Here is a 57,030-nt window from a genome sequence, read left to right on the forward strand (position 1 = left end):
GCCCTTCGCTCACCAGTGCCGCCGCCGCACCATTGGCCAAAGCGGTATCGACGAAATCATGGCCATCGAAGCGGTCGCCCTTGATGGCGACGAACAGCGCATCGGGGCCCAGTTCGCGCGAGTCGATGGAGATGGAATTGATCGCCTCTGCCGCAACGCCCTCGGCCCGCCCCCTGGTGGCGTCGAGAACTGCAGCGAGGGTGAAGAGAGGTGGGGTCATTTGAACTGCCCGAGTATCACTGGCCTATTGGCTTTAGCGCCCCTCCCCCTTGGGGGGAGGGTAGCGACGCTAGGCCGAGAGGCCGTAGCAAAGCTTGGGAGGGGGTAGTTTCGTGCGTCACTGATGGACCCCCTCCCTCGATCCCTCCCCTCAAGGGGGAGGGAAGCAGAAGACACCGCGCATGCGGGGCTTCCCAAATCGCAGACCCTATTGGCGGGGCCAGAATTACCCCTTGATCGCCTCAAGCACGACCTCGTGGTCGGAGAAGTGGTGCTTGGTGCTGCCGATGATCTGGTAGGTCTCGTGGCCCTTGCCGGCGACGAGCAGGACGTCGCCCTTCTGCAGCGAGGCGATGGCCTCGACAATGGCTTGCTTGCGGTCACCGATTTCCCTTGCCCCCTTGGCACCGGCCAGGACTTCGGCGCGAATGGCGGCCGGGTCCTCGGTGCGCGGATTGTCGTCGGTGACAATCACGTCATCGGCAAGCTGGCTGGCAATTTCGCCCATTTGAGGGCGCTTGCCCTTGTCGCGATCGCCACCGCAGCCGAAAACGACGCGGAGCTTGCCCGGCGCATAGGGACGCAGCGTGGTGAGCGCGGTGCGCAGGGCTTCGGGCTTGTGCGAATAATCGACGAAAATGGCAGCGCCATTGTGCTCGGCGACCAGTTCAAGACGGCCGCGCGCGCCAACCAGTTCCGGCAGGGCGGCAAAGGCATCGGCCTTGTCGACGCCCGAGGACATGGCCAGGGCCGCCGCGATCAGCGCGTTCGACACCTGGAATTCGCCCGGGATTCTGAGGTGGAAGCTGACTTTCTCGCCGATATGGCGCACTTCGACGCGCTGGCCATAGCCTTCGGGCTGGATGGAGAGAATTTCGATATAGGCGCCTTCCCGGCCTACGGTCAGCAGCGTGGCGCTGGCCGAAAGGGCGGCGAACATGAACTGCTCGTGCTCGGGATCGTCGACATTGACGATGGCGGCGCCACCATCGACCAGGAGGTCAGTGAACAGGCGCAGCTTGGCGTTGCGGTATTCGTCCATGTCGGCGTGGTAGTCGAGATGGTCGCGGCTGAGATTGGTGAAGGCGACGGCCTCGAAATGAATGCCGTCGAGACGATGCTGGTCGAGACCGTGGCTCGAGGCCTCGAGCGCGACATGGTCGATGCCCTGCGCCTTGAGCGCGCGCATCGCCTGGTGCAGCGTACGCGAATCCGGCGTAGTCAGCGCGCCTTCGATGCGGCGCTTGGCGGTCTCGACGCCCAGCGTGCCGATGCTGGCGCCGCCGATGCCGGCATGATCCCAGATCTGGCGCACAAAGGAGGCGACGGAGGTCTTGCCATTGGTGCCGGTGACGGCGACGAGAATTTCCGGCTGCGGCTCGAACACCCGGCTGGCCGCTCGGGCATAGGCGGCGCGCACGTCCTGCACCACGATCACCGGCACGCCGGGATCACCAGGCGGCGCCATGTCGGTCACCACTGCCAGCGCGCCACGCTCGACCGCATCGGACACGAACTGGTTGCCATGCACCTTGTTGCCCGGCAGGGCGAAGAAGATATCGCCCGGCTCGATCCGCCGACTATCCGAATTCAGCCCAAAGACGGCGCCGAGCCCCTTTTTGGGCTTGGCACCGGAGCCTTCGAGCAGTTGTGTGACGCTGAGTGACACGAATGCAAATCCTTCTGGATCGATCTAGCGGAGAACGGGAGGAACAATGTCGCGGTCGAGCGCTTCGCTGAAGTCGGGCGCCACGCCCAGCATCGGCGCGGCGCGCTGGACGATACGCCCGGTCACGGCGCCGGCATTCCAGCCGGCAGTGGTGCCCGACTGAGGGTTTTCAGCCTTGGGCTCGTCGATCATGATCACCATGGCATAGCGGGGATTGTCGAGCGGGAAAGCCGAGGCGAAGAAGTTGGTGACCTTGCTCGACGAATAGCGGCCATCGACCACCTTTTCGGCGGTGCCGGTCTTGCCACCGACGCGATAGCCCTGGGCGGCGCGATTCATCTGGCTGCCCGAGCCTTCGAGCGCGTTGAGGCGCATCAGATAACGCATGGCCTCGCTGGTCGTGGGGCTGACCACACGCTCGTAAAGCGGCTCGGCCTCGGCGATGTCGCGCTTGTAGAGCGTCGGCGGAACGTAATTGCCGCCATTGGCGAAAGCGGCATAGGCGGTGACCAGATGCAGCGGCGACACCGACAGGCCGTGGCCGAACGAGGCGGTCGCCGCACCGACCTCGGACAGGTCCTTTGGCACGGAGGGGACACGCATTTCCGGCAGTTCGAACGGGACGCGCTGGTCGAACTTCATGCGCGACAGGAAGGCACGGAAATTGTCCTTGCCCATGGCCTGCATGATTTTGATCGTGCCGATATTGGACGAGTATTTGTAGACTTCCGAGAGGCTGAGAATGCGGTGCTTGCCGTGGAAGTCGTCGATGGTGAAGCGGCCGAAGCGCACGCCATAACGCGCATCGAACTGGTCGGTCAGCTTCACCGCGCCACTATCCAGCGCCCCGGCAAAGGTCACGGTCTTGAAGGTGGAGCCCGGCTCGAAGATACCGGCGGTGATGCGGTTGAACGTGTCCTTGACCAGCGCAGTCGCCGGCTCATTGGGGTTGAAATCGGGCACCGAAGCCAGGGCGATGACTTCGCCGGTATAGATATCAACCATCACGCCGGCGGCGGCGATGGCCTGGTAGCGGGTCATCGCATCGACCAACTGGTCGTGCATGATGTGCTGCACCCGCATGTCGACGCTGAGCTCGACCGGGGTCAGCGCATTGCCGCGCGCCAGCCCCAGCTCCTGCAGCAGCGCCACCGATTCGGTGTCCATGCGCCGCTCGATGCCGGCAATGCCCTGATTGTCGACATTGGTCGAACCCAGAATATGGGCGGCCTCGTTCATGCCGGGATAGAAGCGCTTGGATTCGGTGATGAAGTCGATGCCGGGAATGCCCAGCCGCATCACCTGTTCCTGGATCGAGGGCGTCAGCTCGCGCTGCACCCACACGAAGCCCTTGTCGCCGGTGAGGCGATTGCGCAGCCATTTTTCGTCCAGATTCGGCAGGACGGTGCGCAGCTTCTGCACCGCCTCCTCCACGTCGATGATGCGGCGCGGCTCGGCATAGAGCGAGGGCACGCGGATATCGACGGCCATTTCCAGCCCATTGCGGTCGAGAATCGGCGGGCGGCTGGCCTGGATGGCGTCGCGCGTCTGCCCTTCGATGGTTTGGTCGGGTACCACCATGCCAAGCTGAACGAGGCGGGCACCGACCAGGCCGAAGCCGATGACCAGCGCCAGGATCATCCAGCGAATGCGGGCCTGGGTGAGATTGCCACGCTGCTTGCGCGCGCCGTCGAGGGCGATGGTGGCAGCGAAGTGATCGGCAATGGCCATTATTCGATCCCTTCCAGTTCAAGGATGGCATCGATGGGGTCGATGCCGGCAGCGATGGATTCGAACAGCGCATCCATAGCGGCGCTGTTCGGCTTGGCCGGACGCATGGGCAGGGCTGCAAACGAACCGAACTGCTCCTGCTTGACCGGGCCAATCGCCAGCTCCGCCTCATGTCGCCGCACGATCGGCTCCACATGGCCGGGCTGGTTCAACACCGCCCAGTCGGCCTGCAGCAGCGACAACTGGCCTTCCTGCTCATGGATGAAGGACTGCATCGCCGTGCGCTCCGCCGCAGTGCCCTCGATGGAGAACTTGAGCGCATAGACGCCCGCCAGCATGGCGATGCTGGCAAAGATCAGGAAGATGTTAAGGCTGCGGATCATGCGGCGCCTCCCACCTGCGGCACGCTGAGCCCGTCGAGCCGGACGGGGCGCGCCGCCTCACTGGTGCGGATGGCAGAGCGCAGCACAGCGGAACGCGCACGGGGGTTTTGGGCCAGCTCGGCCTCGCCCGATTTCACGGCCTTTGCGACAGGATGCCAGCGGCGCGCCTCGGCGGCCATCTGCGGCAGATGCCGGGACGCCGTCGGCCCGCCCTTGTCGGGATCGAAGAAGCGTTTGACGATGCGGTCTTCGAGCGAATGGAAGCTGACCACAGCCAGTCGGCCACCCTCGGACAAGAGACGCTCTGCCGCGAACAGGCCTTCGACCAGTTGGTCGAATTCGCCATTCACCGCAATGCGCAACGCCTGGAACGAGCGGGTCGCCGGATGAGCATCCCCCGGTTTGCGGCCAATGGCCTTCTCGATGATTCGCGCCAGCTCCAGGGTCGTGGCGATCGGCGCCTCATTGCGCGCAGCGACAATGAACTGGGCGATGCGCCGCGACTTGCGCTCTTCCCCAAAGGCATAGAGCAGATTGGCCAGGTCGTCCTGTTCGAGCTCGTTGACAAGATCGGCGGCGCTGGGCCCGGAGCGGCTCATGCGCATGTCGAGCGGGCCGTCGCGCATGAAAGAAAAGCCGCGTTCGGCCTGGTCGAGCTGCATGGAGGACACGCCAATATCGAGCACTACCGCGTCAATGGCGCCAAACGGCTGGGCCAGCTGGTCCAGTTCGGAAAACGTGCCGGCAACAAAAGAAAAGCGTTGCGGGAAATCGGCGGTAAGCGCCTCGACATGCGGCGCCACGGTCGGGTCGCGATCAATGCCGATTACCGACGCGCCCGCCTCGAGCAAGGCGCGCGAATAGCCGCCCGCGCCGAATGTGCCATCGACCACCGTGCAACCGACCAGAGGCCCCAGCGCCGCCACTACTTCGTCCAAGAGGACGGGCCGGTGCGGGCCAGCAGCCGCATCGCTATCGGGCATGGAACGCTTGCCCATATCGGCCATAACTCCACTGCCGGTCACCGACCGGATACATTAACTTTGCCCAAGTTTGCATAGCGACGCTTAAGATTCTGTTTCCCATGGCGCGCTGCGGCGGAGCGTCGCCACGGAACGAAAAGTGACCAGACTTAATCTATGCATATTGTGCTGGGCGCTGGTTCGGGTGATGAAGGCACCAGTGTTGAGGAAAAGCGTCCAATGCCTATAACCAGCAAGACCTTTGTCAGGTCCACCGCGCTGCTGCTGCTCGTCGGTCTCCTGGCACTGCTGGGTATCGTGGGCACCAATGTCTGGCTGGTCGAGCGTTCGCAGGTTTATTTCGATGAAGTGCTCGAGGGCCGTGTGGCCCGCCGCGCTGCCGTCGATCTGCGCACCACCCTGCAGGATGCGGAGACCGGACAGCGCGGCTATATCATCACCCAGGAAGAAAAATACCTCGAGCCCTACGAGCAGGCGCTTCCCAAGATCGAGGCCGAACTGGCCGAATTGCGCGACGTTCTGGCGCCCTACCCCGAGGCCGCAGCGCCGCTCGACAAGCTTGAAGCCGATATCCGGTTCAAGCTCAATGAGCTTGCCGAGACCGTGGACCTCGTGCGGCAAGGCAATGTGGATGCGGCGATCGAGCAGGTGCGCACCGATGCTGGCAAGGCCGCGATGGACTCCTCGCGACAATTCCTGGAGGCACTGCTGCAGGCGGTGGACAACCGCCTCGCAGAAGGCGTGACCAACCAGCGCAACACCACCTCCGCTCTGCGATGGGTATCCATCATCGGCGGGCTGTTCATTCTGATCGTCGTCGCCGGCGCCATCTGGACCGTGCTCTCTTACATGCAGGAACTGGCCCAGGCCCGCCGCGCCATCGAAGAAGCCAATGCCAGCCTCGAGGAACGGGTGCGCGAACGCACTTCGGACCTGGGCAAAGCCAATGAGGAAATCCAGCGCTTCGCCTATATCGTGACCCACGATCTGCGCGCCCCGCTCGTCAATGTCATGGGCTTTACCAGCGAGCTCGAGACCAGCGTCGCCACCTTGCGCGACTACATGGCCTCGCATCCCCCCGAAGCCACGCCCGCCTATGAAGAGGCCAGGCTCGCCGCCACCGAAGACCTGCCCGAGGCGGTGACCTTCATCCGCGCGGCGACGCGCAAGATGGACGGTCTCATCAATGCCATTCTCAAGATTTCGCGCGAGGGCCGCCGCCAGCTCAAGCCCGAGACGTTGGACCTGGCAGAAGTGATCGAGGCCACGGCAGCGGCGGTACACCACCAAGTGGCGGACAAGGACGGGCGCATCAATACCGACGTGCGGGTGGCCAAACTGGTCACCGACAAACTCTCGCTCGAGCAGGTGCTGGGTAATCTGCTCGACAACGCCATCAAATACCAGCAACCCGAGCGGCCGCTGGTGGTCGAGATTCGCGCGCGTCACCTGCCCGGCAACCGGGTGGCTATCGAAGTCCAGGACAATGGCCGCGGCATCGCCGATACCGACCATGAACGCGTCTTCGAGCTGTTCCGCCGCTCCGGCTCGCAGAACCAGCCTGGCGAAGGCATCGGCCTTGCCCATGTGCGCACCATGGTGCGTAGCCTGGGTGGGGATATCACGCTCAGCTCCAAGCTGGGCGAAGGCACCACTTTCATCATCAACCTGCCGCGCGACGTGCGCAGCTATCTGGGGAATACAGGGCAATGAACGACGCACGTCCCGTCACCATCATCATGATCGAAGACGATGAAGGCCACGCCCGCCTCATCGAGAAGAACATTCGCCGCGCCGGCGTCGCCAATGAAATCGTGCCCTTTGCCAATGGCACCGATGCCCTGGCCTACTTGCTGGGCCCCGATGGAACGGGCCTCGTCAACAAGGGGCGACAATTACTGGTCTTGCTCGACCTCAACCTGCCCGATATGACCGGTATCGACATCCTGGAGAAGGTGAAGAACAACGAGCACACCAAACGCTCCCCCGTGGTCGTGCTCACCACCACCGATGACCAGCGCGAAATCCAGCGCTGCTATGACCTGGGCGCCAACGTCTACATCACCAAGCCGGTCGACTATGACGGGTTTGCCCACGCCATCAAGCAGCTCGGGTTATTCTTCTCGGTCATGCAAATCCCTGAGTCCAACTGAACCATTATGCCCCACCGCACCCCGCAAGTTCTTTATATCGATGACGATCCGGGCCTGGCTCGCCTCGTCCAGAAGGCCATGGTGCGGCGCGGCTATCAGTTCATGCATGCCTCGACGGCCGATGAGGGGCTGGCCGCCATCCGCTCAGGCCTGGTCGACGTAGTCGCCCTCGATCACTATCTGCCCACCGGAACCGGGCTCGACGTGCTGGCCGGTATGGCCGACATGGAAGACCGCCCGGCGGTGGTCTACGTGACCGGATCGGAAGAAACCGCAATCGCGGTGGCGGCGCTGAAATCGGGGGCCACCGACTTCGTGCCAAAGACGCTGGCAGAGGAATTCCTCGAGCTGCTATCCGCCGCAATCGACCACGCCATGGACCGCGTACGGCTGAACCGTGCCAAGGCCAATGCCGAGCGCGAAGTGCGCGAAGCGCGCGAACGCGCAGAAATGCTCCTGGGCGAGGTCAATCACCGCGTCGCCAATTCGCTGGCCATGGTGGCGGCCCTGGTGGGCCTGCAGGCCAATGCCCTCGATGACCCCGAGGCCAAGCGCGCACTTGCCGAGACCCAGGCCCGCATCCAGGCGATCGCCGGCGTACATCGACATCTTTACACCTCCGAGGACGTGCGCTTTGTGCAGGTCGCCGACTATCTCGGCAGCCTGATGGGCGAGATCGAAACCTCGATGCAGGCCGAAGGCCGCACGGCCAGCATTCACCTCGCCGTCGAGAGCTTCCCGCTGCCCACCGAAAAAGTGGCATCGCTGGGCGTGATCGTCACCGAACTGGTCACCAACGCGCTCAAATACGCCTATTCCGGCCGCGAGCCGGGTGAGGTGCGGGTGCGCATGGAGCGGCAGGAAGCGCAGATTCACCTGCTGGTCGAGGATGACGGCATCGGCTGGTCAGGCACCGGCAAGCCGCAGGGCACCGGCCTTGGCAGCCGCATCGTGCGCGCAATGGCCCACAGCCTGGGCGCCAATGTCTCCTACGGACAGGGTCCCGGCACAAAGGTATCGGTGATTTTCGAGGCTTAGCCCAATCGCGGGATGAAGAAGCCCACCCGCCCGCGATAGGCGGCATAATCCGCACCCAGCGGCGACTGGGCAAACTTGCGCTCCTCAACCTGCGCGGCGCGCACATAGAGCACCAGCATGATCGCGATATTGATGAGCGCCCAGGCCGACCAGGTCGAGAGCGCCCAGCCCATCCAGAACAGGCAATAGGACACATAGAAGGGGTGTCGCACATAGCGATAGGGCCCCTCGTTGAGCAGCGTGTGGGGGTGGGCATCGTCGAAGACGAATCGCAGTCGGGCGGCACGGGAGGCGCGAATGGTGACCGCAAAAAGCGCCGCGCCTGCGAGCATCACCACCAGCCCGGCCAGAGCAGCCAGCGGCGGCTGGCTCTGGAACCAGGTCAGATAGAAGTAGACCACAGCGGTGATCACCACCATGGCAGCGATGGCGCGGGCGCCCGGCCCCATGACTTCGGAAAAGAAGTGCGCCTTGACCGACCAAGCATAGGCGACCAGCACACCAATTGCGACGAGGCTGATCAGCCCATCCAGCAGCATTTCCATTTTCCTGCGCCCCCGCCACCGTCTAACTCACGGCATATGAAACATATCTTAACCAGTTCTGGAAACCCGGCTTACAACTCTATGTGGAAACCTGGGGACACTCTTGGAGTGTGCCCCCGTGCCCGTCAGTCAGACAAACATCGCCCTGCCCCAGACCCAACTAGCCGCCTATGAGAGCGCGGGCAGCGGTTTTCCCATCCTCATGCTGCACGGCGCCGGTGCCAATGCCGGGGTTTTCTCCAAGCAATTGGACGGTCCGCTCGGCGATACACACAGGGTGATTGCACTGGACCTGCCCGGCCACGGTGCGTCTTCGCCGGCACGCACGCCGCAGGTCGACTATACCGTCACCGGCCTTGCCGATATCGTGGCGGCGGCAATGGACCGGCTTTCCCTGTCGCGCGCGATCGTCATGGGATGGTCGCTGGGCGGCCAGGTGACCATGGAAATGATGCAGCGCCATTCCGGGCGTATCGCCGGCGCCATGGTCAGCGGCGCTTCGCCGGTCGGGCATAACCCGCTGAGCCTGCTCTGGGCCTTCCAGACGCGCTGGGACATGCTGCTCGCGGTCAAGCCCGAGTTTACCCATTACGATGCCGAGCGCTTTGCCCGTCTCTGCTATGGCGACGAGATCAGCGAAGAACAGATCGACATGATCCTGCGTTCCGATGGCCGCATGCGCGCCCATTTCGGTTCCAGCCTGTTGCGTCGGGAAAGCGCCGATGAGCGGCAGGTGATCGAGACTTCCCCCATTCCGCTGGCCATGGTGAACGGAGAGAGTGATCCGCTGGTGCGTCGCAGCTATGTCGAGGGCCTCGCCTATGCCAATCTCTGGGACGGCAAGTGCCATGTCGTCGATGGCGCGGCGCATGTCCCCTTCATGACCCATCCCAACATCTTCAACGCCCTGCTCTACCGTTTTGCCGCCGATGTGGTGACCGAGGAACGTCGTCGCGACCAGCGCGTCGCCGCCGAGGTCATTCCGGTTCCGGCCCCGGCGCGCATCGACGCCGCGTGATTCAGCGAACAAACGGGGTGCGGCCGCCGCACCCTATTTGCGCTCGTGCAGACGCACCCAGATGCCGCCCGTCGGACGTATGGTGATTGATGGCAGGAGCTTGTAGGGCCGCTCGGTCAGCCGTTCGACGTCGAAACGCTTGGCGATGGTGGCGAGGAACAGCATCGCCTCCATCATCGCAAAGCGATTGCCGATGCAGATGCGCGGCCCCCCGCCAAAGGGGTAATAGGCAAAGCGCGGCAGCTTGCGGCGGAAGTCGCCGGCCCAGCGTTCCGGCCGGAAGCTGGTAGGATCGTCGAAATAGCGTGGGTCGCGATGGGTGACCCAGGAGCTGATGATCACCCCGGTTCCCTTGCGGATCAGGTAATCGCCAATCTCGACATCTTCGCGCGCTTCGCGCCCCACAGCCCAGGCCGGCGGCAGCACGCGCATGGTTTCGATAACAGCCCATTCGGTCAGCGGCAGCTTGGGCAGGTCCTCATAGGTCACCGGCCGGTCGCCCGTTACCGCGCGCACTTCGGCAGCCATGCGGTCCTGGTAGTCCCGGTTCTGCCCCAGCAGGTCGAAGCCGAAGGACATGGAGAGCGCCGTGGTCTCGTAGCCGGCCAAGAGCATGGTCAGCACCTGGTCGCGCAACTGCTTGTCGCTGAGCGGCTTGCCGTCCTCGTCCCGCACCGCCATTAGCGAGGCCAGGAACCCGGCCGGCTCGATCTTGCCGGAGCGGAACTCGTCGATGACGCGATAGACCAGCCGGTCGAGATAGGCCACGCCCTTCAAATAGCGGATATGGCCGGGCAGCGGAACCGCATCGGGAATGACGAAAGGCCGTGAGAAACGCGCGGCGATTTCATCGATCAGCCAATAGGCAGCCTTTTCGAGATCCTCAATATCCTGCTCGACATCGGCATTGAGCAGCGTCTTGGCCGAGATCTTCAGCCCCAGCGCCAGGATTTCCCGGTGCATGTCGAATTCCTGGCCATCCTTCCAGCTGCCCACCAGCTGATCGACCAGTTGCACCATATGCGGCGCATAGGCTTCGAGTTCCTGGCTGCGGAAGGCCGGAGAGGAATGCTTGCGCTGCTTGCGCCATTCGCCGTCCTCGGCCGTGAACAGGCCGCCGCCCATGATGGCGTCGAGCTGGCGCCAGAAGAAGTGGTTCTTGACGAACTTGTCTGCCTTTTCGACCAGCACCTCTTCGATCAGGTCGGAATTGTTGATCAACACCGCTTCGGCGGTCGCCAGCTTGATCAGCGACACATCGCCATGCTCGCGGGCGCAGCGCTCGAAAAAGCCCAGCATGTCCTTGCGGATATCGAGCAGATGCCCCAGCACCGGAACACTGGGAAGGCCGGTGGGTGACAGTCGCAACCCTTGAGGCTGCGTCAGCATTTCAGCGCTCGACACGGCAAGACCTCCACACCAGTTCCTGCATGATTAACGCAGTTTTAACCATGAAGGACTGTTGACGCCAGTGCCACCTGCCGCCATCCACTCGATAATCGCGCTATGGTAAATCGCGTCGCGCAAAAGAAAACGGCCGGGGCGAACCCGGCCGTCTCGAACCCTATCAGGCGCCGGCGCGGGCCGACTGTCGCCGATCGTGGCGGAACTCGCCGGGATCGAAGGCGCGGTCACCCTTGGCGTCACGTACCCGCGTCGGCAGGCCCAGAGTCTCGAGCAAGGCGATGAACGGCACCGGCGGCAGTTCCTCGACATTGGCCATGTGGTGGCAATCCCATTCGCCGCGCGCGATCAGCATGGCTGCGGCGATGGCGGGCACGCCGGCGGTATAGGAAATCGCCTGGCTATTGGTCTCGGCAAAGGCCTCCTCGTGGTCGCTGATATTGTAGACCAGGAGTTCGGTTTCGACGCCGTCACGCACGCCCTTCACCAGATCGCCGATAAAGGTCTTGCCCTTGTAGTTGGGCGCCAGCGACATCGGGTCGGGCAGCACGGCCTTGACCACCTTGAGCGGCACCACTTCCAGCCCTTCGGCCGTGACCACAGGCTTTTCCGACAACAGGCCGAGATTGTTCAGCACCGTGAAGACGTTGATATAGTGCTCGCCAAATCCCATCCAGAAACGGATGTCTGGCACGTCGAGATTGGCCGAGAGAGAATGCACCTCATCATGACCGGTAAGGTAGGTGGTCTGCGAACCGACCATCGGCAGCTCGTCGGTGCGCTTGACCTCGAACATCTTGTTGGCGGTCCACTGGCTTTCCTGCCAGCTCCACACCGTGCCGGTGAATTCCCGGAAATTGATCTCGGGGTCGAAATTGGTCGCGAAATAGCGGCCATGGCTACCGGCATTGACATCGATGATATCGATGGAGTCCACGCGGTCGAAATAGGCATTGGCGGCCAGCGCCGCATAGGCATTGACCACGCCGGGATCGAAGCCGGCGCCGAGCACGGCGGTAACGCCCTTGCGCTCGCATTCCTCGCGATGGGTCCACTCATAATTGCCATACCAGGGCGGCGTCTCGCACACCTTGGTGGGGTCTTCGTGGATGGCCGTGTCGATATAGGCAACGCCCATGTCGATACAGGCGCGTAACACGCTCATATTGAGGAAGGACGAGCCGGCATTGAGCACGATCTGGCTCTTGGTCTGCCCGATCAGGGCCTTTGTCGCCTCGACATCCATGGCGTCGAGCCTGTGGGCGGCCAATATGCCCGGGCGCTTCAGCGCCTTCTTGTCGAGTATGCTGCCAATAATGGTCTCGCATTTCGACAGGGTGCGGGAGGCAATGTGAATGTCTCCGAGCACGTCATTGTGCATTGCTGCCTTAAAGGCAGCTACCTGCGCGACACCTCCGGCGCCGATGATCAGAACGTTCTTTTTCAATTGGCACGAAACACCTTTTCAAGGGGTAACGGGATCAGCCTGTCCTTATGACAGGCTGGCGACATAGTCGGCATAATCGAACGATCTGACAAGTTCGACGTCGCCGTTCTTCCTGCGGATGGCAATGGCGGGCATGTTGACGCCGTTGAACCAGTTCTTCTTGACCATGGTGTATCCCCCGGCATTGAGCAGGGAGATACGGTCGCCGACCTTGAGCGCTTCCGGAAAATCGAACTCTCCGAACACGTCGCCGGCAAGGCAGGATTTGCCGGCAATCACATAACGATGCGGACCCGCATCTGGCTCCACATGAGCCGTCTCACGATAGACGAGCAGATCCAGCATATGGGCTTCGACCGCGGAATCGACAATGGCGATCTGCTTTTCATTATCGACGATATCGAGCACCGACACTTCCAGCGTCGTCGTCTGCGTGACCACGGCATCGCCGGGCTCGAGATAGACCTGCAGCCGATAGCGCTCGGCAAAGGCCTTGAGCCGGGCGGCGAGCGCCTCGAGCGCATAACCCTCGCCGGTAAAATGCAGCCCGCCGCCGAAGCTGACCCAATCCAGCCGTTCGAAGAAATGACCCAGCTTGGCTTCGAACTGGTCGAGTAGCGCCGAAAAGGACTCAAAGGAGTCGTTCTCGCAATTGCAGTGGATCATGAAGCCCGAGGCCCGATCCATGACGCTTTCGATGCGCTGGGGATCGCGTTCGCCCAGCCGGCTGAACGGGCGGGCGGGATCGGCAAGGTCGAAATGGGAATGGCTGATGCCCGGATTGACGCGGATGCCGATCGGCAGGTGCGCGGCCTTGGCGGCGTAGCGCTCGAACTGGCTGATCGAATTGAAGATGACCTTGTCCGCATTGGCAATTGCCTCGTCGATCTCGTCATCGGACCAGGCGACCGAATAGGCGTGCGTCTCTCCGCCGAACTTCTCCCGGCCGAGCTTGACCTCATTGAGCGAGGAGGACGTGGAGCCATCCATGTGCGGAGCGATCTGGGCGAAGGTCGACCAGGTGGCGAAAGCCTTGAGCGCAAACACGCATTTGGCCCCCGACAAAGCCCGCAATCGGTCCACCTTGGCCAGATTCCGGTCCAGGGCGTTTTCGTCGATGAGATAATGAGGGGTAGCCAGGGGCATCGCGCCGAGAACTCCAACAAGCGTGTGCCCGCCGGTCGATGCGGCGGAGGGGCCATCGTTTAGCGGCGATGGAGGCAGGGAGTCAACGCCAGTTGACCTATAAGCCGGGTTCTGTAGGGCCGCGTTGCCGCGACGTGGTGACCATTCATCTATGGCGGCCATTGCTGGACGCGCTCGTGCAACCAACCCGGATGACATGGCCTCGAAACAGGCTGAAGCCGAGGCTTCGCGTCATCCCTATTTGGTCTTGCTCCCGGTGGGGTTTACCGTGCGATCCCTGTCACCAGGCACCCGGTGCGCTCTTACCGCACCCTTTCACCCTTACCCCGGCGGACCGGGGCGGTTTGCTTTCTGTGGCACTTTCCCTGGGGTCGCCCCCGGCGGCTGTTAGCCGTCACCGTGTTTCGATGGAGCCCGGACTTTCCTCCAGCATGGGGTTACCCCCATGCCAGCGGTCACCCGGTCAACTGGCGCGCCGATCTAGGGGGCGAGGCCCCACCCCGTCAAGTGAGCAAAGGCTGCGGGCGCGGCTTGGTGATGGCCTGATAGGCCAGGTTGATCGCGGACATACGGGCGGTAGCGACATCGATCAGATCCTCGGGCACACCCTTGGCAATCAGCCGGTCCGGATGGTGCTCGGCCACCAAAAGCCGATAGACCCGGCGGACTTCCTCGGGCGGGGCATCATGGGACAGCCCCAGCACCAGATAGGGATCGACGCCCTCTTCCAGCATCACGTGCTGGGAAGCGATCTGCTCGAAGCGCACCTCATCGAAGCCGAAAATCTGGCTGACATTGCGCAGGTAGTCGAGCTCTGATTCGTGCACCATGCCGTCGGCGGTGGCGATGAAGAAGAGGCCGTCGAGCACGTGCTCAAGGGTTTCGGGCGTGTCGGCGAAGAAGCGCGCCACCTTGCGGGCATAGGATTCGTAGCCGGCGATGTCCTGCTTGGCGAGGTTGAAGAGGCGCTCGACCTGCGGCTCCTGCCCCTTGGCGATTTCGACCGTGGCGTTGAAGGCGCGCACTTCCGAGGCGGTGACCACGCCATCGGCAACAGCCATCTTGGCGGAAAGCGCGATCAGCGCCAGGGTGAACGCAGCATCGCGCCCACCGGGCATCCAGGTATCCGGATCGAGGATATTGGCGATGTGGCCGGCCATGCCGGTGCGCTGGCTGAACGAGCCAAAAAAGCTGGCAAGCCGTTGCCACACATCACAATTTTCATCGGCCTTGCGTACACATAACAGCATTGCCGGGCCCTTTCCAAACCGCTGGACGGACGAACCGTCCTGGTGGCGAGTTTACGCCTTCGGTCCCGCCCGGTCTATGCCGCCCAGCGCATGGTTGGGACACTACTGGCCGAAGGAATAGTAGACGCTATCGTCCTCATAGGCGCGCGGAAAACGGCGATATTGCGCCGAATTGCTCGGGCCTTGGTCGAGGAAGAAACCGTTGGGATCGTAATCGGTGACATAGTCGGCCGAGGATGAAGCGGAGGTCTGGGCCTGGCGGCGTGCCAGAAAGTCCGACAGCGGTCCGCTCTCCCAATCCTCAAGGTCCTGTGCCGTGACGATCGGCGCGGAATTCTCAATGATCAGAGGGCGTTGCGCTGGCGCTTCGACGATTAGCGGCGCCACGGGAGCCGGCGGTCGCATGCTCGCCGGCATGGGGATGGGGGCCACTTTTGCCGGGGGCACGGCGGCGACGACGACGGGATCAGGCTTGGGGGCCTGAGCGGGCTGCGTTTGCGTGGCAGGCACCGCCTCGGGCTTGGGATCGGCGGCGATGGCCGGGCGCGTGGCAGGCTTTTCAGCGGGTTCGGCGCCGGTAATATAGCTGGGCATGGGGCGACCGGACTGCACGAAATTGTCGACCACGTCCTTGCTCTGGACCGGGTTCACCGCGGCTGTCTGCACCGGTGCTGGCGCGACAGTTTCGGCAGGCTTGGCACTTGTTTCGACTGGCTTTTCCGTCACAGGAGCAGGCTCCGCTTCGGCCTGGACGACAGCCATTTGCGGTGCATCGCCGGGGAAAAATTGGCGCGCGGCGAAGTCGGCCGCCGGGATGCCGACGACCAGGAATGCCCCGGCCCAGGCCAGGCCATTGGTGATACGGCGATCTATCTGCATGTGCTCATCATTCCGCTGAATTCGCCCCTTGGGGGCGTCAAAGCGCAGTTTCGTGGCCAGAATTGGACGAGGGGCTGCGACATGGCTGCCCATTTAGCTGACCGCAATATGAATGGATGCTGAACGGCGGTTCAGCATCCCGTGAGCATCAGACCTTTGTCGCGCTTCCGAAGCGCAAAACCGTCGCCACTTTTGCTGGAAGCGCTCTATGACCGACGACCAAGCAATCGGGCCAGCGCCAGCACCAGATTGGAGCGGTTGAGCGTATAGAAATGGAATTCGGTGACGCCCTCGTCGAGCAGCTCGGTGACCTGCTCGGCAGCGACGGCGGCGGCAACAAGCGCATGCGTCTCCGGATCGTCCTCGAGGCCGGCAAAGCGCTCGGCCATCCAATCGGGAATCGAGGCGCCACAGCGGGCCGCGAAACCGGAAATCTGCCTAAAACTGTGGATGGGCTGGATACCAGGCACGATCGGCGCCGTGATCCCCGCCTTGCGCGCCCGCTCGAGATAGCGGAGGTAATCGGCATTGCGGAAGAACATCTGGGTGATGGCGCGACTGGCCCCGGCATCGAGCTTGCGCTTGAGATTGTCGATATCGGCATCCCAGTCGACACTCTGCGGATGCTTTTCCGGATAGGCGGCGACGGAAATATCGAAATCGCCGATACCACGAATGCCGGCCACGAGATCGGCGGCATTGCGATAGCCATCCGGATGCGGCGTGAACGGCTGGCCGACGCCTTCGGGCGGATCGCCGCGCAGGGCGACGATGGATTTTACCCCGGCCTCTCGATAGCCGCGCACGACTTCATCAACTTCGTCGCGCGATGCCCCGACGCAGGTCAGGTGCGCTGCAGCCGCCACGCCGGTATCGGCGGTAATGCGACGCACCATGCGCAACGTACGCTCGCGCGTCGAGCCGCCGGCGCCATAGGTCACCGAGACAAAGCGCGGCTGCAGCGGGGCAAGCTTGTGAATGCTCTCCCAGAACCGATCTTCCATGGCGTCGGTCTTGGGCGGAAAGAACTCGAAGGAAAGCTGCAAGGGCGGGCGCTGGTCTGCCGTCTTGCGGCTGGCGCGCAGATTGTCATCGAGCATCAGGCTTTATCCGTATTGGTGCGGTCGCCGAGGTGCCAGAGGCACACGGTCAGGCCGCGGTCTTGATTATCGCTAGGGAATTCGCGCGATGAACGCACGACGAGCCCGGCCGCCTCGGCCCAACCCTGCATCTGCTCCTGGGAGAGACCGAGGCGCCGATGGGCATGATCGGCGCGCAGGAATTCAAGATCGTGGGGCGCAAAATCGACGATGAGAATTTCCCCGCCGGGCCTCAAAAGCGTACGGGCCTGGGCCAGCATGCGGCCAGGATCGTCGAAATAGTGCAGCACCTGGTGGATGACGATGACATCGCCGAGGCCAATATCAGCGTCGAGATCGGCAATGTCGGCCAGCCGCACCTGGGCATGGGCAAGGCCCGAAGAGGCCAGCCTGGACCGGGCCACCGCCAGCATCTCACGGCTCGAATCGAGGCCAATACCGCGTTTATAGGCGGGCGCGAGAACTTCGAGCATGCGGCCGGTGCCGGTGCCCAGATCGATCACCAGATCGACCTGGCGACCACTCAGAGCACCGAGCACGGCCGCTTCAACGGCGGCCTCGGGCACGTGGAGGGTCTTGAGCAGGTCCCAGCTTTCCGCAACTTTCGCAAAATAGGCGGCGGCCTCTGCCTGTTGCACGGCGCGGATTTCGGCCTGCCGCGTGCGATCGCCGCGATAGGCGGCATCGGAGGGATCGAGCCGATCGATCAGCCAGCGCGCGAGATCGCCGCCCTCCCCGGCCGGCGCCAGCCCATAATAGGCCCAGGCGCCCTCGGCATAACGGCGGATCAGGCCGGCATCGGCCAGCAACTTGAGATGGCGCGACACGCGCGGCTGGCTCTGCCCGAGGATTTCGGTAAGGTCCTTGACGGAATGGTCGCCTTCGGCCAGCAGGGCAAGCAGACGCAGGCGGGTACTCTCCCCCGCCGCCTTCAGCATCCCCACCAGATCGTTCAAACCACGCATCGCACCCACCTGATATAAAGATTTCTTTATGTCTTATTTTCAGGGAGGTCTAGGGGGATTTTCGGTGGGGGCGCTGGGGCGAGGAGGTTGCAAGCGGCGGCAAGCCGGTTCCCGCCCTCGGGTCCGACCCGAGAGGCTGCGATTGGGGATCGTGCGGTAAAGTGTATGGCCCTCGGGTCTTTGCCCGAGGGTGACGATCTGTGGGTTAGGGAGAGTTGGGCACTGCCCGGTGGTCAGGACTGGCCGGTGTGAAACCGGCGCGCCTATACCGCTATAATGCCGTCGAAATGCTTGTCGAGCTGAGCTGTGGGCAGGTTGGTGAGGTCCTTGTCGAGCTCGGCGACCACGGTCTTTTTGACGTGGGCGGACATCACCTTGCGCAAATTGCCCAGGGCGATGGGGGCGGCGGCGATGACCAGGCGGTCATAGGCACCGTCCTGTGCCTTGCGGTCGAGCACCTCGGCGACCGAGCGCACGAATTCAGCTTCGCGGTGCTGGGCCGGATCGGTCTTGGGTTCCATGGCGCTGCGGTGACTGCCTGACGAGAAGCCGCGTCCGGGCCGGTCTGTGTCGATATCCTGCGATTGCAGCGGCGGGATGGACCAGTCGAGGTCATTGATTACCGTCAGTCCCTTGCCGGGGCCGTTATGTTCGAGCACGCGGGCCTGCGTGCCGTCGGCGATCAAGATCCAGGTTACGGTCTTTTTCATCTGCTGCTCCTGCTGTTGTGCATTTGGCCGGAACCGCCGCGGCGGTTCGTAAGTCAAACGCCTTGCACACCGAAAGGTTGGCCCCACCCATCAGCAATACAAGTGATCGAGATCACAAAGTCTGATTTGTCGCAGCACCACGACACTGCTAGAGCCGACACACGCCCATCGTGGCGTGGAGCCCATCATGACCCGTTCCGCACAGAGCCCCGGCCACACGCCATCGGTGCCTTCGGCCGAAAGCGTCGAGAGCCGCAATGGTGTCGTCGCCGCGCTTTGCGCCTATCTGCTCTGGGGATTCCTGCCCATTCTCTTCCGCCTGCTGGAGCCAGCCGGGGCCGTGTTGATCGTGGCCGAGCGCACATTGTGGTCGCTGCTGCTCATGGCGGTGGTGGTCCTGTTTTCCAGGCTCTATCCGGAAATTATCGGCATTCTGCGCGATCCGCGCCGCATGGGCGTCATCGCCATTTCGGCGGCACTGCTGGCGGGCAATTGGCTGCTCTATGTCTGGGCAGTGGAGGTGGGTGAGGTGCTGCAGGCCAGCTTCGGCTATTTCATCAATCCGCTGGTCAATATCGCCATCGGCATGGTGTTGCTGGGCGAGCGGCAGAACCGGCTGCAGACCATTGCCATCGCCATTGCTGTCGTCGCCATTCTGCTGCAAGCGGTTGGCCTGGGCGGCGTGCCCTATATCGCGCTGGGCCTGGCAGTGTCCTTCGGCTTCTATGGCTTTATTCGCAAGACCGCCAAGACCGGTCCGGCCACCGGACTTTTCGTCGAAACCCTGGTGGTGGCGCCTTTCGCTCTGGCGTTCGTGGTCTTTACCTTTGCCACCAGCGGGCCGGGCGTGCATGCCGATCCCGGCATGATGGCACTGTTTATGCTCACCGGACCGGCGACTGCCGTGCCGCTTCTGCTCTTTGCCTATGGGGTGCGCAGGCTGCGCCTCACCACCATCGGCATGCTGCAATATCTGGCGCCGTCCATCCAGTTCCTGCTCGCCATCTTCATGTTCGGCGAGCATCTCAACACGGTGCGCCTGGTAAGCTTTGCGCTGATCTGGCTGTCACTGGCGGTGTTCAGCTATGACAGCTTCCGTCAGCGCAGCCGGGCGCGTGCCGCGGATCACGTCGGCGATCTGGTTGAAGGTTGAGGCAAAGGGCGTCGCCTCGCGCCACACCAGTCGCAAGCGCCGGCCCGGCGCATTTTCGTCCAGCATATGCACGGCAATGCGCGGATCGCTGGCCTCCTTGCGCAAAGCGATGCGCGGCAACAGCGTTACCCCCTGACCATTGGCGACGAATTCGACAATGGTCGAAAGCGAGGTGGCCGCAAAGGTGCGGGCGCTGCGTTCGCCATCCAGCCGGCAGGCGGCAATGGTCTGGTCGCGGAAGCAGTGGCCCTCGTCGAGCAGCAGTATACGGTCGGGCGCCAGTTCGCCCAGCGATACCGGGCCGGATGTGGCCTCGCTGCGCGGCATGGCCAGCACAAAGGGGTCGTCGAAGAGCGGCGCCACGCAGAGCCGCGGGCCCTGGCTGGTCGGTTCGGTGGCGATCAGGGCGATATCGAGACTGCCATCTTCGAGCCCCGCCAACAGCGCCTCGGTGCGGCTTTCGCTGACCGTGAAGCGCAATTCCGGCAGGCCGCGGGTCAGGGCCGGGAAGATTTCGGGCAGGAGATAGGGCGCGACCGTCGGGATCAGACCGAAACGCACTGCGCGCCGGGGCAGGCCTTGTTGCGCCTGGGCGAAGGCATCCACCGCCTCGGCGCTCTTGATCGCCTCCTGCGCCAGCGCCAGGAATTCGCCGCCGAATGGCGTGGTGCGCACGCCATTCTTGTGGCGGTCGAACAAGGCGGCGCCACAGATTTGCTCCAGTGCCAGAATCTGCTGCGACAAAGCCGGCTGCGACACGGCAGACGCCTCGGCCGCGCGGCCGAAATGGCCGGCCTTGGCCACCGCCACGGCGTAGCGCATCTGTTTGAGCGAGATTGTCATGATAAGTTTGTCCTATCGATATAGGAAGAATTATCGATTGGCCTAATGTTTGTCACCTGCCTATAACCCCTGCAAGCAGCAAAGGAGCCCCTCATGAACGATCGTCCGAACTCAGCCGAGCAATCCGGCGCCGGCAAATGCCCGGTTGACCATGGCCGCCGCTCGGTCCGCAGCAATCGCGACTGGTGGCCCAAGCAGCTCGACCTGTCGATGCTGCACCGCAATTCGTCCCTATCCGATCCGCTCGGGCCCGACTTCGATTATGCAGAGGCCTTCAAGGGGCTCGATCTCGATGCGGTCAAGGCTGACCTGCATGCGCTGATGACCGACAGCCAGGACTGGTGGCCGGCCGATTTCGGTCACTATGGCGGCCTGTTCATCCGCATGGCCTGGCACAGCGCCGGTACCTATCGCATCACCGATGGTCGTGGCGGCGCCGGACAGGGCCAGCAGCGTTTCGCGCCGCTCAATTCCTGGCCCGACAATGCCAATCTCGACAAGGCCCGTCGTCTGCTCTGGCCGATCAAGCAGAAATACGGCAATGCCATTTCCTGGGCGGATCTCCTGATCCTCACCGGCAATGTCGCGCTCGAATCCATGGGCTTCAAGACCTTCGGTTTCGCCGGTGGCCGCGCAGATGTTTGGGAGCCCGAGGAGCTGTTCTGGGGCCCGGAAGGCACATGGCTGGGCGATGAGCGCTATTCGGGCGAACGCCAGCTCTCCGAGCCGCTGGGCGCCGTGCAGATGGGCCTCATCTATGTCAATCCCGAGGGCCCGAACGGCAATCCCGACCCGGTCGCCGCTGCGCGCGACATTCGCGAAACCTTCCGCCGCATGGCCATGAATGACGAGGAAACCGTGGCGCTGATCGCCGGCGGCCATACCTTCGGCAAGACCCATGGCGCCGGCGATCCTTCGCTCATCGCCGCCGAGCCGGAAGGCGCCGATCTCGAAGATCAGGGCCTGGGCTGGAAGAGCTCCTATGAGAGCGGCCGCGGCACCCATTCCATCACTTCGGGCCTCGAAGTCACCTGGACGCAGACCCCGGCGCGCTGGAGCAATTTCTTCTTCGAGAACCTGTTCAATTACGAGTGGGAACTGACCACCAGCCCGGCCGGCGCCAAGCAGTGGGTCGCCAAGACCGATGACCAGGTCATTCCCGACGCCTTCGATCCCCTGCGCAAGCATCGTCCGACCATGCTGACCACCGACCTCAGCCTGCGCTTCGATCCGATCTATGGCCCGATCTCGCGCCGGTTCCTGGAAAACCCGGAACAGTTCGCCGACGCCTTCGCCCGCGCCTGGTTCAAGCTGACCCATCGCGACATGGGCCCCAAGGTCCGCTATCTCGGCCCCGAAGTGCCTGCGGAAGACCTGATCTGGCAGGACGTCATCCCGGCGGTCGATCATGAACTGGTCAACGACGCCGACATCGCTGCGCTCAAGCAGAAAATCCTCGCCTCGGGCCTTTCGGTGTCCGAACTGGTCTCGACCGCCTGGGCTTCCGCCGCAACCTTCCGTGGTTCGGACAAGCGCGGCGGCGCCAATGGCGCGCGCATCCGCCTCGCCCCGCAGAAGGATTGGGAGGTCAATAACCCGGCCCGGCTGTCCAAGGTTCTGGGCGTGCTCGAAGCGATCCAGGCCGATTTCCAGAGCTCCGGCAAGAAGGTCTCGCTGGCCGACCTGATCGTGCTGGCCGGCGGCGTCGGCATCGAAAAGGCGGCCGGCAACGGCGTCACCGTGCCCTTCACGCCGGGCCGGATGGACGCTTCCGCCGAACAGACCGATGCGCAGTCCTTCGCCGCGCTCGAACCGCGTGCCGATGGCTTCCGCAACTATTACAGCAAGCGTGCCTTCATGCAGCAGGAAGAAGCGCTGATCGACCGCGCCCAGCTCCTGCGCCTGACGGGTCCGGAAATGACCGCACTGCTCGGTGGCCTGCGTGTGCTCAAGGTCGGCGTCAACGATCACGGCGTCTTCACCGACCGTCCGGAAACGCTCAGCAACGACTTCTTCCGCAACCTGCTCAGCATGGACACGGTCTGGTCGCCCAAGGCCGGCGAAGAGGGCGTCTATGAGGGTCGTGACCGCAGGAGTGGTGAAATCAAGTGGACCGGCACCCGCGTCGACCTGATCTTCGGCTCGCACTCGCAGCTGCGCGCCCTGGCCGAAGTCTATGGCCAGTCGGATGCGGGCGACAAGTTCACCAAGGACTTCGTTACCGCCTGGGTCAAGGTCATGAACGCGGATCGGTTCGACCTGCGCTAAGCGCTTGGCCTCAACGCCTCCAAAGCGGCCCCCCGGGAGAACATCTCCCGGGGTTTTTTATGCGCTGTTGGCCTTCTAGAGCTTTTCACCGGTGAGTGAGGATGCAACCGCGTCCCACCGTCCCTTCGCATTTTAATCAAATCATCCCCGTCGTTTTCAGAGGCTTCAAGCAGGTGAGCCTTCACAGTGGCGTTCCGTTGGCACCCACCTTAAGAGAAACCTGCCTATGACCGAATTTGTTGAAGGCCACCGGGCGTTTGCCAGTTTCCGCGTACTCAATGGCGATGGCAGTGCCGCCGAGCGCGAACAGCTGTTCCGCAATATGGCGCAACTCTTCAGTTTCGTGTCCGCCCATTGCGACGACGACCAGGTCGCCCAGTATGACGAGGCGCTGTGCCAGCTCGCCGCGCTGGTCGAGGTCGAAGCGCGGGCGCATGTGGCCAAAATCCTTGCCCCGCTCGATCGCGCTCCAGGCACTGTGGTGTTGCGTCTCGCCAGCGACGTGATCGAAGTGGCCCGCCCGCTGCTCGAATTTTCCGCCGTGCTTTCCGACGACGATCTCATCGACATCGTCGCCCGCCATACCGAAGATCATCGCATCGCCATCGCCAAGCGCGCCGTGGTTCATGAGCGCGTCGGCGAGGCCATTGTCAGCCATGGCGAGACGCCCTCGGTGGTGCAGCTGGTGCGCAACCCCAAGGCGGAGTTCGATCGCGCCACGCTGACCCAGCTGGTCAAGCGCGCCAAGAGCGACAGCGAGATCGCCGCCGACCTGCGGGGCCGCTCCGATATCGACTGGAAATCGCTGCGCGACGAGATCGACGCGGTGGCCGACAAGGTGCTGCAATCGCTCGGCACAACCGCCCCGGCGGTCGATCCGGTCACCGCCGGCAAGCTCAATGCGGTCATCTATAACCGCATGCGCAACCGCGCCGGCTTCAACGCGCAGGAATGGAAAGTCGCCTATAATCAGGTCAAGGGCCTCGAGGACCGCCGCCAGCTCAACGAACGCGCGCTGACCCGTTTCGCCCGTTTCGGCTATGGCCACCATGCCGCTGCCACCATTGCGGTGATGCTGCGCGTGGCCCCCGAAATCGTGGTCAAGTGGCTCGCCAGCCAGGACTATGTCGCCATCACCGTCGCGTTGCGCGCCAGCCGCATCGGGCCTGACCTGTTCGACGCCATCGTCGCGACCCTGCCCTGGCGCGACCTGCCAACCGAGAGCGACAAGCAGATGGTGCAGTCGCGCTTCAAGGCCCTCGACGTGGAAGAGGCGGTAAACATTTTCGAACTGTGGCGCGCCCATTCCTTCCGCAAGAAGACCGCGCGCAGCGAACGCGAAGCGGTCAGCGCCTGATGCGACAGGCGGGGGCACCTTGTGCTCCCGGCATAGCGATGGCATTGAACGCCCACATCGTTTCCCGTGGGGTGTCTGGTGCTACCCGTTATTGCGACCTTCTGGCATGGTCCCGCCTCCTGGCTTGAGCGCCTTTCAGCGGCCAGCTTTCTCGCCGCCGGCCATCGCGTCGAGGTCTATAGCTATGAGGGCGTCGCCGGCCTGCCCGAGGGCGTGGTGCAGCGCGACGCCGCCGAAGTGCTGCCACGCGACAAGCTTGTCTTCTACAAGGGTCGCGGCACGCCCGGCGTATTCTCCGACTATTTCCGCGCCAGTCTCATGGCCGAACAGCGCGGCATCTGGGCCGATCTCGACGTCATTTGCCTCAAGCCGCTGACCGATCTGCCGCCGCTCATCGTCAGCTATGAGCGGCCCGGCTCGATCAATGGCGCCGTGCTGCGTATTCCGCCGGAAAGCCCCCTGCTCGACGCCATGCTGTCGATCTTCACCCAGGACAAGCGGCCGCTGTTCGAACCGCATCTGCCGCCGTTCCGTCGCCTCGAAGTCGCAGTGCGCCGATTGGCGGGCCAGCGGGTGAAACCCGAAGACATGCAATATGGCGCCACCGGCCCCTTCGCGCTGACCCATTATTGCCGCGTGCTGGGCATCAGCCCGATCCTGCCCAGCACGGTGTTTTATCCGGTCCGCTATGAGGCGGTACCCAGCCTGCTCAAGGCGGGCAGCAGCATCGACACCTTCCTTGCTCCCGACACCCGCGCCATCCATGTCTGGCGCAGCCAGATCACCCAGCGCGGTCGCGCTGACATGCCTAGGCCCGAACCCGGCAGCGCGCTCGACACGTTGTGCAAGCGGTTTGGTGTGGATTTGGCATAGGGGCGAGGAGCTGGGTTCTATTGGTCCATCGCTCACCGACCTCGCCCCCCACCCGCTCGTCACCCTCGGGCGAAGACCCGAGGGCACTTTTCTCATCCACGCGATCGCCAAGTGAAGAGCCCTCGGGTCAGGCCCGAGGGTGACGATCTGTGTGTGGGTGGGTGTTTAGTTTGGGCGCATTGATAACCAGTGTCAGGGCTCTTGGGCCTCCCTCCCCCTTGAGGGCAGGGAATGAGGGTGGGGGTGCTGAACCATCTGAGAATCCGTTCGCTGATTGGAGTCTGCTGAACCTGCAGCACGCCCACCTAACCTCCCCCTGTAGAAGGGGGAGGGGGAGCAGGAGCCGAAGCCTCAGCGACTTCGTCATAACCCCAAGGCATCCCCCGTCCAGAGCACCGCCCTCGCACTTGATCCGATGGCCGACGCCGCTCGTGAAAACCACTTCACTTTCAGCGCCTTAGCGGACAATCCTGAATCAAGAACCGATCCTGTTGAATCACTGCCGCAAGCACCTGATTCAATCTATCAGCTGGTCGCCAGGCCCCGATTCAGCGATGAACCGAAATGGCCTAACCCTCTGAATTCTCGTCGTCTTCCTCGTCCTCATCGTCGTCACCGACGAGCGCGTCGAGGAATTGCAGCAGCAGGGAGTTCACGAGATCAGGGCGCTCGATGCTGGGGATGTGGGCGACGCCCTCCAGTACCACGGCAAAGGCGTTGGGCATGCTTTCCGACAGCGTCTCGTGCCGCTCGACCAGGGCGGTGAAATCCTCGTCGCCGACGATGAGCAGCGCGGGCGCGGAAACCTGCTCCACGCGGGTCCAGGCAGCGGGGCGCCCCTCTTCCTGGGTAAGGTTCGGCTTGGCCAGCGCCTTGGCGTTCATGTCGAAGAATAGAGCGCGGGCATCGCCACCGACGCGACCGCTTTGGGTGCGCGGACCATCGAGCCATTCATGCGCCTGCACGCGATTGACCAGGTCGAGATCACCGCGTTCCCAGGCGTCTTCCTCGGCCATTTCGATGGCCGTTTCCTCGGCGGTGGCGGTCCAGGGTGCGCCGGTGATGGACGTGCCGATGAGCACAAGGCCCAACACCCGGCCGGGATGGCGCAGGGCGAAATCGACGGCGAGGCCACCGCCCATGGAGCAGCCGACAAACAGCGCCGCATGAATGCCGAAGGCATCGAGCACCGCCTCGAGATCGTCGAGATGGCTGAACGGCTCATCCGGGCTTTCGGTCTCGCCATAGCCGCGCCGGTCATAGGCAATGGCATGCCAGCCGTCGTCGGCGACGACCTGCATCTGCTCGGTCCACATGCGCTTGTCGCAAACACCGGCATGGAGGAAGACGATCGGCAGCCCCTCCCCCATCTGGATGCCGGCGAGGCTGGCCCCGCCGACCTTGACGGTGAAATTCTGGCCTACCACGCGCAGAGCTCGGCTTCGGTGGCGTCGCTGACCCAGCAGGCGCGGTCGGCCTTGGAGCGAATATAGGTGCCCGGCAGCGACACATAGCGGCCGCCCGGCTCGAACTGGGCGCTGACAAAGGCCTTGCCGGGACTGTCGATGGTCAATTCGAAGCTCGGCTTGCCACGCGCGGTGATCTTGAAGCTGCCATCCTTGTCGAGCATCTCGAAGCGGCAGGCATATTCCCCATCATCGGAAGTGTAGCACTTTGCGTCCTTGGCCAGCGCCGGGCTGGCGAGGAGGGCAAGGCCGAGACTGGCCGCGAGGAAGACGAATTTGGTCATTGAAGCACCGCCGCACAGAATTTGAGATTGTCCTTGTCGCCCAGCCAGCAGCCCGGCTCGGCCTCGATGGGCGCAAAGGCCCCCAGTTCTTCGGGCAATTGGCCTGGCCGCGCCTCGGGCGCGATACGGTAGCCCAGACCCGCGCCATCGGCGACATGGGCAAAGACGAAGGTGGAGCCATCGGGCAGATCGAAAGTGATACCGCCGCCATCGACCACCACGTCGCAATCAAAACTGTCGAAGCCGGTCATCGAACACTGCCCCGGCGCGGCATTGGCCACACCGGCGAGGGCAAGGCCGAAAGCCAATGCTGCCCCCGTCAGATAAATTCTCATGCATTCCCCCAGAACGCGAAACCCGTCGGACCCCTGCCCGCTGCTATGCACAGCATATTGCAGAAAGTCCAGCAAACCCAACGGGTTTTCGCGGAGGAGATGGAGGATTAGTAAAGGGAGGCGTTGTGGTGCGCCGGCAGCGCGTCGATGGCCCGCACCAGGTCGTCGCGCGTATAGGGCTTTAAGACCACAGGATGGCCACGCCATTCCTCCGGCAGACCGGCGGCGCCATAACCGGTGGCGAAAATGACGGGCACGCCGCGCCGCACCAGGATCTCGGCGACAGGAAACACCCGCTTGCCGCCGAGATTGACGTCGAGAATGGCGCAATCGGGCCGCTCCACCGTGGCGGCGAGCTTTTCGGCCTGTTCGAGGCGCATGGCCTGCCCGACGACGACGCAGCCGAGCTCGCCCAGAATATCCTCGAGGTTGAACAGGACCAGCGTCTCGTCCTCGACGATAAAGACCCGCAGCCCCTGGTGGCTAGACATGCTCGAACTCCGCTGCGCTATAGGCCTGTGGGGGAATCTCGAAATCGGCGGCAAAGCCATCCGGCTCATAGCGTGCATTGAGCTCACCGCCCAATTCGCCGGCCACGACACTGTTGAGCAGCCGCGTGCCGAAGCCGGTGCGATCCGGCTGCCCTGTCGGCGGTCCGCCGCGCTCACGCCAATGCAGCACCAGCCTGCCATCTTCGGCCTGCGACCAATCGACGTAAATGCGCCCCTGCGGCACAGACAGCGAACCATGCCGGGCAGCATTAACGCCCAGTTCATGCACCAGCAGTGCCAGGGCAATGGTGGCCTTGGAATTGAGCATCAGCGTCGGCCCGCTCTGCTCGACGCGCCCGTCGCCGAAGGCGCTGAGCTGCTGGCCGATCAGCGTGCCGATCTCGGTATCGTGCCACTGGCGTTCGCTGAGCAGGCTATGGGCCTTGGACAGGGCCATGATGCGCGCCTCGAAGGCCCGACGCGCCTGCTGCGGATCGGCGGTGGCACGCAGGGTCTGGCTGGCAATGGATTGTACGGCAGCGAGGGTATTTTTGACGCGGTGGTTGAGCTCGTCGATCAGGAGGCGCTGCTGGCGGGCCGCCCGCACCGCTTCGGTGCGGTCCATGCCCTGCACGAAAACGCCGGTGATACCGCCCTCGGCATCGCGGATCGGGTGATAGGCAAAATCGAGGAAGGTCTCCTCCGGAATGCCGCCGGCCTCGCGCACCAGCATGACGCGCGCCCCCTCCTGATTATGGATATAGCCTTCTCTGTAGACCCGGTCCAACAGGTCTACAAAGCCCTGCCCCACCACTTCGGGCAGGGCCGAGGCCACGCTCATACCCACGACATTGCGGCCGCCGACGAGACGGGCATAGGAATCGGAGGCAAAGGTGAACACGTGATCGGGGCCGGTCAACACCGCGAAAAATGCCGGCGCCTGCTGGAACAGGCGACGGAAACCGACCACCGCCTCCTCGGCCTCGCGGGTGCGCTCGAGCAGGCGCGTTTCGGCATGGAGCGAGGTGAAGGGCAGCGATTCCGCCTCGCGGATGCGGGCGAAATCGGTCACATCGACCGTGTTCTGCATGACATAGGCGACCTTGCCGTCAGGGCCGGTGATCGGCACATGCACGGCGGTCCAGTAGCGGTTTTCCACCACGCCCTGGTCGCTGGCGATCGGATAGGGCAGATAAGCCAGCGTATCGCGCTCGCCGGTGGCGATCACCCGCTCGAGCGACTGCTTCAAGCGGATGCCGCTCTCGTCATCATTGGGAAAAAGGTCGAAAAGATTGCGCCCGACCAGCGCTTCGCGATGCCGACCGACGGCTTCGGTATACGCAGCGTTGACGGCGACATAGGCAAGCTTGGTATCGACGATCATGAAGGGGCTGGGAAGCGCTTCGAAGATGCGCTCGTAGTCAACCTCAGCCATGAATTGATGCCCCTGAAAACGACGGATTTACGAGCCCCATCCGACCCATAAACGCACAAGGCGCGCGGCGGTTCCGTGGCATCGAAAAAATCGCGATTTGAGGAGCTTACGGCAATTGGCGGGCGAGCACCCACATGTTTTTGCCGATGCGCGGTTTTGCCACCAAGCCGTTGCTAGGCCGGCCAGGCCTGTGGCGTCACCCGACGTCGTGGGTGTCACCGCGTCGTCGACACCCTCCCCGCGCGCTAAATTCGCCGCCGAGAGGTCGACGACGACGCCAATCACCGGCCCGAGCGACACTCCATTGTTACGACAGCCACGGCCTCATTCGGCGTTGCAGGCACCCACCCAGTCACCAGCGACATCGAGCGTGGTGCTGCCGGTCGGAAGCTGGGTGGTAAGCGTGCCCGAATAGTGGGTTCCCTCATACGTGATGTCGGTCACCGAGCTGATCCCCTGGCAGGACGTGGTGAAGATGATGCGGGCGCCATCGATGGTGATCTCACTGGCGGCACAACCATTGCGCGTGGTCTCATCCACGATGGCTTGCTTGACCTCATCGTCGGTACCGTTGGACGTCTTGGCGCCCTCTTCTGAAATGCAGGTCTCCGCCGGCTCACTCAGCGCTTGACCGTTCATGCTGGTTTGGGCGCGCCAGAGACCAGGTTCGAGGCGGTTTTCCGCCTGCGCCGAAGACACGCAAGCGGTCAGGGTGAGTACCAGGATTTTACGATTGATCATCAAGGACCTTGCCGTTTTGGTCGACCAGTTGGCCGTCATCATTGAACAGCTGTTCGAAGCTGTGTGGGGTAAAGTGGTAGCCGCCTGCGTCATAGGTCACGAACGTTTTGAGCAGGTAGTTGGCCTTGCCGCGCCTGCCGATATAGTCGCAGTAAAACAGGTATGGCGGCCCCTCCAGCAACGCGCTCGGCAGCTGCTGGTCAAAACTCATGTCGATGGCAAAGTTGCCTGGCGATAACTGACCCTTTTCGAGCCCGGTAACGCCGCTCATCGTGACCATTGGCAACAGCGTGCTCTGTACGTCCCTGGCCAGGGGGCACATGCCCATATATTCACCTTCGAGCGTCTCGAAGCGCTTGGCCCCGGGATCGAACATCAGGGCGAATTCGGCCAGTTTGCGGTCATTGTTGGCCAGCTGGGTTTCTGCCAGACACCACCAGTCGCGCTCCTGCGGCATGGTTGTGGTGTCTTCCCATACGGCAGGGACGCAAGCGAGCACCGCTTTGATATTGCCAATATCCGCCTGGTATTCAGGATTGCGGCTGAAGGCGTCATTGGCTTGCTCGGCGGTGGGGATTGGTCCGCGGACCATGATCCCATCTGCGCCCAGCGCGGGAACACTGACGAGGAGCATTGTCGCCACAACGGCGATCGAACCCTGCCGGATCATCGTTTCACCAGCTCGACGCGGCGGTTCAAGGCGCGGCCGGCCTCATTGTCGTTGTCGGCGACCGGAGCCGACATGCCGGCACCGAACGGCGTCAGCCGGCTGGCGGCGACGCCCTGCCCTGTCACCAGTGCTGCCGTGACCGCCAGGGCCCGCCGTTCGGATAGACCGACATTGTAATCGAAGGCGCCCTGATTGTCGGTATGGCGGGTGACGATCAGATCGAGTTCCGGATTGGCGCTCAACAGCTTGGCGATTTCGGCCAGGGTGGGCGCGGATTCCGGTTTGAGGGTACTCTTGTCGGTGTCGAAATAGATGCCGTAGAGCGCCACATGCCCGGTCTGATCGAGCCCGGTCTTCATGGCGCCTGCATCGATGAACACGATGCGGTCGGTCTCCATCGGTTTGGTTTCCACTACCCGGATGGCGCTATAGGCGTCGCCACCCCGGCCGGTCAGGATGGACACATAGACATCCCCGGTCGGCGCCGAGAGCTTTTCCAGCCGGTAGGCTATTTCCGTGCCGTAGCGGGCGTTGCGCGCCTCATCGTCGACCAGCCCGCCAAAGACGTAGTAACTCGTCGATCCGGAAATGCACTCGGCGTTGAAACACTCGAAAACGGTTTCAAAGCCCTTGCTGGCCAGGCTCTGCTTGAAGTTGGCATCGATCTCCAGCGAAGAGCGGTCGCCGGGGTCGCGATAGACGATCTGGAAGGACTTGCCCTCGACAGTCACCGCGTCCTCGTCGGGTATGCCGGTGGTGGCAAAATTCTTGGGCAAGGGTGCAGAGACCAGGCTCACGCGGTCAAAATCGGATTTCGCATAGACCCGGATTTCTGCTCCATCATAGCGCCCGACCAAGGGGTGGTCGCTTGAGCCCTCAATGTCCTGGGCCATTGCGATTGCGCCCGCAAACGCGACCGCAAACGCGATGCCGGCCAGTGCGGCACATCCGGCTTTGGCAACCGGAAAGCAGTTGTGGAACATGGCTTTGATTCCTAGTTGATCTGCCGTAACTTGGCTTGACCATTCACGCTGGCCAGCGCCGCACCATATTCGTGGGCGTGAGCGGTAAACATTCCCCGCGCGGGGAGAATCCGTTGCCCCGTCGGAGTTGGCGAAGCGGTGAACAAGCGAAAGCTGCATGAGCTGGACCTGTTCTGTCGCGCCGGCATGGGGCTCGAACCCATCGCGCCGGTCGTGTGTCGCCTGCTACGCGAACTGGTGGGCGCCGAAGCGGCGTCGCTGTTCTGGATGGATGAGCGTGGCATGCCGGCAGGATTCCACCACGAAGACTCCCCTGACAGCGCGCGTGATCTGTTCATCAACGAGTTCGAACGCCTGTTCGTGGGTGAGCACGAAATCAACGTGCATGCCCTCGCTCGCTACACCGGCTCAGCCATGGGAAAACTGCTGACGGCCGACGCGGCCTATTTCAAGTCGAACACGTTCAACATGCTGGTCCGGCCGAGCGGGCATCATCACGCGCTCGATCTGCGTGTCGAGCTCGACGGCAAGCCGCGCCTGATCGTCCTGCTGTTCAGGGGCGAACGGCAGCCGTTTCGCAGTGGCGATGCAAAAGTGCTGGCCCTGACCGAGGCAAGCCTGCGTCGCGCCGTGGCCAGTCCCCCCGACAGTGGCGAATGGCGCAGCGATGGCCGCAGGGGCTATCTTATCGTGTCCGGCGATGACTCCCGCATCACGCTCATGGGCGGGGACGCCACGGCGATTCTGAGGAACGTGAACCTGGTGGGTCAGGGCGTGCGGCTCGATAGCCCAATCACTCTGCCCCCGCTGTTTGTGCGACAAGCCTGTGCTCTGGCAGCAACGGAGGATCGACCTGTTCACCGCGCAATGGTGGTGCCCACAGGCCGGTTGCAGATGGTCGCCGAACCCCTGCGCGCGCCGGCTCAACCCGGTGCCGGCTCTTCGGTTCTGGTGTCACTGGAGCTGCACGTTCCCGCGCGCCTCAGCAAGGTGGAGCATGTTATCGCGGCCGGTCTTTCCCCGTTGCAACAACGCATCGCGCTGGTCGCAGCTGCTGGCGGCTCCCGTCAGGACAGCCTGAACACGCTCGGGCTGAGCAATGAAGCCCTTAAAAAGCACCTCGCAGTGGTCTACGAGCGCTTTGCCGTGAATGGATGGGAGGCGCTCAGTCGGGCGATTTAGCGCAAGTGGGCACGTACAGACTACCGCAAAGCCACGACGTTCCGTTGTTTTGCATTGGCCGCTGCATCCAAGACGGCAGGAGCGAGGCTGCCGCTTGCATTTGCAGCTGGTGAAGAACGTCTTCTGGCTGGAATGAACCACGACGAATGACTGCGTCGTCACGCGCGGCCACCCAGACTTGCAGTGCCGCAATCCACACCAAAGCGGCGACCTTGCAGCCGCCGCCTTGGTATTTGTCCTGGACCGTAGTCCCGACGCAGCCTATCGCGTCAGCGGCTTGTAGGTGGCGCGCTTGGGATTGACCGCATCGGCGCCGAGGCGGCGGACCTTGTCGGCTTCGTAGTCCTGGAAATTGCCTTCGAACCATTCGACATGGCTGTCGCCTTCGAAAGCGAGCATGTGGGTGGCCAGGCGATCGAGGAACATGCGATCGTGGCTGATGATCACGGCGCAGCCGGCGAATTCCTCCAGCGCTTCTTCCAAAGCGGCGAGGGTTTCGGTGTCGAGATCGTTGGTCGGTTCGTCAAGCAGCAGGACGTTGGCGCCGCTCTTCAGCATCTTGGCCAGATGCACGCGATTGCGCTGCCCGCCCGAAAGATTGCCCACCTTCTGCTGCTGATCGCCGCCCTTGAAATTGAAGGTCGAGGTATAGGCGCGAGAATTCATTTCGCGCTTGCCCAGCATCAGCACATCGTCGCCACCGGAGATTTCGTCCCACACGGTCTTGTTGGGATCGAGCGAGTCACGGCTCTGGTCGACATAGCCCAGATGCACGTTTTCGGCGACGGTGATACTTCCCGCATCGGGCTGCTCCTGGCCGGTCAGCATCTTGAACAAGGTGGTCTTGCCGGCGCCGTTCGGCCCGATAATGCCGACAATGCCGCCCGGGGGCAGCTTGAAGCTGAGATTGTCGATCAACAGGCGATCACCGAAGGATTTGGAGATGCCCTCGACAGTGATCACGTTCTGGCCCAGGCGCTCACCCGGCGGAATGATGATCTGTGCCGTGTGCGACTGGGTGCGGGCCTCGTTGATCTTGACCAGTTCGTCATAGGCCTTGATACGCGCCTTGGACTTGGACTGGCGTGCCTGCGGCGACATGCCCATCCAGGCCTTTTCGCGTTCCAGCACCTTGGCGCGGGCGGCGTCTTCGCTCTTTTCCTGGGCGAAGCGCTTGGCCTTGGCGTCGAGATAGGCGGAGTAGTTGCCTTCATAGGGCACGCCGCGGCCGCGATCGAGCTCGAGGATCCAGCCGGTGACATTGTCGAGGAAGTAGCGGTCGTGGGTGATGATCAGCACCGCGCCTTCGAATTCGCGCAGGTGGCGTTCGAGCCAGGCGGTGGTTTCGGCGTCGAGATGGTTGGTCGGTTCGTCGAGCAGCAAGAGGTCGGGCTTGCTGAGCAGCAGCGCGCAGAGCGCCACGCGGCGCTTTTCACCGCCCGAAAGATTGGTGACGTCGGCATCGCCGGGCGGGCAGCCCAGGGCTTCCATGGCCACTTCGACCTGGGATTCGAGATCCCACAGGTTCTGGGCGTCGATGATGTCCTGGAGTTTGGTCGCCTCGTCGGCGGTCTCGTCGGAATAGTTCATCATCAACTCGTTGTAGCGGTCAACGACGTCCTTCTTTTCCTTGACGCCCATCATCACATTGCCGAGCACGTTCAGCGCCGGATCGAGCTGCGGCTCTTGGGCGAGATAGCCGATCTTGGCGCCATCGGCCGCCCAGGCTTCGCCGGTGAACTCGGTATCGATGCCGGCCATGATCTTGAGCAGGGTCGACTTGCCCGACCCGTTCGGGCCGAGAATGCCGATCTTGGCGTCGGGGTAGAAGGAGAGGTGGATGTTGTCCAGCACCTTCTTGCCGCCTGCATAGGCCTTACTCATTCCGTGCATGTGGTAGATGAACTGGCGCGCCATGGCGTCATGACCTCTTCAAAGGGATTCTGTGTGGGTTGGCGCCTATGTAGGCCATGCGGCACAGCGGGGCAACGGGGGCGGCGCTTCTCGTGCCGCAGGAAAGGCACCGGATCAGGCGCGCAGGGATACCGGCTCGGTATCGAAGCCACCGACGACGCGATTGCGGCCCTGCGTCTTGGCGGCATAGAGGCGCCGGTCGGCCTCGGAAATCACCGAGCGGCCGGCGAACTGCACCGAGTCCACGAGGCCTATGCTGACGGTGATCGCGAGACCTGGCGCCAGATCGGACCACAGGGTTTGCTCCAGCGCCACCCGGATGGCCTCCATGATCGGCATCGCCTCCACCTGGCCCCTGCCGGCGACGATGAGGGCGAATTCCTCGCCGCCCAGCCGATAGGCAGATACGGGATCGCCCCAGGCGCCGAGCACGCCAGCGAGCCGCTGCAGCACCGCATCGCCGGTCATGTGCGAGAAGCGGTCATTGACCGACTTGAAGTGGTCGATGTCGAGAATGGCGAATGAGAACACCTCGCCCTGGATGCGCTCGAAATGGCTTTCGAAGGCGCGGCGATTGAAAATGCCGGTTAGGGCATCCTTGCTGGCCTCCTCCTCGAGGCGATCGGCGCGCAGCCGCAGGCGCTCATTTTCGAGCTGCATTTCGGTGACCTGGGCGCGGCGGCGGGTGCTCTCGCCCATCTGGTAGACAAAGGCCTCGTGGAAGGCGCGGTAATGCTCGAGCGCGCCCTGGTGATTGCCCAAGGCCGCCTCGACATCGGACAGCCGGCGCAAGGTATTGACCCGGTGATCGAGATTGGCGCCGTTGGCGGCCAGCCGGACCGCCTCCTTGCAGACCGCAAGGGCTTCGTCCAACTGACCCCAGGCGGTCAGCAATTCGCCGCGCGTATAGAGATAGTGGATGCGGCTGCGCGGCCCGACCGTGCCGGGCAGGCTGTCCCACTCATCGAGAAAGGCGCGCGCCATCTCACGATAGCCCAGACCCTGAGCCAGCTCGGCGCCATTGCACAGTGCAATGCGCAGGTTCCACAAATCGCCGCAGGCGCGCGCCGTGTCGATGGCGCGGTCGTTGAACATCATCGCCTTGCGCCGCAGGCGCAGACCGTCCTCGACATGGCCCGCCGCTTCGGCGAATTCGGCCTGCGAGACGACGGAAAAACCCATATTGACCAGTGTCATCGCCGTGGTGGAGGGATCATCGCCCTTTTCGGCGAGGGCCAGCGCCTCCTCGAGCAGCGGATAGGCCAGCTGATCCTGCCGGCACATCATCAGTGCCATGCCCTTGCAGCCGAAGACAAAGCTCAGAAGCGCCGGCAGCGCCGTGTGGCGCGCCATCTGGACGGCGGCATCGGCTTCGGTGAAACCGAGATCGCTGAGGCCCAACTCGACCAGCAGCCAGGAATAGACAGCGGTGGCGAAGGCCTGGCCGTCGTGATTGTCGGTTTCGAAATAGAGCGCCTTGGCTTCGCTGGCCGAGGCCAGGCCCTCATCGGCATAGCCCAGTTGCAGGCAGAACCAGCCGATATGGGTGAGGCACGCAGCCGTGAGGCCGGGATCGCCGAGCTTGCGGGCAACCACGAGCAGCCGCTGGGCCTCGATCAGGCCTTCGGTCGAACGCCCGGTGCGGCTCATCTGGCGACATGCCAGCAGCCCCGCCCGCAGCTCTGTCAGATTGGCCTCGGTCACACCCTGCTCCTCTGCGGGAAGCATGACCGAGGCGCGTAAACAAAGGCGAAAGAGAAATGATCAACACATGCGGACGCCACGCGCCCGCCGGTCAGTAGACGTCTTTGACATACATCTCGTCGGGCACCGGGCCACGGTGATAATCGGGGTGACGGATACGCTCGGGCAGGACGATCTGCTGCTTGGGCACCTCGCCATAGGGGATGGCCGAGAGTAGGTGAGCGATACAGTTGAGCCGGGCCCGCTTCTTGTCGTCGGCCTCGACCACCCACCAGGGGGAGTCGGCGGTGTGGGTGCGGCCGAGCATGTCTTCCTTGGCCTTGGTATAGTCTTCCCAGTGGCGGCGGGATTCCATGTCCATGGGCGACAGCTTCCACTGTTTGAGCGGATCCTGGATGCGCATGCGGAAGCGGAATTCCTGCTCCTCATTGGTGATCGAGAACCAGAACTTGATGAGGATGATGCCGGAGCGCAGCAGCATCTTTTCGAATTCGGGCACGGTGCGGAAGAATTCCTCCAGCTCGTCGGGGGTGCAAAAGCCCATGACCCGCTCGACCCCGGCCCGATTGTACCAGGAGCGATCGAACAGCACCATTTCGCCGGCAGCCGGCAGGTGCGACACGTAACGCTGGAAATACCACTGGGTCTTCTCGCGATCGGACGGCGCCGGCAGCGCGACGACGCGGCAGACGCGCGGATTGAGACGCTGGGTGATGCGCTTGATCGCGCCGCCCTTGCCGGCGGAGTCTCGGCCCTCGAAAATCACCGCAACCTTGAGCTTGTTGTGCACGATCCAATCCTGCAGGCGCACCAGTTCGTGCTGCAGGCGGAACAGCTCGCGGAAGTAGATCTTGCGATCGAGCGACTTGCGCCCTTCCCGCTCGCTGTCCTCCGCCAGCGCCTCGAGATGGTCATCCTCGAATTGCAGCTCGAGCTCTTCGTCGAAACTGTCGGCGATCTCGTCGCGAATGCGGTCGAGTTCTATGGTGAGCTGGTCGAGGCGGTTGAATGCAGGTTCGGTCACGATAAGGCACTCCGGGGTATCGCCACCATTGGCCATACCCCGATTGCGGTTTTGTGACAGTTCGTGCGGCGCCGGACGGCTGCCCCTCAGTTTGCCATGGTCGAGCGATGCGCCCAGCCGGTCATGCGCTTTTCCACCCACGCCATCAGCGCATACATGGCGATGCCCTCGACGGCGAGCATGAGCAGGCCCGCAAAGACCAGCGGCACGTTAAAGTTGGATTGCGCCGAGGCCATCATATTGCCGAGGCCCGAATTGGAAGCCACGGTTTCGCTGACCACCGAACCGACAAAGGCCAGGGTGATGGCGACTTTCAGCGAGCCGAAGAAATAGGGCATGGAGCGGGGAATGCCCACCTTGAGCATGATGTCCATTTTCTTGGCGCCCAGCGCGCGCAGCACGTCCTCGGTTTCAGGCTCGATGGTGGCAAGTCCGGTGGCGACATTGACCACGATGGGAAAGAAGGAAATCAGGAACGCGGTGAGCACCGCGGGCACGGTGCCGATACCGAACCAGATGACGAGGATGGGCACCAGCGCCACCTTGGGAATGGCGTTGAAGCCGATCATGATCGGATAGAGCCCGGCATAGATGGTTTTCGACCAGCCGATGAAGAGGCCTATGCCCAGCCCCGCCACCACGGCGATGAGGAAGCCCAGCACGGTGGTGTAGAGCGTCTGCACCGAATTCTTCCAGATCGGTGACCAGTACTGGACAATAGCTTCGAACACCCGGGACGGCGCCGGCAGGATGGTGTGCGGCAGGCCGGAAACGCGCACTGCCAGCTCCCAGATGACGAAGAGGCCGATGGTGTAGAGGAAGGGGGCCAGGCGCACCCAATTGATCCTGAACATGGGCTTGGGCGGGGTGGCGACGGGCGTTACCGTCTCGAATGTGGTCATGCGGCGGCCCTCGCAGTGGCGATTTCCCCGTGCAGCTTCTGCACCATGTCGTTGAAATCCGGCTCGTAGAGCAGCTCGAGCTGGCGCGGCCGGACGAAGGGCACGACATGCTCGGAAATCACCCGCCCCGGACGGGCGGACATGACCACCACCTTGTCGGCCAGGAAGACGCTTTCGCGCAGGTCATGGGTGACGAGCACGATGGTGACGCCTTGGGCGGCATGCAGATCGCGGATGACGCACCACAGCTCCTCGCGGGTGAAGGCATCGAGCGCGCCGAAGGGCTCGTCGAGCATAAGCAGTTCCGGCTCGTGAATGAGGGCGCGGCAGAGATTGGCGCGCTGCTGCATGCCGCCCGATAGCTGCCAGGGAAATTTGTCGCCAAAGCCCTTCAGCCCGACGGTTTCGAGCAGCTTTTCGGCCTTGGCAATGTATTCCGCCTTGTGGGCGCGCAGCCGATGGCGGTGCTTCTCGACGATTTCGAGCGGCAGGAGAATGTTTTCGAGCGTCGTGCGCCAGGGCAACATGGTGGGGTTCTGGAAGGCCATGCCGACGATCGAGACCGGCTTGGTCACCTGGCTATTGGCGACGATGACGACGCCGGATTGCGGGATATGGAGCCCGGTGGTCAGCTTCATCAGCGTGGACTTGCCACAGCCGGAGGGCCCGACAACGGCGACGAACTCGCCGCGATTGATCCTGAGGTTAAGCCCGCTCACCGCCAGCGTGCCATCTGGCCCGCCATAGCGCATGTCGACATTTTCGATGGAGACCAGGGGGGAGGTCATGGCGGCTCCTTGGCAGGCGGGTGGGCGGAAAAGGACCCGCCCCAGAACATCCTCGTTCCCTCGAAAGAACGTTCTGGGGCGGATAGCCCGGGCGCCCTCACGCCCGGGAGACTGCCAGTAGCCTCAGGGCAGCATGCGCTCTGCGGCGGGCGGCAGATACTGGGCGTCGAAAACCTCCGCGGCGGTGACATTGCCCTTGAGGCCCATGGAAATCTTCAGCGTCTCGATGGAGGCGGCCAGGCGCGCCTCGTCGATACCGCCAAAGCCGTTTTCGACGACATAGGGGGTCTTGATATTCATCTCATTGGCCATGGTCAGACGCTCGGTTTCGGTTTCGAGATTGAGCGTTTCATTGCGGGCCAGAACGGCAGCGGCACCGGCGGCTGGATCGGCCACGGCATCGGCAAAGCCCTTGGCCAGGGCACGAAGGAAGCCCTTGACCGCCTCGGGATTTTCGGCAGCAAAGGTCTCGTTCACCAGCACCGCATTGCCATAGAGATTGAGGCCGTGATCGGCGAAGAGGATGGTGGAAATGTCATCATCCGGCACGCCATTGGCCTTGAGATTGAGAATGACGGAAAAGGCGAAGCCGAAGACGCCATCGACATCGCCGGAGGCCAGCATCGGCTCGCGCACCGGAAAGCCGATGGATTCGATGGTGATGGTGGAGGCGTCTAGCCCGGCCGCTTCGATGAAGGCAGGCCACTGGGCAAAGGCCCCATCGGGCGGCGGCGCGCCGAGCTTCTTGCCCTCGAGCGACTTCGGATCGTCGGTGATCCCCAGCGACTTGCGGCCGATGATGGAAAAGACCGGCTTGTCATAGACCATCATCACGGCCGTGACTGGCTGGGCCGGATCTTCGTCGAGGAACTTGATCAACGAGTTGATGTCGCCAAAGCCCATCTGATAGGCGCCGGTCGCGACGCGCGGGATGGCCTCGACCGAGCCATTGCCGGTATCGATGGTGACGTTGAGTCCTTCCTCGGCGAAATAGCCATTGTCCTGCGCCAACAGGAACCCGGCCGCCGGACCTTCGAAACGCCAGTCCAGCGTGAACTTGATGTCGGTCTGCGCCATGGCCGGCAGTACCGAGAAGCCGGAAATGCTGAGACCCGCGGCCAGTGCCAGGGCGGTGGAGAAGGATCGGCGTGAAAGCATGTCTTGACGTCCCCATTCTTGTCTTGAGGGAAATCAAGCCCAGCAAAAACGCCGATGCAAGCAGAAACTGCTTACATCGGCGCCAATACTTTCAAATGCCTATTTTATGGGCATGTTGGTGCTCAATTGGGCTGGATCAGTAGACGAAAACGGTCAACTGATTGCCCTTCTGCTCCACCGCGAACACCCGATTGGCGTTATAGCTGGAGCGGGTGATCGAGGCATTGACCAGCGGGTCGGCAGCAATCGCGGAGCGCAGCGATTGTCCGAGCCCGCTATTGGAGAGCGCCGCAGCCAGCCAGGTCTGCACTTCCGGGCAGATATCGACGCGACGGATGGCGACATTGCTGGCGCGCTGCCACGAGCCGTCGATGCGGGTGGACTGGATCAGGCGTTCAATCTGGGAGGCAGGCGTGGCCACGCAATTGCTGCCGCTGACGCCACCTGAACCGCTGATAGCGACGCCGTTGCCGCCACCATTGTTGCCGCCGTTACCGCCATTGCCACCGTTGCCACCGTTGCCGCCGTTATTTCCGCCGCCACCGTTATTGCCGCCATTATTGCCGCCACCGCCATTGTTGCCGCCGCCGCCGATATTGACGTCGACATTGGCGAGACTGTCGCCGCCCACCTGCGCATCGACAGTCACATTGCGGTCGAGCAGGCCGACATTAGCATTGACGAGGCCATTATCCCCACCACTTCCAACGGTGGCATTGGCGAGAGGTTGGTTGCCGCTGCCCACCTGGACATCGAGCACCTGGTTCTGGCCACCCAGACCAATATTCACGAGGCCGGAATCAGACGCATCGCCCGATCCCACTGTGATGAGTGAGTTGCTATCCCCGCTGCCGATAATGCCGAGCAGACTATCTGCATAGGCTGGCAGAGATACCCCCGAAAGCAAGACGAGGGACATAAATGTAGCGTGTGTACGTTTCATCGTTCCTTCTCCTTCTGCGCCGGATTGGTCGCATAGGAAAAATACGAAACAGTACTGATTCCGTTTCATCACAGAAAACGGCGCAATAAACAGACAGTAAAAATACTCAGTCGATTGCCGTTCACACGGCGCTAACGATGATGGACTCGGAGGAGAGTTGGGCCGCATTTGCGCAGCACAAAAAGAAGGGCGCGAAACCGAGGTTTCGCGCCCAGCGGGGCGGCCGTAAAGGAGCGTCAACCTTTACGTCCATCCACCCTTCGAAGGGGGAGGCTCTGTTGGCTTTCCCCCAATTCCGGTGTCGCTGCTTCAGCAGTCGACGTGCCCATTCAACGAGACAAATTGCGATGGGTTCCGCAGGCAGTTGCGGCTGAGAAAATTGTGATCGGGATTGGGGTGGAACGGCCTGGGCAACCCCGCAGGCCCGTAATGTGATGGGTCGCTACAAAAACCTCGCCCTGGAGCTTTTCACGTTCTGAATGATGCAGCTCTATCGCTCCCTCCCCCCTTGAGGGGGAGGGCTGGGGTGGGGGGTAGTTCAGTGACACATTGATGGCCCCCCACCCTCAATCCCTCCCCTCAGGGGGGAGGGAGGCGAAAGCGCCTGGGCCCACCTCAGTTTGAATTGATCTACAGCTCGAATGGTGCCTGCATGGCCTGGATGGCCTTGATGGCAGCGGAGGCGCGGTTTTCGACACCGAGCTTGGTGTAGACCTGCTCGAGATGCTTGTTCACCGTGCGCGGGCTGAGGCCCAGAATGTCGCCGATATCGCGATTGGACTTGCCGCGGGCGATCCACAGCAGCACTTCGCTTTCGCGCTGGGTCAGGCCGAACTGCTGGCGCAGGGCGTCCTCCTGCCCCTCCGCCTGCATGCGGCTCAGGCGGAACAGATATTCATCGCCGCCGACCATGCCGAGATAGGAAAACTGCAGACCAGTGGCGCCATTGCCACCCAGCGAAAAGGCGTCGCCGGGCTGGGCCTGTGCGCCCTCGAGCAGGTGCCAGGCGGCGAAATTGGCCGACATCTCGGCCTGCACCCGCGCATCCATGCCGGAGCGTTCGAGCAAGCGATTGGCCTGTGGCGTGGACCACAACACCGTGCCATAGGCGGCAAACGCGACCAGATGCCGGCCGGCGGCATCGAGCGCGATGCGGGCGCTCTGGGCGCGGCGGGCATTGGCCAGGTGAACACGAATGCGAGCGCGCAATTCATCGACATTGATCGGCTTGCTGAGATAATCGACACCGCCGCTTTCAAGCGCATGCACGATATGCTCGGTCTCGGTCAGCCCGGTCATGAAGATGACGGGGACATGGGCGAGCGTCGCCAGCGCCTTCATGCGGCGGCAGGTCTCGAAACCGTCAAGACCCGGCATGACCGCATCCATCAGCACCACATCGGGAATGACCCGCTCGACGATGTTGAGCGCCATGTCGCCGGAGCGCGCCACCAGCACGGTGACGCCGGCATCCTCCAGCGCCGCAGTGAGAAAGCCGAGTGATTCCGGGGAATCGTCTACCAGGAGGACGATGTCCTGTTCTTTCTCAATCCTGCTCATGGCTCACCCGCTCCAGCGCTTCGGCATAAGCCTCGAAATCAAAATTTTCCATATGGCGGCGCAGCACCGCCACCAATGGCAGATTGGCTGGATCGGCGGCCAGTTCCGTCAGCCTTGTCTCGATCCCCCGTACATGGCCGATTTGCCCCAGATTGGCGAGATCGCGCAAGGCCTCGGCGCCGGGGGATTTTAGCGCGGCAGTCTGGGCGGCCGGAGCGGATGGCGGCACGGCATGGGTCCAGTCTATCGCCAGATGCGTGCCCAGCTTGTCGATCAGCTGGTTGAGCTCGAAGGGCTTGGCCAGCGTGTCGGAATGACCGGCATCGGCGCCGGTGGGATTAGCGCCATCGCCGATATTGGCCGAGAGCATGATGATGGGGGCAGCGATGCCGCGCTCGCGCAGCGCGGCGACGAGGTCCCAGCCGCTCATCCCCGGCATGCGGATGTCGATGAAGTAAAGATGGGGGGCAAATGCTGCCATCCCCTCGCTCGAAGCGTCACCCTCGGGCTTGACCCGAGGGGCCTGCACTTGTGGAGAATTGGGCAAGTTAAGAGCCCTCGGGTCGAGCCCGAGGGTGACGATCTGTGGTGGCGTGACGATCTTGGGTGGGGTTGCGGCCGGTGTGAGGGAGGCCGATCGCTGCTTGGACGGCCAAGCCCATGCATCGAGCTTGGCCAAACACTCGTCCCCACTCTCTGCCGACACCACCGCAAAGCCCAGCGGCTCGAGCATCTGGCGCATGAGCTCGCGGTGGTCTTCGTTGTCGTCCACCACCATGATGGTGCGCGCCGGGCCGGTATAACCGGTGATCGGCTGCGTGTTGGCGAGGCGCTTGGCTGGCCGCTCGACCTTGGCCAGCATGAGCCGGGCCATAAAGCGGGTCCCCTGCCCCGGCGTGCTGGTGACGGTGATTTCCCCGCCCAGCGTTTCGGTGAGGAGCTTGGTGATGGTGAGACCGAGGCCAAGGCCGGGGGTGAAGCGGTTTTTCTCGGCCTCGCCGCGCACGAAGGGCTCGAAGATGTGGGGGAGATCGTCTGCCGTGATGCCGGAACCGCTATCCTCGATGGTGAAAGTCGCCACCTGCATGCGATAGCCGACATCGAAGCTGACATGGCCGGCACTGGTGAACTTGATGGCGTTGGAGAGCAGGTTGACGAGGATCTGCCGCAGCCGCTTTTCGTCCGTGCGCACATAGGCGGGCAGCGCCTTGGCGCGACTGTGGCGGAATTCCAGCCCCTTGGCCTGGGCCTGCAGGCGGAACATGTCGACAAGCTGGTCGAGGAAATCCTGCAGGTTGATCTCGTTGGAATAGACCTGCAGCCGCCCGGCCTCGATCTTGGAAATATCGAGCAGGCCATCGATGAGACCGGACAGATGCTCGGCGCTGCGGCGGATGACCTGCACCGAACCCCGGCGATTTTCGGGCATGGCGGCGTCGCGTTCCAGGACCTGCGCATAGCCCATCACTGCATTGAGCGGCGTGCGCAATTCGTGACTGAGGCCGACGACGTAGCGGCTCTTGGCCTGATTGGCGGCCTCGGCCTTTTCCTTGGCGCGCTGCAATTCGGCATCGGTGCGGCCATGCGCGTCGATTTCCTTGAGCAGCAACGTGTTTTGCCGGGAGCTTTCCTCCTCGGCGACGAGGCGGCTGTCATGCGCCAGGACCAGAAACCAGGTCATGATCCCGGCGGCGACGGCGAAGACGAAGAAGACGACGAGCAGCGTGCCGCCCACCACATCGGCTGTGTGCGGGGCCGAGCGACCCGCGAAATAGTAGATGAGGCCCAAAATGCCGGCGAGAATGGCTGTGGCTACGGCCATGGAGATGCCGTAACGGCCCAACCGGCTCTGGAGCTTGTCGATCATCCATTGCGGCAACACCGTCGCGGCGACGGCGTGGGTCTGAGCCCGGAAATGCGCCTTGGGCTTGCACATGTCATGGCAGCGCGCATCGAGCGAACAGCAGAGCGAGCAGATCGGCGCCGCATAGGCGGGACACCAGGCCATGTCCTCTGGCTCGAAAGGATGTTCGCAGATCGAGCAGGTGACAACAGTCTTGTTGGCCCAGGCTTTGCGCGGCTTGCGGGCAAGATAGTATTTGCCCCTGGTGGCCCAGGCGATGGTGGGCGAGGCGATGAAGCAGACGACAAGGGCAATATAGGGCGCAAGCGCCGCCGCCATCTCGCCGAAGAGACCGAAATGGGCGGCGAGCGCAATGGTGGCCGAGAGCAGCATCGAGCCGACGCCCACCGGATTGATGTCGTAGAGATGGGCGCGCTTGAACTCGATGCCCGGAGGGGCCAGGCCCAATGGCTTGTTGACGAAGAGGTCTGCAGAGATCGAGCAGAGCCAGGCCATGGCAATGATCGAGAAGGTGCCAAGCGTCTCTTCGAGCAAACGATAAATGCCCAGCTCCATCAACAGGAGCGCGATGGCGACGTTGAACAACAGCCAGACGACGCGGCCGGGATGGCTATGGGTGAGGCGGGAGAAGAAGTTCGACCAGGCCAGCGAGCCGGCATAGGCGTTCATGACATTGATCTTGAGCTGGCTGATGACCACGAAGCCGGCCATCAGCATCAGCGCCACGAATTCATTGGGAATCATGTAGCCGAAGGCGACGGCATACATATAGCCCGGCTCGGAGGCGTGTTCGGGGGAGACCCCGGAGGATAGGGCGAGGAAGGCGAGGAACGAGCCGGCGATCAGCTTGGGCGCCCCCACGGCCACCCACCCTGCCCCGGCGAGAAAGATGCCAAGCTTCTGCCGCCATTTCGGCGCGCCCTCGGCGGGGAGGAAGCGCAGGAAATCCACCTGTTCGCCGATCTGGGTCATCAGCGCCAGGATGACGGCGGAAGCAGCGCCGAACTTGGCGACGTCGAAGGCAGCGATACTGCCGGCCGCGCCTTCGGGCTGGCCCAGGCCATTGAAGGCGCGCCAGAGATCGAACTTCTCCCAATCCATGAAGGCGATGAAAACGAAAGGCAGGACGTTGAGCACGATCCAGAATGGCTGGGTGATGAGCTGGAAGCGGCTGATCATGCGGATGCCGTGGGTGACCAGCGGGATCACCGCCACGGCGGAAATGATGTAGCCGATCCAGAGCGGCAGGCCGAAAGCCAGCTGCAAGGCGCTGGCCATAATCGAGGCTTCGATGGCGAAGAGGATGAAGGTGAAGCTGGCATAGATCAGCGATGTGATGGTCGAGCCGATATAGCCAAAGCTCGCTCCACGGGTGAGCAGATCGACATCGACGCCATGCCGGGTGGCGTAGCGCGCAATGGGCACGCCGACCAGCAGAATGGCGATGGAAGCGATCAGAATGGCGATCAGCGCATTGGTGGTGCCATAGCTGAGGGTGATGGCGCCGCCGATGGCTTCGAGCGCAAGGAACGAGATGGCGCCGATGGCGGTCTGCGAGATTCGGTCATTGGAAAAGCGCCGCGCCGACTTGGCCGTGAAGCGCAGCGCATAGTCTTCCAGGGTTTGGTTGGCGACCCAGCGATTATATGCGCGCCTGACCGGAATGATCCTCTGCCGTGCCATGATCCGCCCAGGCCTTAACCAGTTTTGCGCGTTGCCCAAAAAATCGCCAGGGCCTTCATTAGCATGAAACCAACCGAAATCACGCGGTTTTTCAGGCCTTTCGCTGACCGGCGCGCGGTGTGCCGCTGGGCGGTTACGTCAATCGACGTATAGGGCTCAAGTTAAGAATGGTCCCAGTGTCTCCCCAGACGCCTCCCTTGGTGTCTCGGGGAACAAATCTTCAGAGGGACTAACACAATGACCTATTTCAGCGCCAAAAGCGCTCTGCTCGCTGCGGTTCTCGCCGGCAGCGTCTCGCTGTCCATGACGCCGGTCATGGCCCAGGACGACACCATCAAGGTCGGCATTCTGCATTCGCTGTCGGGCACGATGGCCATTTCCGAAACCACGCTCAAGGACACGATGCTGTTCCTGATCGAACAGCAAAACGCCAAGGGCGGTCTTCTCGGCAAGCAGATCGAACCCGTCGTGGTCGATATCGCTTCCGACTGGCCGCTGGCCGCCGAACTGGCCCGCCAGTTGATCGAGGTGGACGATGTCGACGCCGTGTTCGGCTGCTGGACCTCGGTGTGCCGCAAGTCGGTGCTGCCGGTGTTCGAGGAACTGAACAGCCTGCTGTTCTACCCCGTCCAATATGAGGGCGAGGAAAGCCAGCGCAACGTCTTCTATACCGGCGCTTCGCCCAACCAGCAGGCCATTCCGGCCGTCGACTATCTGATGAATGACGAGGGCGTCGAGCGCTGGGTGCTGGCCGGCACCGACTATGTCTATCCGCAGACCACCAACAAGATCCTCGAGCAATACCTGCTCGACAAGGGTGTGGCCGCCGAAGACATCATGATCAACTACACGCCCTTCGGTCATTCCGATTGGCAGACCATCGTCTCCGATATCAAGGCTTTCGGTTCGGCCGGCAAGAAGACCGCCGTGGTCTCGACCATCAACGGCGATGCCAACGTGCCGTTCTACCGTGAGCTGGGCAACCAGGGCATCAAGGCCGAGGATATCCCGGTCGTGGCCTTCTCGGTGGGCGAGGAAGAACTCTCCGGCTTCGACACCACCCCGCTGGTGGGGCACCTGGCCGCCTGGAACTACTTCATGAGCGTCGATACGCCCGAGAATGCCGAGTTCATCAAGGCCTGGCACGACTATATCGGCGACGACAAGCGCGTCACCAATGACCCGATGGAAGCCCATATGATCGGCTTCAACCTCTGGGTGAAGGCTGTCGAAGCTGCCGGCACCACCGATTCAGACGCCGTCATCGACGCTATTGTCGGGCTGGAAACCCCGAACCTGACCGGCGGCATGGCCAAGATGCTCCCGAACCACCACATCACCAAGCCGGTGCTGATCGGTGAAATCCAGGATGATGGCCAGTTCTTCGTGGTCTGGGAAACCGAAGATCTCGTCCCCGGCGATGCCTGGTCCGACTATCTGCCGGAATCCAAGATGCTGGAAGCCGATTGGACCGCCCCGATCAACTGCGGCAACTACAATACCGAAACCAAAACCTGCGGCGCCGCGGCGCAGTAAGTCAAGGGCCACCCCCACCTAACCTCCCCCTGAAGCAGGGGGAGGGATGGGCCGGTGGCTGAGGCGAGATCTCACCCAAGCACAAATCTTCCCCTCCCCCTCCTTAAGGGGGAGGCCGGGTGGGGGTTCTCTCCACACCACACCAAAAACCAAGGACGCCAGAACCATGACCATTCTCCGCGCAATTCGCCTGGTGCTTATGGCCCTGCCGTTCCTGATATTTCCAAATGCCCACGGCCAGGATGCCAGCGCAGACATTCCGGCCCTCGTACAATCAATGGGCCAGGCCAGCCTCAAGGAATTGGGGCAGATCGTCACCGATCTGGCCGCGACCGGCGATACCAGCGTCGTCCCCGCTTTGCAGGCTCTCGCCGATGGCACGCTCTATGCCGACAAGACATCAGGCCTCGTCGCCATCCAGCGCGGCGCGGCGTATGTCGATCCGGTATCCGGCGAAGCGATCGATCCAGCCGAAGGCGCCGATTTCGCGCGCATCCGCATCAATAACAGCCTGCGCCGCGACGTTTCGGTGGCGGTGAGCGGCATGACCTTGATGAGCGAGAGTGCGGCGACCCGTCTCTCTGCCGCCAACGCTTTCATGGCCAAGCCCGATCCCGCCATTCTGCCGCTGCTGGATGAGGCCATTGCCGAGGAAACCGACGCCAATGTGCTCAAGGCCATGCAGACGGCGCGGGCGGTGACCATCCTCGCCAGCGACGACGCCAGCATCGACGACAAGAGTGCCGCCGTGCCGCAGGTCGCCGCCAATGCCGGGCGCGCCGCCATAACCATTCTGACCGGCGCGCTGAACTCCGCACCCGAAGAGCTGCGCCCCACGATCCAGTCGGCCCTGGCCGGTCTTGAACAGGAACGCGCTGTGTGGGGTGCCTTGCAGAATGTGTGGTTCGGCATTTCGCTGGGCTCGGTGCTGCTGCTGGCCGCCATTGGCCTGGCCATCACCTTCGGGGTCATGGGCGTCATCAACATGGCACATGGCGAGATGGTGATGCTGGGCGCCTATACGACCTTCATGGTGCAGTTGGTCATCCGCCAGAATTTTCCGGGACTGCTGGATTACTCGCTGCTGATCGCCCTGCCCTGCGCCTTCCTCGTCACCGGGGCCATTGGCGTCGGCATCGAGCGCGGCGTCATTCGCTGGCTCTATGGCCGCCCGCTTGAAACCCTGCTCGCCACCTGGGGCATTTCGCTGATCCTGCAACAGACGGTGCGCTCGATTTTCGGGCCGACCAACCAGATGGTCATCGCCCCCACATGGATGAGCGGCTCGACCGAATTCTTCGGCCTCTCCATCACCTATGGCCGGTTCTGGATCGTCATTTTCGCGTTGATCGTGTTCTTCATGCTGCTGCTGGTGCTCAACCGCACGCCGCTGGGGCTGCAGATGCGCGCCGTGACGCAGAACCGCCGCATGGCCTCGGCCATGGGCATCCGCACCCCCTTTGTCGACGCCATGACCTTCGGGCTGGGCTCGGGCATTGCCGGTCTGGCGGGCGTGGCGCTGACCCAGATCGACAATATCTCGCCGAACCTGGGCCAGAACTACATCATCGACAGTTTCATGGTCGTGGTCTTCGGCGGCGTCGGCAATCTCTGGGGCACGCTGGTCGGCGCCCTGACGCTGGGCGTGGCCAACAAATTCCTCGAACCCTATGCCGGCGCAGTGCTGGGCAAGATCCTGATCCTGGTGCTGATCATCCTCTTCATCCAGCGGCGTCCAAGAGGGCTGTTCGCGCTCAAGGGCCGGGCGGTGGAGCAGTGATGATGACGCTCAGAAGCTTTGGTTCCTTCGCTCCCTCCCCCCTTGAGGGGGAGGGCCGGGGTGGGGGGTCCATCAGTGACGAACATAACCACCCCCTCCCTCAGTCCCTCCCCTCAAGGGGGAGGGAGGCGCAGGAGCCGATGGCTCACTGCATCATCGACGCAATGCGGAGTGCCTGCCCATGCTGACCCAAGCCCTGTTCCGCGCGCTCGACCGCAAAGCCATCTGGGTCATCTCTATCTTCCTCGCCGTGGCCGTGCTCGTGCCCATGGCCAATCTGCTGATCCCGCCGGGGCAATTCGGCCATGTGCCGACCTATCTGGTCTCGCTGATGGGCAAGTACCTGGCCTATGCCATCCTCGCGCTCGCACTGGATCTGGTCTGGGGCTATTGCGGCATTCTTTCGCTGGGCCATGGGGCGTTTTTCGCGCTCGGTGGCTATGCCATGGGCATGTACCTCATGCGCCAGATCGGCACGCGCGGCGTCTATGGCAATCCGGTCCTGCCCGACTTCATGGTGTTCCTCAACTGGAAGGAACTGCCCTGGTATTGGTTGGGCTTCGACAATTTCTGGTTCGCCATGGCCATGGTAGTGCTGGTCCCCGGTCTCCTCGCCTTTATCTTCGGTTTCTTCGCCTTCCGCAGTCGCGTCACCGGCGTCTATCTCTCGATCATGACGCAGGCCATGACCTTCGCGCTGCTCTTGGCCTTCTTCCGCAACGATATGGGCTTTGGCGGCAATAATGGGCTGACCGATTTCAAGGACATTCTGGGCGCCCCGGTGCAGGCACAGACGACGCGGCTGGCGCTGTTTGCCGCCACCGCCATCGCGCTGGCCATCTCGGTGCTGATCTGCTCGCTGATCGTCAATTCCAAGCTGGGCAAGGTGATGGTCGCGGTGCGCGATGCCGAAAGCCGCACGCGCTTTCTTGGCTATCGCGTCGAATATGTGAAGCTGTTTGCCTTCACGGTGTCGGCCATCATGGCCGGGATTGCCGGGGCGCTTTATGTGCCGCAGGTGGGCATCATCAATCCCGGCGAATTCGAGCCGGGCAATTCCATCGAAGTGGTGATCTGGACGGCCGTGGGCGGACGCGGCACGCTGATCGGGCCGATCATCGGCGCCATCGTGGTCAATCTGGGCAAATCCTGGTTCACCACCACCCTGCCCGAGCTTTGGCTGTTCGCACTCGGCGCGCTTTTCGTGGTCTCAACCCTGTTCCTGCCCAAGGGCATTGTCGGGCTATGGGCGCAAATCTTTGGCCGGCGCAAGCCGGTTGCCGATGCGCCGCCGGCGACCCCAGAACAATCCAGCGACATGGAAAAGGGCGAGGACCCGGCCAGCTTCGCCCCAGCAATCCAGCCCAAGCCTGCGGAGTAAAGCCATGAGCAAGGCACAGGACACGATGCTCTACCTCGATGGCGTCTCGGTGGCCTTCGACGGCTTCAAGGCCATTAACGGGCTTTCGATCATCGTCGGACCGGCCGAAATGCTGGCCATTATCGGCCCCAATGGCGCCGGCAAGACCACGATGATGGATATCATCACCGGCAAGACCAGGCCGGACGCTGGTGAGGTGCTGTTCGATGGCCGCACCGACCTCACCAAGATGGACGAGGCAGCCATTGCCAATCTCGGCATTGGCCGCAAATTCCAGAAGCCCACCGTGTTCGAGAGCCACACGGTCTGGGACAATCTGGAAATGGCGCTGAAAAAGCCGCGCGGCATCTTTCCGGCGCTGTTCTACACGGCCAGCGCCGACGACATCGCCCGCATCACAGAAATCCTCGAAACTGTGCGCCTGCTCCATCGCAAGGACGAGTTCGCGGCCAATCTCAGCCATGGGCAGAAGCAATGGCTGGAGATTGGCATGCTGCTTGCACAAGATCCCAAGCTGCTGCTGGTCGACGAACCGGTGGCGGGCATGACCGATAGCGAGACCGAGGAGACTGCGAAATTGCTGCGTGAGATCGCAAAAACCCGGTCGGTTGTCGTCGTCGAACACGACATGAGCTTTGTGCGCGCACTGGGCTCGCGCGTGGTGTGCCTGGCCGAAGGCGCGGTGCTAGCCGAGGGCACGCTGGACCAGGTCAGTGCCAATCCCATCGTGATCGAAAGGTATCTGGGACGATGACATCAGCGCTCTCGATCGACGCCATCGACCTCCACTACGGTGCAGCGCAGGCCCTGAAGAAGATTTCGCTGACTTGCGAACCCGGGCGGATCACGGCGGTACTCGGCCGCAACGGCGTCGGAAAATCCTCGACGCTGCGCGCCATCACCGGCATCAACCACATCTCATCGGGTGCCATAACTTTCGGCAGCGAAGTGCTGAAAAAAGCGGCACCCTACAAGCGCGCGTGGATGGGGATCGGCTATGTGCCGCAGGGACGCGAGATTTTCCCGCTGCTGACGGTCAAGGAAAACCTCGAGACCGGCTATGCCGGCCTGAAGCGCGGCGAGCGCAATATTCCCGACTACATTTTCGAGCTGTTCCCGGTGCTCAAGTCCATGCTTGGGCGGCGGGGCGGCGATCTCTCGGGTGGCCAGCAACAGCAGCTGGCAATCGGCCGCGCGCTGGTCACCCGACCCAAAGTGCTGGTTCTGGACGAACCCACCGAGGGTATCCAGCCCTCGATCATCAAGGATATCGGCCGGGCGCTGCAATTTCTGCGCGACGAGAAGGGCATGACCATCCTCTTGGTCGAGCAGTTCCTCGATTTCTGCCGCGAGATTGCCGACGATATCTATGTGATGGATCGCGGGGAAATCATGCATTCAGGTCCCGCGAGCGACCTCGATCGGGACGATGTGCGCCGGCATTTGATGGTGTAAAAAGCAATGCACCCGGCCGAAGCCGGGTGCAGTGGGTAATACGATGATCTGCGACTTAGTTAGCCGTGACCAGACCAGCGTCGATACAGGCCTGCAGGTCGATCGTGTCCAGGTCGACCGTAGGAGAGGTCGAGGTATTGGCAGCGTCGGTTTCAGCCTGGGCGTTCTCGACCGGCGTCTCGGCAGCGGCATCACCCTGCGGCTGGCCAGCCTGCGAGTCAGAGGTATCGCGCAGCTTGAGGGTATCGCAGTGGGCCTGGACGACGGCGAGGTCGGATTCAGACACTTCAGCACCATTGATCATGGTCTGAGCGAAAGCCGGAACCGACATGGCAAGACCAGCGGCGATGGCGACAACGGACAGAGTCGATTTGAGAGTCATGTTCGTAACCTCTTGATAAATCGTGATGAAAGCGTTTGCGCTCACCCTGATAACGAGGTCGGGAGCATTGGGTTGCGATGAAAAATACGCTTTTGAAAAACGTGATCGCAACCACCCCGCAACTGCAGCGCGCCCGGGGCGCCGCAGCCATCGTCACCAAGCAGCGTGACGGGCGCACCCGGCTCGACCAATTGTTCCAGGATGGCTGCGGCAAGATCCGCCTGCCCAACACCCATTCCAGCGCCCTCGAGGCGGTATTGATCAATACGGCGGGCGGCATTACCGGCGGAGATCAGTTGCAGTGGCGCGCCGAGGTGGCGGCGGGCGGACATCTGGTGGTGACCACTCAGGCCTGCGAGCGCAGCTATCGTTCGACCGGCGATACCGCCAGGGTCGAAACCCGGCTCAAGGTTGGCGCGGGCGCGCATCTGGACTGGCTGCCGCAGGAAACCATCCTGTTCGAAGCCAGCAAGCTCGACCGTCGGCTGGACATCGAACTCGACGCGGGCGCGACCCTTACCGCCATCGAGGCCATCCTGCTGGGGCGCGATGCCATGGGCGAGGAAGCGCGCGACGCCGAACTGCGCGACAACTGGCGCATTTATCGCTGTGGCCGGCTCATCCATGCCGAGGCCACGCAGCTGACCGGAGCCGGCAGCGAGCGCGATGGCCTGTCGCTGCTGGCCCATTGTCGGGCCTTCGCCTCCATCGTCCATATCGCGGCCGATGCCGACCGCGCCGAAATACTGCGCGACCGCATCCGCACCATTCTGCCCGCAAATGGGCAAATCGCTGCCAGCGCCAATGGCGAACGCCTGGTGATCCGGGCCATGGCGCGGAGCGGGCTTGCACTGCGGCGGCTGATCGTTCCAACCTTGCTCGAACTCACCGGCGCCGGCAGCCTGCCGCGCCTCTGGCACCTCTAGGACGCAGAAGATGAACCTCACTCCCCGCGAAAAAGACAAGCTGCTGGTGGCCATGGCCGCCATCGTCGCCCGCAAGCGCCTGGAACGCGGCGTCAAGCTCAACCATCCCGAGGCCATCGCTCTCATCACCGACTTTGTGGTGGAAGGCGCCCGCGACGGCCGCCCGGTGGCCGAACTGATGGAAGCCGGCGCCCACGTCATCACCCGCGAGCAGGTGATGGAGGGCATCGCCGAGATGATCCACGACGTGCAGGTGGAAGCCACCTTTCCTGACGGCACCAAGCTGGTCACCGTCCACCAACCCATTCGATAAGAGAGGCAAACCATGCTTAAGCGCAGCCTGCTGGTCCTGGCCATTTCGGCCGCCGCCACCCTTCCCGCCTTTGCCCACCTGGATCCGGGTGAGCACGGCTCCTTTGCCGCCGGCTTCAGCCACCCGCTGTTCGGCCTCGACCATATTCTGGCGATGATCGCGGTCGGCCTCTGGGCCGCGCAACAGGGTGGACGCGCCATCTGGATGGTCCCCGCCGCCTTCGTCGGGACCATGGCCGTGGGCTTTGCATTGGCCATTGCCGGCGTGCCCCTGCCCTTCGTAGAGCCGGTGATCCTGGCCTCGGTTATCTTTATCGGCATCGCCATTGCCCTGGCCCTGCCCATCCCGACCCCGGCAGTGGCGGCCATGGTCGGCTTCTTCGCCTTCTTCCATGGCCATGCCCATGGCGGTGAGCTGGGCGAGGCCGGCGCCTGGCAGTTCGCCATCGGCTTCATGCTCGCCACCGCCCTGCTGCATGCCGTCGGTATTGGTGCTGGGGTGCTGCTGTCCCGCGTCAGCGGCAAGCTGCTGACCCGCGTCGCGGGCGCGGCAACGGCGCTGGGCGGGCTCTATCTCGCCTTCGGCGCCTGAGGAGAAGCGCGATGATCCCCGGCGAAATCATTCCGGCCCAGGGCGATATCGAACTCAATGTCGGTGCGCCCGTCATCACCATCGAGGTCGCCAATACCGGCGACCGCCCGATCCAGGTCGGCTCGCATTACCACTTCTACGAGACCAATGCGGGGCTGAGTTTTGCGCGCGAAGCGGCGCGCGGCATGCGGCTCGACATTGCCGCGGGCACTGCCGTGCGCTTCGAGCCGGGCCAGGCCCGCGAGGTCAGGCTGGTGCCGATCTCGGGCGATCGCCGCATCTACGGCTTCCGCCAGCAGGTCATGGGCCCGCTGTGAGGCGGGGCGGCGACATTGCAAATTCAGGCCCGGCGCCATGGCGCTGCGGGCCGAAAGCTGCTTTAAGGTCCGCCGCACGCATCAACAGGCCGGGACCCGATCATGACCGAGCAGACCACTTCCCCGAGCAAGGAAGCCGAATTCAAGCAGCGCTTTACCGCCGTGCTGAAGGACCTTCAGGAAGTCGGATCGCAGGATGGCGAAGCCATGGCGCTGGTGGGCAGCCTTGCCGGCGAGCTGGCGGCCAAGCTCGAGCAGACCAGCTGGAGCGGCGCCAAGTCGGTGATGACAGGCGAAACCTATTCCAACCTGCTCAAGACCTTCGAGGCCCAGGGCAACGAGCATCACAAGGCGGGCCGGATCAAGCATTCCTACGCCATCCAGCTGCTGTCGATCTCGCTGATCGCCGCCACCCAGCGTGCCGACGCCATCATGGCTGCCGGCGAGCAATTGCTGGACGGCGTGATCGATCATACGGTTTCGGTGTACAATACGCAGAAGGCCAAGCCGAAGAACTAGTCTCGGCGGGGCAAAGCAGGTTTCACGCCCACATATTGGGCGATGGCCAGTATTCAGAAGCAAGCTTTTCGGGGGCTCGTGGCCCCATCACAACGCTCGGGCGCTTAGGCTCCTGTCCTCCCTCCCCCCTTGAGGGGGAGGGCCGGGGTGGGGGGTGGTTCAGCGTTTCACTGATGGACCCCCACCCTCAGTCCCTCCCCTCAAGGGGGAGGGAGGCGATAGAGCCCGAGGGCGGAGCGGTGGAAGCCGCTGCGATCTGCCGCCTACTGGAACGGCTTGGGTTCGAGGCTGCGGAGATAGAGGATCAGCGCGGCCATATCGTCGGCGCTCATCCGGTCGTAATGCGGGTAGGACATGGGCGGGAACATCGCCACGTCGCCCGGACGCATGCCCTTGCGGATCATGGTTTCCACCTCTGCGTCGCTGAACTGGGCCAGCTCGGTCGGGGTGATATTGGCGGAAACCGAGGTGCCCCACGGCCCGTGGAATTCATTGCCGCCGGCCCCCAGCAGCGTCTCGAACTGCGGCGCCCCATTGGGGCCAAAGGGCGTGTGGCAGACCGTGCAATGGCCCAGCGGTCCGGCGAGATAGGCGCCGTATTCGACCGAGACGCCCGCAGGCACATCGGCGACGCTGGTCACCGGCGGGCCCCAGGCCGGGGGCAGCGGAATGCGATATTCGGACTTGCCGGGATCGTTCTCCACCGCCGGAATGCTGCGCAGATACATCACGATCGACGCCAGATCAGTGTCGGAAATGCCGTGATAGACCTCGAACGGCATGGGCGGCCCGATGATCGAGCCATCGGGGCGGACGCCTTCGCGAATGGCCCGGCCCAGTTCCTCATCGCTCCAGCCGGCGATTTCGCCCCCGGGCGTGATATTGGGCGCAATGGCGGTGAAAGCCTCGCTGTCCTCCACGACGCGCCCGCCCAGCGCCTTGCTCATATCCGGCCCATTCGGACCGAACGGGGTGTGGCAGCTGCCGCAGGCACCGATGGAGTTGACGATATAGTCGCCGCGCTCGACGCTCGGCTCGGCGGCCATGGCAGCACTTCCGGCAAGAAAGCCGGCACAGACAATTGTCGCGAATACCCTCAAGGTCATTTCAGCCTCTCTCCCTCCGAAACGGGAGCAAGAATAGGGCCGAAACGGATGGCCGTATATTTGAATATAGACCTCAGATTTGTTGCAGGAACCGGCCTCGCACCGGTCCTTCCCACCGTCCCAGCCTGACCCGGAGCCATCCCATGCCCGCCCGCATTTCACGCGCCACCTATGCCGATATGTATGGCCCGACCACCGGCGACAAAGTGCGCCTGGCCGATACCGAACTCTTCATCGAGGTGGAGAAGGATTTCACCATCTATGGCGAGGAGGTGAAGTTCGGCGGCGGCAAGGTGATCCGCGACGGCATGGGCCAATCGCAGCGCACGCGCGCCGAGGGCGCGGTCGATACCGTCATCACCAATGCGCTGATCGTTGATCACACCGGCATCTACAAGGCCGATATCGGGCTCAAGAACGGCGTGATCGTCGGCATCGGCAAGGCCGGCAATCCCGATACGCA

The 57,030-nt window shown here is 63.0% G+C and carries 54 protein-coding genes and 1 other RNA gene (2 of these 55 running past the window's edge); 20 read left to right on the top strand and 35 right to left on the bottom strand.

Annotation, left to right across the window (positions count from 1 at the left end; translation table 11 throughout):
* The 5 genes from BGO80_RS03430 to rsmH all read right to left on the bottom strand — a co-directional run.
* A protein-coding gene (locus tag BGO80_RS03430) for a UDP-N-acetylmuramoyl-tripeptide--D-alanyl-D-alanine ligase (protein WP_286719104.1) crosses the window boundary here: on the bottom strand, positions 1 to 220 show its beginning. The gene continues 1,178 nt to the left of window position 1, outside the view; only the first 220 of its 1,398 coding nucleotides appear in the window; it begins with the start codon at positions 218 to 220; its stop codon lies beyond the left edge, outside the window.
* A gap of 225 nt (positions 221 to 445) precedes the next feature.
* Complete coding sequence (locus tag BGO80_RS03435) at positions 446 to 1,888, bottom strand: UDP-N-acetylmuramoyl-L-alanyl-D-glutamate--2,6-diaminopimelate ligase (RefSeq protein WP_223214211.1); 1,443 nt, start codon at positions 1,886 to 1,888, stop codon at positions 446 to 448.
* Positions 1,889 to 1,912: 24 nt separating this feature from the next.
* Positions 1,913 to 3,619, bottom strand: coding sequence for a peptidoglycan D,D-transpeptidase FtsI family protein (locus tag BGO80_RS03440; protein WP_126150941.1), 1,707 nt, complete (start codon positions 3,617 to 3,619; stop codon positions 1,913 to 1,915).
* Positions 3,619 to 4,002: a cell division protein FtsL gene (gene ftsL, locus BGO80_RS03445; protein WP_126150940.1), complete on the bottom strand. Its 384-nt coding sequence runs from the start codon at positions 4,000 to 4,002 to the stop codon at positions 3,619 to 3,621. The genes BGO80_RS03440 and ftsL overlap by 1 nt, the downstream gene beginning before the upstream one ends.
* A complete protein-coding gene (gene rsmH, locus BGO80_RS03450) occupies positions 3,999 to 5,000 on the bottom strand; it encodes a 16S rRNA (cytosine(1402)-N(4))-methyltransferase RsmH (protein ID WP_286719108.1) in 1,002 nt (333 codons plus the stop codon). The genes ftsL and rsmH overlap by 4 nt, the downstream gene beginning before the upstream one ends.
* Before the next feature lie 204 nt (positions 5,001 to 5,204).
* Between rsmH and BGO80_RS03455 the strand changes: the two genes are divergently transcribed.
* From BGO80_RS03455 to BGO80_RS03465, 3 genes are read left to right on the top strand one after another with little or no spacing between them, the layout of a single operon-like run.
* Complete coding sequence (locus tag BGO80_RS03455) at positions 5,205 to 6,698, top strand: sensor histidine kinase (RefSeq protein WP_286719110.1); 1,494 nt, start codon at positions 5,205 to 5,207, stop codon at positions 6,696 to 6,698.
* Positions 6,695 to 7,138, top strand: coding sequence for a response regulator (locus tag BGO80_RS03460; RefSeq protein ID WP_126150939.1), 444 nt, complete (start codon positions 6,695 to 6,697; stop codon positions 7,136 to 7,138). The genes BGO80_RS03455 and BGO80_RS03460 overlap by 4 nt, the downstream gene beginning before the upstream one ends.
* Positions 7,139 to 7,144: 6 nt before the next feature.
* Positions 7,145 to 8,176: a histidine kinase dimerization/phosphoacceptor domain -containing protein gene (locus BGO80_RS03465; RefSeq protein WP_286719113.1), complete on the top strand. Its 1,032-nt coding sequence runs from the start codon at positions 7,145 to 7,147 to the stop codon at positions 8,174 to 8,176.
* Here BGO80_RS03465 and BGO80_RS03470 read toward each other — a convergent pair.
* Positions 8,173 to 8,721 (bottom strand): methyltransferase family protein, encoded by a 549-nt coding sequence (locus tag BGO80_RS03470; protein WP_126150937.1) that lies wholly within the window; start codon positions 8,719 to 8,721, stop codon positions 8,173 to 8,175. The two genes, BGO80_RS03465 and BGO80_RS03470, sit on opposite strands and share 4 nt — an antisense overlap.
* A 118-nt stretch (positions 8,722 to 8,839) precedes the next feature.
* Here BGO80_RS03470 and BGO80_RS03475 point away from each other — a divergent pair, with 118 nt between their 5' ends.
* The gene (locus tag BGO80_RS03475; RefSeq protein ID WP_286719116.1) at positions 8,840 to 9,739 is read left to right on the top strand and encodes an alpha/beta fold hydrolase; all 900 of its coding nucleotides are present in this window, start codon (positions 8,840 to 8,842) and stop codon (positions 9,737 to 9,739) included.
* A gap of 33 nt (positions 9,740 to 9,772) precedes the next feature.
* On the opposite strand, the gene BGO80_RS03480 is transcribed toward BGO80_RS03475, so the two are convergent.
* From BGO80_RS03480 to BGO80_RS03520, 9 genes are all read right to left on the bottom strand, one after another.
* Positions 9,773 to 11,143 carry a cytochrome P450 gene (locus tag BGO80_RS03480; protein WP_286719118.1) on the bottom strand — a complete coding sequence of 457 codons (1,371 nt, stop codon included), beginning with the start codon at positions 11,141 to 11,143 and terminating at the stop codon, positions 9,773 to 9,775.
* A 163-nt stretch (positions 11,144 to 11,306) separates the two neighbouring features.
* The gene (locus BGO80_RS03485; protein ID WP_286719119.1) at positions 11,307 to 12,590 is read right to left on the bottom strand and encodes a saccharopine dehydrogenase family protein; all 1,284 of its coding nucleotides are present in this window, start codon (positions 12,588 to 12,590) and stop codon (positions 11,307 to 11,309) included.
* A gap of 45 nt (positions 12,591 to 12,635) precedes the next feature.
* Entirely contained in the window at positions 12,636 to 13,736 is a 1,101-nt protein-coding gene (locus tag BGO80_RS03490; protein WP_286719120.1) for a carboxynorspermidine decarboxylase, read from the bottom strand.
* A gap of 84 nt (positions 13,737 to 13,820) precedes the next feature.
* Positions 13,821 to 14,207, bottom strand: an RNA gene (gene rnpB, locus BGO80_RS03495) — RNase P RNA component class A.
* Between the two features lie 32 nt (positions 14,208 to 14,239).
* Positions 14,240 to 14,986, bottom strand: coding sequence for a J domain-containing protein (locus BGO80_RS03500; RefSeq protein WP_286719122.1), 747 nt, complete (start codon positions 14,984 to 14,986; stop codon positions 14,240 to 14,242).
* Between the two features lie 102 nt (positions 14,987 to 15,088).
* On the bottom strand, positions 15,089 to 15,865 hold the full coding sequence (locus BGO80_RS03505; protein ID WP_286719124.1) for a hypothetical protein: 777 nt from the start codon (positions 15,863 to 15,865) through the stop codon (positions 15,089 to 15,091).
* Between the two features lie 206 nt (positions 15,866 to 16,071).
* Positions 16,072 to 16,965 (bottom strand): methylenetetrahydrofolate reductase [NAD(P)H], encoded by an 894-nt coding sequence (gene metF / locus BGO80_RS03510; protein WP_286719126.1) that lies wholly within the window; start codon positions 16,963 to 16,965, stop codon positions 16,072 to 16,074.
* Positions 16,965 to 17,930: a metalloregulator ArsR/SmtB family transcription factor gene (locus BGO80_RS03515; protein WP_286719128.1), complete on the bottom strand. Its 966-nt coding sequence runs from the start codon at positions 17,928 to 17,930 to the stop codon at positions 16,965 to 16,967. The genes metF and BGO80_RS03515 overlap by 1 nt, the downstream gene beginning before the upstream one ends.
* 263 nt (positions 17,931 to 18,193) lie before the next feature.
* On the bottom strand, positions 18,194 to 18,640 hold the full coding sequence (locus tag BGO80_RS03520; protein ID WP_286719130.1) for a host attachment protein: 447 nt from the start codon (positions 18,638 to 18,640) through the stop codon (positions 18,194 to 18,196).
* A 187-nt stretch (positions 18,641 to 18,827) separates the two neighbouring features.
* Here BGO80_RS03520 and rarD point away from each other — a divergent pair, with 187 nt between their 5' ends.
* Positions 18,828 to 19,793, top strand: coding sequence for an EamA family transporter RarD (rarD, locus tag BGO80_RS03525; RefSeq protein WP_286719132.1), 966 nt, complete (start codon positions 18,828 to 18,830; stop codon positions 19,791 to 19,793).
* Here rarD and BGO80_RS03530 read toward each other — a convergent pair.
* Positions 19,707 to 20,636: a hydrogen peroxide-inducible genes activator gene (locus tag BGO80_RS03530; RefSeq protein ID WP_286719134.1), complete on the bottom strand. Its 930-nt coding sequence runs from the start codon at positions 20,634 to 20,636 to the stop codon at positions 19,707 to 19,709. The genes rarD and BGO80_RS03530 overlap by 87 nt on opposite strands.
* A gap of 93 nt (positions 20,637 to 20,729) precedes the next feature.
* Here BGO80_RS03530 and katG point away from each other — a divergent pair, with 93 nt between their 5' ends.
* The 3 genes from katG (at position 20,730) to BGO80_RS03545 (ending at position 25,134) form a co-directional block, all read left to right on the top strand.
* A complete protein-coding gene (gene katG, locus BGO80_RS03535; protein ID WP_286719136.1) occupies positions 20,730 to 22,904 on the top strand; it encodes a catalase/peroxidase HPI in 2,175 nt (724 codons plus the stop codon).
* A 226-nt stretch (positions 22,905 to 23,130) separates the two neighbouring features.
* The gene (locus BGO80_RS03540) at positions 23,131 to 24,261 is read left to right on the top strand and encodes a DUF2336 domain-containing protein (protein ID WP_126150924.1); all 1,131 of its coding nucleotides are present in this window, start codon (positions 23,131 to 23,133) and stop codon (positions 24,259 to 24,261) included.
* Positions 24,262 to 24,339: 78 nt separating this feature from the next.
* Positions 24,340 to 25,134: a hypothetical protein gene (locus tag BGO80_RS03545; RefSeq protein WP_286719138.1), complete on the top strand. Its 795-nt coding sequence runs from the start codon at positions 24,340 to 24,342 to the stop codon at positions 25,132 to 25,134.
* A gap of 569 nt (positions 25,135 to 25,703) precedes the next feature.
* Here the strand turns inward: BGO80_RS03545 and BGO80_RS03550 are convergent.
* The 8 genes from BGO80_RS03550 to BGO80_RS03585 form a co-directional block, all read right to left on the bottom strand.
* The gene (locus BGO80_RS03550) at positions 25,704 to 26,561 is read right to left on the bottom strand and encodes an alpha/beta fold hydrolase (RefSeq protein ID WP_286719140.1); all 858 of its coding nucleotides are present in this window, start codon (positions 26,559 to 26,561) and stop codon (positions 25,704 to 25,706) included.
* Positions 26,555 to 26,884, bottom strand: coding sequence for a hypothetical protein (locus BGO80_RS03555; RefSeq protein ID WP_286719141.1), 330 nt, complete (start codon positions 26,882 to 26,884; stop codon positions 26,555 to 26,557). Before BGO80_RS03555 ends, BGO80_RS03550 begins: the two co-directional genes overlap by 7 nt.
* A complete protein-coding gene (locus BGO80_RS03560; RefSeq protein ID WP_126150920.1) occupies positions 26,881 to 27,219 on the bottom strand; it encodes a hypothetical protein in 339 nt (112 codons plus the stop codon). The genes BGO80_RS03555 and BGO80_RS03560 overlap by 4 nt, the downstream gene beginning before the upstream one ends.
* A 107-nt stretch (positions 27,220 to 27,326) precedes the next feature.
* Complete coding sequence (locus tag BGO80_RS03565; RefSeq protein ID WP_286719143.1) at positions 27,327 to 27,710, bottom strand: response regulator; 384 nt, start codon at positions 27,708 to 27,710, stop codon at positions 27,327 to 27,329.
* Positions 27,703 to 29,145, bottom strand: a complete 1,443-nt coding sequence (locus BGO80_RS03570; RefSeq protein ID WP_286719148.1) for a sensor histidine kinase — start codon at positions 29,143 to 29,145, stop codon at positions 27,703 to 27,705. The genes BGO80_RS03565 and BGO80_RS03570 overlap by 8 nt, the downstream gene beginning before the upstream one ends.
* A gap of 324 nt (positions 29,146 to 29,469) precedes the next feature.
* The gene (locus BGO80_RS03575; protein WP_286719150.1) at positions 29,470 to 29,886 is read right to left on the bottom strand and encodes a DUF3617 domain-containing protein; all 417 of its coding nucleotides are present in this window, start codon (positions 29,884 to 29,886) and stop codon (positions 29,470 to 29,472) included.
* Positions 29,873 to 30,556, bottom strand: coding sequence for a hypothetical protein (locus tag BGO80_RS03580; protein ID WP_286719152.1), 684 nt, complete (start codon positions 30,554 to 30,556; stop codon positions 29,873 to 29,875). Before BGO80_RS03580 ends, BGO80_RS03575 begins: the two co-directional genes overlap by 14 nt.
* Positions 30,553 to 31,449, bottom strand: coding sequence for an OmpA family protein (locus tag BGO80_RS03585; RefSeq protein ID WP_286719154.1), 897 nt, complete (start codon positions 31,447 to 31,449; stop codon positions 30,553 to 30,555). Before BGO80_RS03585 ends, BGO80_RS03580 begins: the two co-directional genes overlap by 4 nt.
* Positions 31,450 to 31,677: 228 nt before the next feature.
* On the opposite strand from BGO80_RS03585, the gene BGO80_RS03590 reads away from it, so the two are divergent.
* Entirely contained in the window at positions 31,678 to 32,721 is a 1,044-nt protein-coding gene (locus BGO80_RS03590; protein WP_286719155.1) for a hypothetical protein, read from the top strand.
* 261 nt (positions 32,722 to 32,982) lie between these two features.
* Here BGO80_RS03590 and ettA read toward each other — a convergent pair whose 3' ends face one another.
* From ettA to BGO80_RS03635, 9 genes are all read right to left on the bottom strand, one after another.
* Entirely contained in the window at positions 32,983 to 34,638 is a 1,656-nt protein-coding gene (ettA, locus tag BGO80_RS03595) for an energy-dependent translational throttle protein EttA (RefSeq protein ID WP_126150913.1), read from the bottom strand.
* A 111-nt stretch (positions 34,639 to 34,749) separates the two neighbouring features.
* Positions 34,750 to 36,339, bottom strand: a complete 1,590-nt coding sequence (locus tag BGO80_RS03600; protein WP_286719156.1) for a GGDEF domain-containing protein — start codon at positions 36,337 to 36,339, stop codon at positions 34,750 to 34,752.
* A 91-nt stretch (positions 36,340 to 36,430) separates the two neighbouring features.
* Positions 36,431 to 37,363 carry a polyphosphate kinase 2 gene (gene ppk2 / locus BGO80_RS03605; protein WP_286719157.1) on the bottom strand — a complete coding sequence of 311 codons (933 nt, stop codon included), beginning with the start codon at positions 37,361 to 37,363 and terminating at the stop codon, positions 36,431 to 36,433.
* Positions 37,364 to 37,449: 86 nt separating this feature from the next.
* A complete protein-coding gene (locus tag BGO80_RS03610; RefSeq protein WP_286719158.1) occupies positions 37,450 to 38,265 on the bottom strand; it encodes an ABC transporter permease in 816 nt (271 codons plus the stop codon).
* On the bottom strand, positions 38,262 to 39,053 hold the full coding sequence (locus BGO80_RS03615; protein WP_286719159.1) for an ABC transporter ATP-binding protein: 792 nt from the start codon (positions 39,051 to 39,053) through the stop codon (positions 38,262 to 38,264). The genes BGO80_RS03610 and BGO80_RS03615 overlap by 4 nt, the downstream gene beginning before the upstream one ends.
* Positions 39,054 to 39,176: 123 nt before the next feature.
* Entirely contained in the window at positions 39,177 to 40,211 is a 1,035-nt protein-coding gene (locus BGO80_RS03620) for an ABC transporter substrate-binding protein (RefSeq protein ID WP_286719160.1), read from the bottom strand.
* 136 nt (positions 40,212 to 40,347) lie between these two features.
* Positions 40,348 to 41,154: a hypothetical protein gene (locus tag BGO80_RS03625; protein WP_286719161.1), complete on the bottom strand. Its 807-nt coding sequence runs from the start codon at positions 41,152 to 41,154 to the stop codon at positions 40,348 to 40,350.
* A 630-nt stretch (positions 41,155 to 41,784) separates the two neighbouring features.
* On the bottom strand, positions 41,785 to 42,714 hold the full coding sequence (locus BGO80_RS03630; protein WP_126152157.1) for a response regulator transcription factor: 930 nt from the start codon (positions 42,712 to 42,714) through the stop codon (positions 41,785 to 41,787).
* Positions 42,701 to 46,264: an ATP-binding protein gene (locus tag BGO80_RS03635; RefSeq protein WP_286719610.1), complete on the bottom strand. Its 3,564-nt coding sequence runs from the start codon at positions 46,262 to 46,264 to the stop codon at positions 42,701 to 42,703. Before BGO80_RS03635 ends, BGO80_RS03630 begins: the two co-directional genes overlap by 14 nt.
* 234 nt (positions 46,265 to 46,498) lie before the next feature.
* On the opposite strand from BGO80_RS03635, the gene urtA reads away from it, so the two are divergent.
* From urtA to urtE, 5 genes are all read left to right on the top strand, one after another.
* Entirely contained in the window at positions 46,499 to 47,797 is a 1,299-nt protein-coding gene (gene urtA / locus BGO80_RS03640) for an urea ABC transporter substrate-binding protein (RefSeq protein ID WP_126152156.1), read from the top strand.
* 166 nt (positions 47,798 to 47,963) lie between these two features.
* Complete coding sequence (urtB, locus tag BGO80_RS03645; protein ID WP_286719163.1) at positions 47,964 to 49,577, top strand: urea ABC transporter permease subunit UrtB; 1,614 nt, start codon at positions 47,964 to 47,966, stop codon at positions 49,575 to 49,577.
* 181 nt (positions 49,578 to 49,758) lie between these two features.
* Positions 49,759 to 50,958, top strand: coding sequence for an urea ABC transporter permease subunit UrtC (gene urtC / locus BGO80_RS03650; protein WP_286719165.1), 1,200 nt, complete (start codon positions 49,759 to 49,761; stop codon positions 50,956 to 50,958).
* Positions 50,959 to 50,962: 4 nt separating this feature from the next.
* Positions 50,963 to 51,712, top strand: a complete 750-nt coding sequence (gene urtD, locus BGO80_RS03655) for an urea ABC transporter ATP-binding protein UrtD (RefSeq protein WP_286719167.1) — start codon at positions 50,963 to 50,965, stop codon at positions 51,710 to 51,712.
* Positions 51,709 to 52,413, top strand: coding sequence for an urea ABC transporter ATP-binding subunit UrtE (gene urtE / locus BGO80_RS03660; protein ID WP_286719169.1), 705 nt, complete (start codon positions 51,709 to 51,711; stop codon positions 52,411 to 52,413). Before urtD ends, urtE begins: the two co-directional genes overlap by 4 nt.
* Before the next feature lie 55 nt (positions 52,414 to 52,468).
* On the opposite strand, the gene BGO80_RS03665 is transcribed toward urtE, so the two are convergent.
* Positions 52,469 to 52,795 carry a hypothetical protein gene (locus tag BGO80_RS03665; protein WP_286719170.1) on the bottom strand — a complete coding sequence of 109 codons (327 nt, stop codon included), beginning with the start codon at positions 52,793 to 52,795 and terminating at the stop codon, positions 52,469 to 52,471.
* 77 nt (positions 52,796 to 52,872) lie between these two features.
* Here BGO80_RS03665 and BGO80_RS03670 point away from each other — a divergent pair, with 77 nt between their 5' ends.
* The 5 genes from BGO80_RS03670 (at position 52,873) to BGO80_RS03690 (ending at position 55,461) form a co-directional block, all read left to right on the top strand.
* Entirely contained in the window at positions 52,873 to 53,721 is an 849-nt protein-coding gene (locus BGO80_RS03670) for an urease accessory protein UreD (protein WP_286719172.1), read from the top strand.
* A 10-nt stretch (positions 53,722 to 53,731) separates the two neighbouring features.
* Complete coding sequence (locus tag BGO80_RS03675; protein WP_126152068.1) at positions 53,732 to 54,034, top strand: urease subunit gamma; 303 nt, start codon at positions 53,732 to 53,734, stop codon at positions 54,032 to 54,034.
* Between the two features lie 12 nt (positions 54,035 to 54,046).
* The gene (locus BGO80_RS03680; protein WP_126152067.1) at positions 54,047 to 54,625 is read left to right on the top strand and encodes a HupE/UreJ family protein; all 579 of its coding nucleotides are present in this window, start codon (positions 54,047 to 54,049) and stop codon (positions 54,623 to 54,625) included.
* An 11-nt stretch (positions 54,626 to 54,636) separates the two neighbouring features.
* Positions 54,637 to 54,942, top strand: coding sequence for an urease subunit beta (locus tag BGO80_RS03685; protein WP_286719175.1), 306 nt, complete (start codon positions 54,637 to 54,639; stop codon positions 54,940 to 54,942).
* 102 nt (positions 54,943 to 55,044) lie between these two features.
* Entirely contained in the window at positions 55,045 to 55,461 is a 417-nt protein-coding gene (locus BGO80_RS03690; protein WP_286719177.1) for a hypothetical protein, read from the top strand.
* 263 nt (positions 55,462 to 55,724) lie between these two features.
* On the opposite strand, the gene BGO80_RS03695 is transcribed toward BGO80_RS03690, so the two are convergent.
* Positions 55,725 to 56,567, bottom strand: a complete 843-nt coding sequence (locus tag BGO80_RS03695) for a cytochrome c4 (protein WP_286719179.1) — start codon at positions 56,565 to 56,567, stop codon at positions 55,725 to 55,727.
* Between the two features lie 143 nt (positions 56,568 to 56,710).
* Here BGO80_RS03695 and ureC point away from each other — a divergent pair, with 143 nt between their 5' ends.
* Positions 56,711 to 57,030: the beginning of an urease subunit alpha gene (ureC, locus tag BGO80_RS03700; RefSeq protein ID WP_286719180.1), read on the top strand. The gene runs 1,390 nt beyond the window's last position; the window shows 320 of its 1,710 coding nt (coding positions 1-320); it begins with the start codon at positions 56,711 to 56,713; the stop codon falls past the right edge of the window.

The organism is Devosia sp. 63-57 (genome assembly GCF_001899045.1).
GTDB classification, from domain to species: Bacteria; Pseudomonadota; Alphaproteobacteria; order Rhizobiales; family Devosiaceae; genus Devosia; species Devosia equisanguinis.

Bases quoted from the DNA above. Each gene is read 5' to 3' on its own strand.
- BGO80_RS03615 (WP_286719159.1), bottom strand. From the start codon at position 39,053: ATGACCTCCCCCCTGGTCTCCATCGAAAATGTCGACATGCGCTATGGC.
- BGO80_RS03625 (WP_286719161.1), bottom strand. From the start codon at position 41,154: ATGAAACGTACACACGCTACATTTATGTCCCTCGTCTTGCTTTCGGGG.
- BGO80_RS03580 (WP_286719152.1), bottom strand. From the start codon at position 30,556: ATGATCCGGCAGGGTTCGATCGCCGTTGTGGCGACAATGCTCCTCGTC.
- rsmH (WP_286719108.1), bottom strand. From the start codon at position 5,000: ATGGGCAAGCGTTCCATGCCCGATAGCGATGCGGCTGCTGGCCCGCAC.
- BGO80_RS03530 (WP_286719134.1), bottom strand. From the start codon at position 20,636: ATGACAATCTCGCTCAAACAGATGCGCTACGCCGTGGCGGTGGCCAAG.
- urtB (WP_286719163.1), top strand. From the start codon at position 47,964: ATGACCATTCTCCGCGCAATTCGCCTGGTGCTTATGGCCCTGCCGTTC.
- BGO80_RS03665 (WP_286719170.1), bottom strand. From the start codon at position 52,795: ATGACTCTCAAATCGACTCTGTCCGTTGTCGCCATCGCCGCTGGTCTT.
- BGO80_RS03690 (WP_286719177.1), top strand. From the start codon at position 55,045: ATGACCGAGCAGACCACTTCCCCGAGCAAGGAAGCCGAATTCAAGCAG.
- BGO80_RS03560 (WP_126150920.1), bottom strand. From the start codon at position 27,219: ATGAGAATTTATCTGACGGGGGCAGCATTGGCTTTCGGCCTTGCCCTC.
- BGO80_RS03565 (WP_286719143.1), bottom strand. From the start codon at position 27,710: ATGTCTAGCCACCAGGGGCTGCGGGTCTTTATCGTCGAGGACGAGACG.
- BGO80_RS03470 (WP_126150937.1), bottom strand. From the start codon at position 8,721: ATGGAAATGCTGCTGGATGGGCTGATCAGCCTCGTCGCAATTGGTGTG.
- urtC (WP_286719165.1), top strand. From the start codon at position 49,759: ATGCTGACCCAAGCCCTGTTCCGCGCGCTCGACCGCAAAGCCATCTGG.
- BGO80_RS03610 (WP_286719158.1), bottom strand. From the start codon at position 38,265: ATGACCACATTCGAGACGGTAACGCCCGTCGCCACCCCGCCCAAGCCC.
- BGO80_RS03685 (WP_286719175.1), top strand. From the start codon at position 54,637: ATGATCCCCGGCGAAATCATTCCGGCCCAGGGCGATATCGAACTCAAT.
- BGO80_RS03505 (WP_286719124.1), bottom strand. From the start codon at position 15,865: ATGCAGATAGATCGCCGTATCACCAATGGCCTGGCCTGGGCCGGGGCA.
- BGO80_RS03500 (WP_286719122.1), bottom strand. From the start codon at position 14,986: ATGCTGTTATGTGTACGCAAGGCCGATGAAAATTGTGATGTGTGGCAA.
- BGO80_RS03630 (WP_126152157.1), bottom strand. From the start codon at position 42,714: ATGAGCAGGATTGAGAAAGAACAGGACATCGTCCTCCTGGTAGACGAT.
- BGO80_RS03680 (WP_126152067.1), top strand. From the start codon at position 54,047: ATGCTTAAGCGCAGCCTGCTGGTCCTGGCCATTTCGGCCGCCGCCACC.
- katG (WP_286719136.1), top strand. From the start codon at position 20,730: ATGAACGATCGTCCGAACTCAGCCGAGCAATCCGGCGCCGGCAAATGC.
- BGO80_RS03670 (WP_286719172.1), top strand. From the start codon at position 52,873: ATGAAAAATACGCTTTTGAAAAACGTGATCGCAACCACCCCGCAACTG.
- urtE (WP_286719169.1), top strand. From the start codon at position 51,709: ATGACATCAGCGCTCTCGATCGACGCCATCGACCTCCACTACGGTGCA.
- rarD (WP_286719132.1), top strand. From the start codon at position 18,828: ATGACCCGTTCCGCACAGAGCCCCGGCCACACGCCATCGGTGCCTTCG.
- BGO80_RS03695 (WP_286719179.1), bottom strand. From the start codon at position 56,567: ATGACCTTGAGGGTATTCGCGACAATTGTCTGTGCCGGCTTTCTTGCC.
- BGO80_RS03540 (WP_126150924.1), top strand. From the start codon at position 23,131: ATGACCGAATTTGTTGAAGGCCACCGGGCGTTTGCCAGTTTCCGCGTA.
- BGO80_RS03515 (WP_286719128.1), bottom strand. From the start codon at position 17,930: ATGCGTGGTTTGAACGATCTGGTGGGGATGCTGAAGGCGGCGGGGGAG.
- BGO80_RS03570 (WP_286719148.1), bottom strand. From the start codon at position 29,145: ATGGCTGAGGTTGACTACGAGCGCATCTTCGAAGCGCTTCCCAGCCCC.
- BGO80_RS03460 (WP_126150939.1), top strand. From the start codon at position 6,695: ATGAACGACGCACGTCCCGTCACCATCATCATGATCGAAGACGATGAA.
- ftsL (WP_126150940.1), bottom strand. From the start codon at position 4,002: ATGATCCGCAGCCTTAACATCTTCCTGATCTTTGCCAGCATCGCCATG.
- urtD (WP_286719167.1), top strand. From the start codon at position 50,963: ATGAGCAAGGCACAGGACACGATGCTCTACCTCGATGGCGTCTCGGTG.
- BGO80_RS03575 (WP_286719150.1), bottom strand. From the start codon at position 29,886: ATGATCAATCGTAAAATCCTGGTACTCACCCTGACCGCTTGCGTGTCT.
- BGO80_RS03620 (WP_286719160.1), bottom strand. From the start codon at position 40,211: ATGCTTTCACGCCGATCCTTCTCCACCGCCCTGGCACTGGCCGCGGGT.
- BGO80_RS03520 (WP_286719130.1), bottom strand. From the start codon at position 18,640: ATGAAAAAGACCGTAACCTGGATCTTGATCGCCGACGGCACGCAGGCC.
- metF (WP_286719126.1), bottom strand. From the start codon at position 16,965: ATGCTCGATGACAATCTGCGCGCCAGCCGCAAGACGGCAGACCAGCGC.
- BGO80_RS03465 (WP_286719113.1), top strand. From the start codon at position 7,145: ATGCCCCACCGCACCCCGCAAGTTCTTTATATCGATGACGATCCGGGC.
- ettA (WP_126150913.1), bottom strand. From the start codon at position 34,638: ATGGCGCGCCAGTTCATCTACCACATGCACGGAATGAGTAAGGCCTAT.
- BGO80_RS03585 (WP_286719154.1), bottom strand. From the start codon at position 31,449: ATGGCCCAGGACATTGAGGGCTCAAGCGACCACCCCTTGGTCGGGCGC.
- BGO80_RS03440 (WP_126150941.1), bottom strand. From the start codon at position 3,619: ATGGCCATTGCCGATCACTTCGCTGCCACCATCGCCCTCGACGGCGCG.
- BGO80_RS03555 (WP_286719141.1), bottom strand. From the start codon at position 26,884: ATGACCAAATTCGTCTTCCTCGCGGCCAGTCTCGGCCTTGCCCTCCTC.
- urtA (WP_126152156.1), top strand. From the start codon at position 46,499: ATGACCTATTTCAGCGCCAAAAGCGCTCTGCTCGCTGCGGTTCTCGCC.
- BGO80_RS03455 (WP_286719110.1), top strand. From the start codon at position 5,205: ATGCCTATAACCAGCAAGACCTTTGTCAGGTCCACCGCGCTGCTGCTG.
- BGO80_RS03675 (WP_126152068.1), top strand. From the start codon at position 53,732: ATGAACCTCACTCCCCGCGAAAAAGACAAGCTGCTGGTGGCCATGGCC.
- BGO80_RS03490 (WP_286719120.1), bottom strand. From the start codon at position 13,736: ATGCCCCTGGCTACCCCTCATTATCTCATCGACGAAAACGCCCTGGAC.